43 protein-coding genes, 1 other RNA gene and 1 pseudogene (2 of these 45 only partly in view) are annotated in these 57,671 nt (G+C 42.0%); 27 read left to right on the top strand and 18 right to left on the bottom strand.

Annotation, left to right across the window (positions count from 1 at the left end):
- A protein-coding gene (locus tag J0656_RS08245) for a sensor histidine kinase (RefSeq protein ID WP_207032797.1) crosses the window boundary here: on the bottom strand, positions 1-1,325 show its 5' portion. Its footprint begins 181 nt before the window's first position; the window shows 1,325 of its 1,506 coding nt (coding positions 1-1,325); it begins with the start codon at positions 1,323-1,325; its stop codon lies off the left edge, out of view.
- Between the two features lie 503 nt (positions 1,326-1,828).
- Between J0656_RS08245 and J0656_RS08240 the strand changes: the two are divergent.
- Together J0656_RS08240 and J0656_RS08235 are read left to right on the top strand one after the other, a co-directional pair.
- Positions 1,829-2,167: pseudogene (locus J0656_RS08240) on the top strand (RNA polymerase sigma factor); the annotation flags it as partial.
- Positions 2,168-2,266: 99 nt separating this feature from the next.
- Positions 2,267-2,530 (top strand): hypothetical protein, encoded by a 264-nt coding sequence (locus J0656_RS08235; protein ID WP_207032793.1) that lies wholly within the window; start codon positions 2,267-2,269, stop codon positions 2,528-2,530.
- Between the two features lie 558 nt (positions 2,531-3,088).
- On the opposite strand, the gene J0656_RS08230 is transcribed toward J0656_RS08235, so the two are convergent.
- A complete protein-coding gene (locus J0656_RS08230) occupies positions 3,089-3,631 on the bottom strand; it encodes an RNA polymerase sigma factor (RefSeq protein WP_207032792.1) in 543 nt (180 codons plus the stop codon).
- Between the two features lie 103 nt (positions 3,632-3,734).
- On the opposite strand from J0656_RS08230, the gene J0656_RS08225 reads away from it, so the two are divergent.
- From J0656_RS08225 to J0656_RS08190, 8 genes are all read left to right on the top strand, one after another.
- Complete coding sequence (locus J0656_RS08225; RefSeq protein ID WP_207032791.1) at positions 3,735-4,880, top strand: FecR family protein; 1,146 nt, start codon at positions 3,735-3,737, stop codon at positions 4,878-4,880.
- Positions 4,881-5,105: 225 nt separating this feature from the next.
- Positions 5,106-8,456, top strand: a complete 3,351-nt coding sequence (locus J0656_RS08220) for a SusC/RagA family TonB-linked outer membrane protein (protein ID WP_207032790.1) — start codon at positions 5,106-5,108, stop codon at positions 8,454-8,456.
- Between the two features lie 21 nt (positions 8,457-8,477).
- Complete coding sequence (locus J0656_RS08215) at positions 8,478-10,094, top strand: SusD/RagB family nutrient-binding outer membrane lipoprotein (RefSeq protein ID WP_207032789.1); 1,617 nt, start codon at positions 8,478-8,480, stop codon at positions 10,092-10,094.
- A 20-nt stretch (positions 10,095-10,114) separates the two neighbouring features.
- Entirely contained in the window at positions 10,115-11,278 is a 1,164-nt protein-coding gene (locus J0656_RS08210; RefSeq protein WP_207032788.1) for a hypothetical protein, read from the top strand.
- A gap of 102 nt (positions 11,279-11,380) precedes the next feature.
- A complete protein-coding gene (locus tag J0656_RS08205) occupies positions 11,381-12,934 on the top strand; it encodes an N-acyl-D-amino-acid deacylase family protein (protein ID WP_207032787.1) in 1,554 nt (517 codons plus the stop codon).
- Positions 12,935-13,030: 96 nt separating this feature from the next.
- The gene (locus tag J0656_RS08200; protein ID WP_207032786.1) at positions 13,031-14,371 is read left to right on the top strand and encodes a fibronectin type III domain-containing protein; all 1,341 of its coding nucleotides are present in this window, start codon (positions 13,031-13,033) and stop codon (positions 14,369-14,371) included.
- A 164-nt stretch (positions 14,372-14,535) separates the two neighbouring features.
- Positions 14,536-15,771 carry a M14 family metallopeptidase gene (locus J0656_RS08195; RefSeq protein WP_207032785.1) on the top strand — a complete coding sequence of 412 codons (1,236 nt, stop codon included), beginning with the start codon at positions 14,536-14,538 and terminating at the stop codon, positions 15,769-15,771.
- 317 nt (positions 15,772-16,088) lie between these two features.
- Positions 16,089-17,855 carry a hypothetical protein gene (locus J0656_RS08190; RefSeq protein ID WP_207032833.1) on the top strand — a complete coding sequence of 589 codons (1,767 nt, stop codon included), beginning with the start codon at positions 16,089-16,091 and terminating at the stop codon, positions 17,853-17,855.
- Positions 17,856-18,249: 394 nt separating this feature from the next.
- Here the strand turns inward: J0656_RS08190 and ssrA are convergent.
- Positions 18,250-18,649, bottom strand: a transfer-messenger RNA (tmRNA) gene (gene ssrA / locus J0656_RS08185).
- A 365-nt stretch (positions 18,650-19,014) separates the two neighbouring features.
- Here ssrA and J0656_RS08180 point away from each other — a divergent pair.
- The 5 genes from J0656_RS08180 (at position 19,015) to J0656_RS08160 (ending at position 22,480) form a co-directional block, all read left to right on the top strand.
- A complete protein-coding gene (locus J0656_RS08180; protein ID WP_207032784.1) occupies positions 19,015-20,220 on the top strand; it encodes an NAD(P)-dependent oxidoreductase in 1,206 nt (401 codons plus the stop codon).
- Between the two features lie 80 nt (positions 20,221-20,300).
- Complete coding sequence (locus J0656_RS08175) at positions 20,301-20,570, top strand: hypothetical protein (RefSeq protein ID WP_207032783.1); 270 nt, start codon at positions 20,301-20,303, stop codon at positions 20,568-20,570.
- Positions 20,571-20,681: 111 nt separating this feature from the next.
- On the top strand, positions 20,682-21,137 hold the full coding sequence (locus J0656_RS08170) for a COG2426 family protein (protein ID WP_207032782.1): 456 nt from the start codon (positions 20,682-20,684) through the stop codon (positions 21,135-21,137).
- Positions 21,138-21,225: 88 nt separating this feature from the next.
- A complete protein-coding gene (locus J0656_RS08165; RefSeq protein WP_207032781.1) occupies positions 21,226-22,098 on the top strand; it encodes a DUF808 domain-containing protein in 873 nt (290 codons plus the stop codon).
- A 13-nt stretch (positions 22,099-22,111) separates the two neighbouring features.
- Complete coding sequence (locus tag J0656_RS08160) at positions 22,112-22,480, top strand: DUF1801 domain-containing protein (protein ID WP_207032780.1); 369 nt, start codon at positions 22,112-22,114, stop codon at positions 22,478-22,480.
- A 2-nt stretch (positions 22,481-22,482) separates the two neighbouring features.
- Here J0656_RS08160 and J0656_RS08155 read toward each other — a convergent pair whose 3' ends face one another.
- The 6 genes from J0656_RS08155 to kdsA all read right to left on the bottom strand — a co-directional run bounded on the left by J0656_RS08155 (position 22,483) and on the right by kdsA (position 28,781).
- Complete coding sequence (locus J0656_RS08155) at positions 22,483-24,045, bottom strand: PepSY-associated TM helix domain-containing protein (RefSeq protein ID WP_207032779.1); 1,563 nt, start codon at positions 24,043-24,045, stop codon at positions 22,483-22,485.
- A 3-nt stretch (positions 24,046-24,048) separates the two neighbouring features.
- Complete coding sequence (locus tag J0656_RS08150; protein ID WP_207032778.1) at positions 24,049-24,348, bottom strand: hypothetical protein; 300 nt, start codon at positions 24,346-24,348, stop codon at positions 24,049-24,051.
- Between the two features lie 3 nt (positions 24,349-24,351).
- A complete protein-coding gene (locus tag J0656_RS08145; protein ID WP_207032777.1) occupies positions 24,352-24,684 on the bottom strand; it encodes a hypothetical protein in 333 nt (110 codons plus the stop codon).
- A gap of 2 nt (positions 24,685-24,686) precedes the next feature.
- Positions 24,687-25,403 carry a DUF4198 domain-containing protein gene (locus J0656_RS08140; protein ID WP_207032776.1) on the bottom strand — a complete coding sequence of 239 codons (717 nt, stop codon included), beginning with the start codon at positions 25,401-25,403 and terminating at the stop codon, positions 24,687-24,689.
- 58 nt (positions 25,404-25,461) lie between these two features.
- A complete protein-coding gene (locus J0656_RS08135; RefSeq protein WP_207032774.1) occupies positions 25,462-27,798 on the bottom strand; it encodes a TonB-dependent receptor in 2,337 nt (778 codons plus the stop codon).
- Between the two features lie 164 nt (positions 27,799-27,962).
- Positions 27,963-28,781 carry a 3-deoxy-8-phosphooctulonate synthase gene (gene kdsA / locus J0656_RS08130; protein ID WP_207032773.1) on the bottom strand — a complete coding sequence of 273 codons (819 nt, stop codon included), beginning with the start codon at positions 28,779-28,781 and terminating at the stop codon, positions 27,963-27,965.
- Between the two features lie 73 nt (positions 28,782-28,854).
- Here kdsA and J0656_RS08125 point away from each other — a divergent pair, with 73 nt between their 5' ends.
- The 4 genes from J0656_RS08125 to typA all read left to right on the top strand — a co-directional run bounded on the left by J0656_RS08125 (position 28,855) and on the right by typA (position 32,552).
- Complete coding sequence (locus J0656_RS08125) at positions 28,855-29,436, top strand: hypothetical protein (protein ID WP_207032772.1); 582 nt, start codon at positions 28,855-28,857, stop codon at positions 29,434-29,436.
- Positions 29,437-29,500: 64 nt separating this feature from the next.
- The gene (locus J0656_RS08120; protein ID WP_207032771.1) at positions 29,501-30,058 is read left to right on the top strand and encodes a hypothetical protein; all 558 of its coding nucleotides are present in this window, start codon (positions 29,501-29,503) and stop codon (positions 30,056-30,058) included.
- A 55-nt stretch (positions 30,059-30,113) separates the two neighbouring features.
- Entirely contained in the window at positions 30,114-30,653 is a 540-nt protein-coding gene (locus J0656_RS08115; RefSeq protein ID WP_207032770.1) for a hypothetical protein, read from the top strand.
- 99 nt (positions 30,654-30,752) lie between these two features.
- The gene (typA, locus tag J0656_RS08110; RefSeq protein ID WP_166248935.1) at positions 30,753-32,552 is read left to right on the top strand and encodes a translational GTPase TypA; all 1,800 of its coding nucleotides are present in this window, start codon (positions 30,753-30,755) and stop codon (positions 32,550-32,552) included.
- Between the two features lie 103 nt (positions 32,553-32,655).
- Here typA and ppgK read toward each other — a convergent pair whose 3' ends face one another.
- The 4 genes from ppgK to J0656_RS08090 all read right to left on the bottom strand — a co-directional run bounded on the left by ppgK (position 32,656) and on the right by J0656_RS08090 (position 35,949).
- Positions 32,656-33,414, bottom strand: coding sequence for a polyphosphate--glucose phosphotransferase (ppgK, locus tag J0656_RS08105; RefSeq protein ID WP_207032769.1), 759 nt, complete (start codon positions 33,412-33,414; stop codon positions 32,656-32,658).
- A gap of 97 nt (positions 33,415-33,511) precedes the next feature.
- Positions 33,512-34,195 (bottom strand): cell division ATP-binding protein FtsE, encoded by a 684-nt coding sequence (locus tag J0656_RS08100; protein ID WP_207032768.1) that lies wholly within the window; start codon positions 34,193-34,195, stop codon positions 33,512-33,514.
- 77 nt (positions 34,196-34,272) lie between these two features.
- Positions 34,273-35,280, bottom strand: coding sequence for a DUF3137 domain-containing protein (locus J0656_RS08095; protein WP_207032767.1), 1,008 nt, complete (start codon positions 35,278-35,280; stop codon positions 34,273-34,275).
- Between the two features lie 120 nt (positions 35,281-35,400).
- Positions 35,401-35,949: a LemA family protein gene (locus J0656_RS08090; RefSeq protein ID WP_207032766.1), complete on the bottom strand. Its 549-nt coding sequence runs from the start codon at positions 35,947-35,949 to the stop codon at positions 35,401-35,403.
- 263 nt (positions 35,950-36,212) lie between these two features.
- Between J0656_RS08090 and J0656_RS08085 the strand changes: the two genes are divergently transcribed.
- Both J0656_RS08085 and J0656_RS08080 read left to right on the top strand, forming a co-directional pair.
- Positions 36,213-39,236, top strand: coding sequence for a tetratricopeptide repeat protein (locus tag J0656_RS08085; protein WP_207032765.1), 3,024 nt, complete (start codon positions 36,213-36,215; stop codon positions 39,234-39,236).
- 12 nt (positions 39,237-39,248) lie between these two features.
- Positions 39,249-40,994 carry a TonB-dependent receptor gene (locus J0656_RS08080; RefSeq protein ID WP_207032764.1) on the top strand — a complete coding sequence of 582 codons (1,746 nt, stop codon included), beginning with the start codon at positions 39,249-39,251 and terminating at the stop codon, positions 40,992-40,994.
- A 107-nt stretch (positions 40,995-41,101) separates the two neighbouring features.
- On the opposite strand, the gene J0656_RS08075 is transcribed toward J0656_RS08080, so the two are convergent.
- From J0656_RS08075 to J0656_RS08065, 3 genes are all read right to left on the bottom strand, one after another.
- Entirely contained in the window at positions 41,102-42,670 is a 1,569-nt protein-coding gene (locus tag J0656_RS08075; RefSeq protein WP_207032763.1) for a RagB/SusD family nutrient uptake outer membrane protein, read from the bottom strand.
- A gap of 9 nt (positions 42,671-42,679) precedes the next feature.
- Positions 42,680-45,784 (bottom strand): SusC/RagA family TonB-linked outer membrane protein, encoded by a 3,105-nt coding sequence (locus J0656_RS08070; RefSeq protein ID WP_207032762.1) that lies wholly within the window; start codon positions 45,782-45,784, stop codon positions 42,680-42,682.
- Positions 45,785-46,105: 321 nt separating this feature from the next.
- Positions 46,106-47,266, bottom strand: coding sequence for a helix-turn-helix domain-containing protein (locus tag J0656_RS08065; protein WP_207032761.1), 1,161 nt, complete (start codon positions 47,264-47,266; stop codon positions 46,106-46,108).
- 156 nt (positions 47,267-47,422) lie between these two features.
- On the opposite strand from J0656_RS08065, the gene J0656_RS08060 reads away from it, so the two are divergent.
- Positions 47,423-49,045, top strand: a complete 1,623-nt coding sequence (locus J0656_RS08060; RefSeq protein WP_207032760.1) for an amidohydrolase — start codon at positions 47,423-47,425, stop codon at positions 49,043-49,045.
- 67 nt (positions 49,046-49,112) lie between these two features.
- On the opposite strand, the gene J0656_RS08055 is transcribed toward J0656_RS08060, so the two are convergent.
- Entirely contained in the window at positions 49,113-49,646 is a 534-nt protein-coding gene (locus J0656_RS08055; protein WP_207032759.1) for a DUF2911 domain-containing protein, read from the bottom strand.
- Between the two features lie 234 nt (positions 49,647-49,880).
- Here J0656_RS08055 and asnB point away from each other — a divergent pair, with 234 nt between their 5' ends.
- The 3 genes from asnB (at position 49,881) to J0656_RS08040 (ending at position 54,830) form a co-directional block, all read left to right on the top strand.
- Positions 49,881-51,551 (top strand): asparagine synthase B, encoded by a 1,671-nt coding sequence (gene asnB, locus J0656_RS08050; RefSeq protein WP_207032758.1) that lies wholly within the window; start codon positions 49,881-49,883, stop codon positions 51,549-51,551.
- A gap of 254 nt (positions 51,552-51,805) precedes the next feature.
- Complete coding sequence (gyrB, locus tag J0656_RS08045; RefSeq protein ID WP_207032757.1) at positions 51,806-53,746, top strand: DNA topoisomerase (ATP-hydrolyzing) subunit B; 1,941 nt, start codon at positions 51,806-51,808, stop codon at positions 53,744-53,746.
- Between the two features lie 73 nt (positions 53,747-53,819).
- Positions 53,820-54,830, top strand: coding sequence for a DUF6588 family protein (locus J0656_RS08040; RefSeq protein ID WP_207032755.1), 1,011 nt, complete (start codon positions 53,820-53,822; stop codon positions 54,828-54,830).
- Between the two features lie 79 nt (positions 54,831-54,909).
- Here J0656_RS08040 and J0656_RS08035 read toward each other — a convergent pair whose 3' ends face one another.
- Complete coding sequence (locus tag J0656_RS08035) at positions 54,910-55,281, bottom strand: hypothetical protein (RefSeq protein ID WP_207032754.1); 372 nt, start codon at positions 55,279-55,281, stop codon at positions 54,910-54,912.
- Between the two features lie 242 nt (positions 55,282-55,523).
- Between J0656_RS08035 and mdh the strand changes: the two genes are divergently transcribed.
- Together mdh and secDF are read left to right on the top strand one after the other, a co-directional pair.
- A complete protein-coding gene (gene mdh, locus J0656_RS08030) occupies positions 55,524-56,450 on the top strand; it encodes a malate dehydrogenase (protein ID WP_207032753.1) in 927 nt (308 codons plus the stop codon).
- A 224-nt stretch (positions 56,451-56,674) separates the two neighbouring features.
- On the top strand, positions 56,675-57,671 hold the start of the coding sequence (gene secDF, locus J0656_RS08025; RefSeq protein ID WP_207032752.1) for a protein translocase subunit SecDF. It continues 1,970 nt past the right edge of the window; 997 of the gene's 2,967 nt are visible here — the first part of the coding sequence; it begins with the start codon at positions 56,675-56,677; its stop codon lies beyond the right edge, outside the window.

The raw sequence follows: 57,671 nt of genomic DNA, 5'->3' as shown, positions 1-57,671 counted from the left end.
TCCATTCCAATCCCGTTATCCGATACTTTCAATATAATCCAATCCTTTTTTTCCTCGGTGGATACCACTATTTTTGGAGGTATGTCCTCTTTGGAATATTTCAAGGCATTCACCAATAGATTGTACAAGATGTTGGACACATAGCTCTTTATGGAGTAAATATTTGAAACTGTTGTAAAATCAACTGCAATGGAAGCTTTTGTTGCTTTAATTTCACTATACAACAATGCGCGAACATCCTTGAGGATCTCCTTAAAATGAATCTCTTCCACCCTTTCCCTTAAAGTACGCTTAAAGGATAACGAATTGTTTAGGTCCCTGATGGTATGATCTAGGGCCAAAGTGGTGGATTCAATGTTCTTGACAATATCATCATTGGTTTTGTCCTGGCCCCATTCATATATTTTAGAAAGCATCAATAAATTCGAGATGGGTGCCCTGAGGTTGTGGGAAACAATGCGCACAAAGTTTTGAAGCTCCAGGTTTTGGTCCAAGATCTTATGATGGCTCCTAATTTCCTTGGTGACATCTTGGGCAGTTCCTGACATGCGAATTGGCTTTCCGGAGGCATCACGGAACAAATTGCCCTTGGTGTGAATATATTTTTCCTCCCCACTATCCAATACGATCCGATGGGTGATATCATGGGTTGCCCTACCTTGTAAACAATCTTCCAAATGTTCTATGAATCTCATCCGATCATCGTGATGGATTATCGCTACAACAGAATCGTAATTGGCCACAAAGCGCTCATGGTCCTTGGCCCAAATGGTGTACAATTGATCGGACCAGCTAATCTCATCCTTGTCAATGTCCCAAACCCAATGCCCCAAATTGGCGACTTCTTGAACTTCTCGGTACCGGTATTCCCGGTCCTCCAAATTAAGAACGTTAAGGATGTCCCTTGTAATGTCCCTTTGACAGATGTAACATTCCGTTACCTTCCCAGGGGCGATCATTACCGGATGGAAGGAAAATTCATGGATTTGACCCATTTCCTTTTCACTGATTTCAAACCTGGAGGTGGGCGCACTATGGTCGAAAACTTCTTTACAACCTTCAATACAAACTCGAAAGAAAGGAATGTCCTTAAAAATCCCCTGTAGATCCATACCGCAATGCACATTGTCGATATTTTCTTTTTTCAGTCTTTGGTAAAAAAGATCATTGAATCCGGTAAGCTTGTAATCTTTGTCCATGGTCCAGACCATATCCTTCCTGCATGCTGCCGCATCAATCTTTTCTTGGACGGTTTTTCGGCAGAAGTCCTTCAGGTTTTCCAAGGATGTGGCTCCATAATTCAAAAAAGGATTTATTTCGGACATGATATTTAGATAAAAATATATAACGATAAACTATACGCACAGAAATTATATATATTGCATCAAATGTAACCGAGATAGGAGCTTAGCAATAAAATACCTAACATATTCCCCATATTCTTTAGCCATTTCCCAATCTGTCCAGGATTTTGAAGGAGGAACAATGATGACCTCAAAACTATCTTGAAAATTGTTTGCGACCCTATGCTGCAAAATTCAAAACCACCCATTTCCGGCATGTTGATATCCAAATAATACCGGAATTAGCCATTAAATCTGATAAAGATATGCAACATCGTCCAATGATTAATCCTCAAGGGTATTAAAATAAGATTTTAAAGCTATTAAGTAGAATGATAGTACGTGTTGCGCGTATATTTTTGAAACAGACTTTTTTAAAACCTTGAAATAGTAATTTTTACGAACCATGGTCAAGCGAATGATGATTCCAATTGTGGAATTCCCATGAGTGTCTCCAAGAGATCGAATAGCCCAAGCCATATCTTTTTGTAGTGATCAAAAATAAACTCATGGAGTCCGTTTCGTACCAAAGGATAAAACCATCACTGGATCAAGGATTGGAGGATGAATATGTCGCCAGTCCATGTATTGAACAAGAGGTCATCGCTCAGGAACAAAGGGAAATGTATGTCAGGAAGATACAGGAAATCTTGGACCATATTCCCAAAAAGTCCCGTCAAATCTTTGAGATGAACAAACTGGATGAACTCAAGTATAAGGAAATCTCCGAGATTCTTGGGGTTTCCGTGAAGACTGTTGAAAGCCATATGGCCATAGCCCTCAAAACCATTAGAAATATGGTTGTCAAGAACAAACAATATTAACCCCCGCCACAAAAAAACTATATGACAAAGACGACACTGTAATCCTGATTTAAAAACTAAAAAATTATTGAGAACCAATATTAAACTACTCTTTTTAAAATGAAGAAATTAAACCTCTTAGTACTGCTGTTGTGTTTGCCATTGTTGGGTTGGGCAACTGTTGTTCCGATTTCGGTGAACAAAGCGGTAAAAAACCAAAATTTTGAAATCATCAATTTTAACCTAAAAAGTGTGACCCTGGAAAAGGTGTTCGACCTTATCGAAAAGCAAACGGACAAAAAATTCATTTATGCCGCAGATGCCCAACACCTGCGACAACGCATCAGTATAGATGCCAACAAAGTGAATTTGGAGGCTGTATAGGAAGACCTTAAAAATAAGGCCAATGTAGATTTTAAAGTGACCGAGGAAGGGTTTCGCCCAATGAAAATGTTTTAGCCGGCGTTAATCTGCGTGACAAAACAGGGACCGTTTATGTAGTTTCGGTAAGTGGGGGGAATGTACGGTCGTGGTATACCGCCTTAAACGGAAAAAATGAGCAATGTGAAATCATATGACCGATAAACAGCTATCTATATGAGGTGTGAGGTGGTTCAAAGTATCCGTTTTAGTGACATTCTTTATCGATACCTTCCGCATTTGGCGGTCTAAAGGGGAAATGATCTCCACTGATGGAGATGCCCCACCATAGAAAGACTGAAATCGAAAGCTTGAAGCTTGAAATTTCAAGAATGACGATGTGTTTAAATATCTGAAAAAGTCACACATACACCTTGACTTGTAGGATTGATTCAAATAAGGTCAGCGATTCAAATGAAGGAAAACCAATACGTTCATGCTGTTTTATCCGAAGGGAAGCTACTTTCCGTAAAATTTTAGTGGGAGGCTTTATCCTTTAGTTGAATTTGGGCTTTTTCTTGGTTATTTATACTTATCCATACACTCTTTCAAAAGTCTGTAAGCTCTCGCAATATGTCCTTCTACCGTTTTTGTTGAAATTCCAAATTCTTTTGAGATTTCACTGTAGCTCAGTCCGCGGACCTTGCCCCCTAAAAAGACCTCTCTGCATTTATCAGGAAGTCCTTCCATACATTGGCGTAACAGTATTATGTGCTTTTTTGGTCGGTCCTCTTCTTTTTCCACAGCTAGCATGATGGCCGTATGGTAGTAGGAGGAAAGCATTTCGTTCCTGAGCCTGAGATGTCTGTATTTATCCATGAGTTTATTGTACACTGACTTATAAAGAAAAGCATTCAAAGACGTTTGGATCTTGATTTCCCTGCGCTTGTCCCATAGGTTCAAAAAAACATCTTGCACCACATCCTCAATGATCTCGTGGTCTTGGCAATAACTCAAAAGAAAGGAACACAACTTTTGGTAATAGGAGGAATAGAGCTTTTCAAAGACTTTTTTGTCTCCTTTCTTGAGGGCATTCAGTATAAATATGTCAGTACGCTGCTGCAAAAAGAGGTTGTTTTTTTAAAAAAAGAGCAAAAACATAAATTTTTTGTCCTTTAAAGGGGGGGATGGAATTCTCCCGCGTCATAAGATTAAATAATTATTAAGTATGAATCAAACGAAGGTTGATAAATTACTGCTAAAGTTAGTTGAAAATAGGCTTTCCGAGGCAGAGAGCGAAACCTTATCTGAATGGCTCAAGTCCGAGCATAATCAGAAATATTTTCGGAAATATGTGGAAATCAACCATTTGTTGAACTTAGAGCGGTCATTTGCGAACGGTGAACAACTGTTCGATAAGATTCCGGCACCCAGGAAACGTTTCAGCTATGCCACTGTGATGAAATATGCGGCGGTACTCCTTGTCTTGATCGCTTCGACACTCTTTTTCAAAAACATACTTTCTTCTGCGCAAGATTCCATGCCCCCCGCTCCCGTAGTAAGGAACAACCAAATACGACCTGGTGTCAATGCAGCGGTACTGACCCTTGGGGATGGTAAGGAAGTTGAGCTGGGCAAGGGGACGGACTATACGACTGAAGCCCTCAATGCCAAAGAAGATCAAATCGTATATGCTGCAAAACAGGGCAAGACCAGTCAGATGGAGTATAATTACCTTTCCGTGCCCAGGGGAGGGCAGTTTTCTTTGTTGCTTTCCGATGGTACCAAGGTCTGGCTCAACTCCGAATCCAAACTGAAATATCCTGTGGATTTCGTGGAGGGACAGAGTAGGGAGGTATATCTTCTATATGGGGAGGCCTATTTCAAGGTCGCATCCAGCGAAAAGAACCAAGGGGATGATTTTAAAGTATACCACAACGAACAGGAGGTCCGCGTATTGGGTACCGAATTCAATATTAAGGCCTATAAGGACGAACCGGAAGTACTTACTACCCTAGTGGAGGGAAAGGTTACTGTTAGCAATGGGAAACGTACTCAAGAAATAGCCCCAGGTGAGCAGTCAAGACTCAATCTGGAGACAGGTACGATACATGTGTCCGAAGTAGATGTCTTTTCCGAGACGTCATGGATGTCCGGCGTTTTCAGCTTTAAGAAAAAGCCTTTGAAGGATATTATGAGAACCCTTTCCCGATGGTACGATATGGAAGTGGTCTTTGAAAACAAATCCCTCGAGAATAAAAGGTTCAAAGGGGTGCTTAGGAGAAACCAGAGCATTGAAGAAGTGCTCTCGGTGATTATGTCTAGTTCGTTGCACAGCTATGAGATCAACGATAAGACTGTCATATTGAAATAAACAGATAACCAGCCATAAAAGGAAGTCAAACCATAAAAAAAATGCTTATGACCTAAAAACGCCATCAAAAAAGGGACGAGCCAAACTCGCCAAAGTTCAATGGCCACGCCCCCATTAATCATTATTAATTAATTGTTCAGAAACTAACTAATAACAATCAAATTTATGAAAACTAAACTAACGAAAGCCAGGTTTCTTTTGGGAAACCGGCTTCTATTGCTACTCATGAGAACATTTATCTTTCTATGTTGTCTTACGGTATTCGGTTTTGCTCCCAACGATCTCGTTTCCCAAAAATCCAGTATCAAGATCGATTTGGACGGAGCTATGACGGTTGATGAGATCTTTGACTTGATTATGAACCAGACCGACTACAGTTTTATCTATGAGGTTGGGATGTTTGATGATTATCCTACCATACCGGTAAAAAAGGGACGTATCAGTACGAACAGACTGCTCAAAAAAAGTCTGGAACCGGGCAATCTCGATGTTGTTTTGACAACGGACAACACCATAATGGTGAAAAAGGCGGATTCACGCAGCCGACGATCACAGATCAACGTTTCCGGTACCGTTACCGACCAAGAAGGATTCCCGTTGGTCAATGTAACTGTTTTGATCAAAGGAACCACCAAGGGGGCCACAACGGATTTTGATGGTAACTACAGCATTACCGTGCCTTATCCGGAAAACGTGCTCCAATTTATGCATATGGGGTTCGAGACACAGGAGGTAAAAGTAGGTGACCAAGCTACGATAGATGTTGTAATGAAAGAAACGGCACAAGCCTTGGAAGAGGTCGTGATTACTGCTCAAGGTATCAAAAAATCCAAAAAAGCCTTGGGTTATGCCATTTCACAAGTAAAATCAGAAGAGGTCGAGCAGCGTCCCGAAGCGGATTTGGCAAGGACCCTACAAGGTAAGATTGCGGGTGTTGTGATTACCCCGGCCGATGGACAGACAGGTTCCGATTCCCCTATACGAATACGTGGAAATGTATCGATAACCGGCTCCAACAACCCTTTGATCGTGGTAAACGATGTACCTTTCAATGGACTGCTCAGGGACATCAACCCCAACGATATTGAAAGTATGAGCATACTCAAAGGTTTCAATGCTTCCGTACTTTATGGTAGTGAGGGTAGGAACGGGGTTATCCTGATCCAGACCAAAAGTGGCTCTGCTAGAACAGGACAGGCAAAGACTACGGCCAGTTATTCTACCACCGTGTATACCAATACGGTATCACAATTGCCGGAATTTCAGAATACATATTCCAACGGAGGAGAGGGCGAGTTCCAGCCTACTTATCTTTCCAATTGGGGCCCCGCATTTTCGGATATTGGTACAATTGACCATCCGTATGCTCCTTTGAGCGATATTTTTCCACAATACGAAGGCGCAACCATGAACATTTCCGCCAAACCTAATAATGTTCGGAATATATTCAGGACAGGGATCGGGACAACACATTCATTGACCGTGGCCACATCGCAGGAAAAGGTCGGTTTCAATATTACCGCTGGCTATACGGATGAAAAAGGAATTATAGACCATAACGATTTAAAAAGGTTTAACATCAGTGTCGGAGGGCGTGCCCAGATATCCGACAAGTTGGACCTTAGCGCTACCCTTAACTATTCGTCACGAAAAGTAAATAGGGTGTACGGTGAAAGTATTTTCAATGTAGTGTACTATCAGCCTCGATGGATTGATTTGACCGAGCTTCCCTATCAGAATCCATTGACCGGTGAATCCGTGTATTACAGAAATGATACAAATCCGTTGTGGATGTTGCACAATACCGGGACCAACGATATTGTCGAGCACGTCTACGGTACCGTCAATGCCAATTACAAATTGAGCGATGACTTTAATCTGACTTATAGAGCAGGTTATGATAGTAGGCATTTTAGTGGTTTTGAATACTCCAATAAAGGAGGATACGACGACAATACTTTTAAAATTGGATACCTGCGTTTGGATAGCGAAAGAGATGTGGATGTCAACCAGACCGTAATACTTGGGTTTGATAAGAATATTACGGAAGACCTAAATTTGGAGGCACAGATTGGGGCAAACTCCAGAATAACGAGGTACCAGAGTCGGTCATCGGATTCCGATGGACAGGTGGTATATGGTTTTTTAAGACCCAGTAATTACGTTACCACCGAAGCGGAATACGAGTCGGAAGATGAGAATTTAGCCGGTGTTTTTGGACAGTTCCAGTTCGCTTACAAGCGCTACTTATATGCAACACTGTCGGGAAGAAACGATTGGGGGAGTACGGTCGAAAAAGCCAATCAATCCCTATTCTATCCAGGGGCGTCCCTATCTTTTGTGCCGACCTCTGCCTTTGATTTTGGGGGGAATGTAATCAACTTTTTAAAGATCAGGGGGGCTTATGCAACCTCTTCAGGGTATCCGAGTGCATACAGGACCAGGGGAACCTTGGTGATAGATAACCTCAGATTTGCAGCTGCCGATGGGTCGTACCCGGTAACCAATAGGTACAGTACAAGGTATGCTAATCCAGACCTGGCACCAGAGCTGCACCGTGAGTTCGAGCTTGGGTTGGAGACCAATATGTTCAACAATAGATTGACCTTGGAGGCTTCCGTTTACAAACGAATTTCCGAAGATCAGATTGTAGGTGCGCCCTTGGCAGGGTCTTCAGGTTTTGACACGCAGTATATCAACCTAGGTAGAGTCGATAATAAAGGTGTTGAAATTGACCTCGGCATAGATTTGTTCAAGAACGATAATTTCCAATGGAATTTCCGCAACATTTTCACCGCGGACGAATCTTTAGTGGTAAGGACTACAGACACAGGGGCCAACATCAACCTTAGCTCTACGGACGACAGGTTTGCTGTAGAGGGGCAGCCTTTTGGAGTTATCATGGGGGATTATGCCCTTAGAGATGAGAATGGGAATCTGCTTATAAGCGGAAACGGTTCCAGTACAAGGGTAGGTGAAGTGATTACCAGTAGCGATGTCGGGTTTGATGATAAGGTCATCGGAGATTCCAATGCCGATTGGCGACTGACCAACATCAACACCTTTAGCTATAAAGGTTTTAGGTTTTCGGCACAGCTTGAATACAGACATGGTGGCGAGATCTACTCCTCGGCGGTGAGCAGTATGTTGCAACGAGGGGTCACTAGGGATACCGAGGATAGGGACGGTGCATTCGTCATTCCCGGATATCTGGCGGACGATGCTACCGGAGCGCCCTTGTTGGATGCAAATGGGAACGAGATTCCCAACACCTTTCAAATGAATCCAGGTAGGATATCGTATTCCAATTACTACAATGCCAATGACCTTGCCATGTGGGATACCTCGATATTTAGGATACGGGAGGTTGCTTTGGGGTATACCTTAACAACACAAAAAGGACAATCACTCCCCTTTAAGAGTATCAACTTTACCCTTTCTGGAAGAAACCTATGGTACAGGGCACCGAATTTCCCAAGGTATACCAATTATGATCCAGAAAGTGATGGACTGGAAGGAAACAGTACAGTCCCTTCCACCAGAAGGATTGCATTGGGCATAACCGCAACATTTTAATCGTACCTAAAAAGAAATAACATGCAAAATATAGTAAGATACTTTAGTATAAGCACACTGGCCTTACTGCTCTTTATGGGTTGCGAGGTCTCGGATTTCGATCTACAGGAGAACCCCAATTATCTGACACCAGATAGTGCGGACCCGGAATACATGCTCAACGAGGTACAGTACCTCTTCCAGCATTACATGAAATGGATGATTGTCAACACGGATGATGTGATGAGATATGAAGCCATGACCGACACCTACGGAGATGTGGTCCCCACCAGTGTTATGGATGGGGATACCAGTAAAGAATGGGATACCTATTATGAGGCATTGAACAATGTACGGACTATTGAGGCACTGGCAGAGGATGATGAAACCCTGCTCTTCCATAGCGGTGTCGCGAAGCTCTTGATGGGCTATATGACCGTGACCATGGTGGACTACCTGGGAGCGATACCGTATTCACAGGCCGTGAACAATGCAGAGTTTCCCAATCCCGAACTCGATGGTGGGGCAGAGCTTTATCAAACGGTTCTTGGTGATATTGATGAAGCCATTACAGAGATTCAAGAGGCCAACTTTGACTTTTCTACTGATCTTTTTTATCAAAGTGATAAAGACAAATGGATAGCCTTTGCAAATTCCCTCAAATTAAGGATGCTTGTTCAGGCAAGATTGGCAAGTACCGATATAGGCATAGCAGATATACAAGCCGAAATCAATGCCCTATCGTCCCAAAACTTGATTGATTCGGCCGAAGAGGATTTTCAATGGTCCTATAGTACCGTACAGGAACCGGAAAGTAGACATCTGTACTTTCAAAGAGCCTATGTGAGCGGTTTTGACCAATATATCGGGAACTATTTTATGTACCAGCTCAAGGAATCCAAAAACAATCCAGATCCAAGGATTCGTTATTACCTCTACAGACAGTCCAACGAAGATCCTTTCAGTGGACCTCCGTACCTACCTTGTCAAGGAGATCCGGACGTAGATTATTGCTACATTGGCGATCAGTATTGGGGCTACGACCATGGGGAAAGCCGCGTAGGAAGAGGGGACAATCTGCTGAGAACCGTTTACGGGGTTTACCCGGGCGGTGGCAGCTTTGATGAGGACCAGTTTGTAGGCGCACCCAGCACTACCGATAATTTGGGCGGAGCGGGAATCCTGCCCTTATTGACCTCTTCATATGTTAGCTTTTTGCGTGCCGAAGCAGCATTGACCCTTGGAACCAATGGAGACCCAGCAACATTGCTTGAGACTGGAATTCGAAACTCCATGTCCAAAGTAATGGCATTCGGAGGAGTAACCTCTGATCTTCAACCCACAGCTGCCGATGTGGACGCCTATGTAGGTGAGGTTATGCAGGATTATTCAAATGCCACCACCGATGAGGAACGATTGGATATTGTAATGAAGGAATACTATTTGGCCGCTTACGGAAACTCCATAGAGTCTTATAACTTCTACCGAAGAACGGGATATCCATCCGACATGCAGGTGCCCATAGATGATGACAATCCCGTATTTCCAAGAAGTTTTCCATTATCCAGGTTGGAAGTGCAGCGAAACCTGTCCCTTGAACAGAAAAACAACTATGACAAAGTATTCTGGGACACGAATCCCGATAGTTTCATTAAATAAACAGCAAAACGATTTCTATTATGAAAAGTAATATAAGCATACAATTTCTATTGGGACTGTTATTTTTGATAGGCTGTTCCAATGATAACAATACGTTTGAGGACATTACGGACCGAGGCGGTTTTGTTTCCTTTGATCAAACACCAGAACTCAGTTATAGCGTGCTCAGCTTGGATTCCGATGTAATCAGTGCACAATTGGTGGATTCCAACGGCAATGCCGACAGTTATTCACTCTCCGTGACCTACGGAGATACAACAGCAGAGGATATCGTCACAGTAACAGAGTTTCCTTATCAATTGGAACTTTCCATCAGTGATATTATTGATGCGCTCGGTCTGACTGAGGATGACATCGAACTGGGGTCCACCATGTCCTTTGTGGGTACGGTAACCAGTCCGAATGGCACCTTTAGCGGTGCCTCGCCGGATTTGAACGATAATAACGTGAACGAAGGGGGAGATACCACGGATAGATCCAAGTTGTATTTCCCGAATCAGGCCATGGAGTTTTCCATTTCCTTTTTTCAACCCGCTGGTAAAAAAATCAGGGGAACCTCATTTGAAGAAGTTCCGATTGGTGCCGAGGACGACACGTATGACCGAAACGGAAGCAATGATGAGACCCTTGACTTGATCAATGGAGATGTACCCCCCTACGTGGATTATGTGGCAGTGGGCACTGGCGTGGATGATGAGCTTGGTTTCGATGCGGAATACATAGCAATAGAGGATATCAGCAGCAGCAGTCTCGGCTTCTCGGCCGAACGTATAGGTGTTTTTTCTCTTTTTGAGGATTATGAGGCCTATCCTGATGGAACCCAAGGATTCCATTCGGAAGATGCCGATGGAGCTATACGTCTCACCTTTGATACCGTGGAGGTGCCCGAGGGGCAGCAGAACTCCGGGGTATCTTTTCAAGTATTTTTTGGAGATACCAGTTGGGAGGAATTGGACGGTATACATGCCTATGCCAATATTACAACAGACTCCGGTGCAGATGTCCTTGAATTGGCCAGTATCTTCAGTGATGATGTAGAAGAAGTGGCAGGGCAGTGGTATGAAATCAATAGTGGATACCTAAAAGGAGTGCGTTCCTATGAATTGGTCGTTCAGATACAATCTGGCGCTACACCCGAGTCTTTTGATATTGACAATGTGATCATTTATGAATCGGAGGATTAGTACTGTTCTTGATTGGTTTTTTGAGGATAATTTTATGCTCAAATAAATTGAAATGTCAGCCCCATACTTATGGGGTTGACATTCCATTAAAGAAGAATCCAAATGAAAAGAGAGTTTCTAGGTTTTATGGTACTTGTGGTCCTGTTGTTTTCCTGTAAAGATAATAGCAGTATTAAAGCAGATATTTTGATTGTAAACGGTACTGTATACGACGGAGTGGGAACACGACCCCAATCCGTTGCGATTGCCATAAAGGACGATAAGATTGTTTGGCTCGGTGACCACAACAAAAGAGAAGTGATGGCCACAAAAACCATAAATGCACAGGGATTTGTAGTGTCCCCCGGGTTTATTGATCCACACACCCATGCCACAAACGATTTGGACGACCCGGAACATTCACACAACAAACCATTTCTTTTTCAAGGTGTAACAACGGTAACCATAGGTAATGATGGAAGCAGTCCCTATCCCCTATCAAAATACAGGGAAGCGTGCGAAAAAATTGGTGTAGGCACCAATGTGGTCACCTTGGTAGGTCATGGGACCCTCAGAAAGCAAGTCATGGGGGAAAGTGACAGACAGGCCACCCAGGAAGAGCTGGAGCAGATGAAGGATTTGATGCAGCAAGAGCTGAATACCGGGGCTTTTGGAATGTCAACAGGACTGTTTTATGCACCGGGCAGCTATGCTACAACGGACGAGGTTGTGGAACTGGCCAAGGTCGTTGCCAAAAACAACGGTTTTTATGATACTCATATGAGGGATGAGAGCACTTATTCCATTGGGTTGATACCAGCTGTGCAAGAAACCATTGAGATTGGTGAAAGAGCAAATGTTCCAGTACATATTTCACACATAAAATGTTTAGGTGTCGATGTTTGGAAGCAAAGTGATTCCATTTTAAAAATAGTGGAAACGGCACAACAAAAAGACATCGATATCACAGCCAACCAATACCCGTATGATGCATCCGCAACAAGTTTAAAAGCTGCCGTAGTACCCCGATGGGCCGAAAGTGGTGGAAGCGATTCATTGTTCATACGTTTTCAAAATCCGGCACTTCGGAGTAAAATACTTGGAGAGACGCAGAGGAACATCACAAGAAGGGGAGGAGCGGACAAATTACTGGTCATACAGGCGCCGGATACCACACTTGTGGGAAAGAATGTTCTAAAAATAGCAGAAGACCTTGGAAAGTCACCTGAAAATGCTGTTTTCGATATATTGAAAACAGGCTATATTAAAATAGCCTCGTTCAATATGAACTCTTATGATATTGAGAACTTTATGGTACAACCTTGGGTGGTGACCGGTTCGGACGGAGGTTCGGGACATCCAAGAAAGTATGGAACCTTTCCATACAAATACCGAAAATTTGTTAAGCAAGATAGTGTCTTGAACATGGCCTCTTTTATTAATCGGAGCAGCTCCAAAACTGCAGAGATTCTTAAACTTCCCAAAAGGGGCAAGATCCGAGAAGGGAATTATGCAGACATCATCATTTTTGACCCTATTAACTTTTCGGATAACGCGGATTATATGGATGCTTTTCAGTTTTCGGAAGGAGTGGTCTACAGTATTATCAATGGAAAGTTTTCCATCGAGAACAGAAAATTTACAGAAAAATTGAACGGAAGAGTATTGCAAAGGTAGGCTTCTACTAGAGTTAAGGTTGAGAGGATGCAACTTTCAAACGGTACTCAAAAAGCCTGGATGTGCTACTCTCTTCCAGAACAAAATATAATAAGAATGAGAACACTTAAATTAATGGCAAAGCTTACCTACGTGATGGGAATGGTCATGTTGTTGGTTCTGTTGGTCTCCTGCTCTTCAAGTGGAGGAAACGACGAACCTACTATGGAAAAGGATACACAGGCTCCCACCGCGCCATCGGGATTGATCGCGGAAAACGTGACCCGGACAACGGCAGAATTACGCTGGGATGCATCTGCAGATAATATCGGGGTCCAGAACTATTCCATATATCAGAACGGGAGCTACTTGGCTAGTGCAGGGCAAACATTTTATGCTTTGGACAATCTGGAGCCCGGCAACGTATATATCTATCAGGTTTTAGCGACCGATGCTGCAGGAAATGAATCGGAATTAAGCGAAACCCTGGAAGTCTCCACTACGGGAACCATTGCGGCTGAATTGCAGTTTGCATCCGGTAACATCGATAGCTATCTGAGAAAGCTGATAGATAGTGTACCAGGAAGCGGACAGGACGGCTATACCGCTCCAGTTGACGCACAACTGGACCTTTGGGAAACAGTTGTCGGCCATATGCTCAACGACCAGATTTCGGAAGCCGTAGCGAAATCCGCAGAACTTAATTATCAGGTTACGGAATTTACGGATACCACACTTTCCCCCAATCAGGTATTTTATATTTTGGCTGAATACGAAAGCGCAAAAACGAATTATTGGGGTATCTATGTATTCAGCGCGGCACCGGAAAGCGAAGATCTTATTTTAATGGCGCCACACATTAAATATGATACCAATACAGGCTATGAGGCGGCGTATTCCTTTAGGAACAATGTGGCCAAGGCGCTTCTTTTGAGCAGTGCCCATAGGTGCAACAGTGACACCGAAACGGAATGTTCCGGGACGACTTCAGCTTGCGGTAGTAGTGGTGCATACCGTATATCGGATTTGGCACACAATACTGGTTCGGCCTTCCAAAGAACCACAGAGGTTATTGCCACAAGCCTACCTAGTACAGTATTTGTACAATTACATGGTTTTGGCAAGGGCGATAATGACCCGGATGTGATCATGAGTAATGGGACGGACCAAACTCCCGAGAACGATTATGCCTCCTTGATCAGGGACGCCCTGTTGGAAGAGGATGCCTCATTGACCTTCAAAATTGCCCATATCGATACCGATTGGACCAGGTTACGGGGGTTTACCAACACACAAGGTCGTTTTATCAATAGTTCTCCCGATCCTTGTGGCACTTCAGCCACAGAAACATCGGGAAGGTTTATCCACATTGAGCAGGCGCGGCCAAAACTTCGTCAGGATGCTTCGGGTTGGGCCAAGATGAGCAATGCCTTGGGAAATGTTTTTTTTAATGATTGATTCCAAAGAGTTCCAGCAAATTAATAGACAAAACCTTTGATTAGATGGAGTTCTTTTCGATGAACCGCCGACCTAAAATACTATCAAAACATTTATTCTCAAGATAATCAGATTTTTATAATGAGGTTGTGTTGACGGTCGATACAATAATTTATACCACGAATATGACAATAAAGAGATATTGGGGAACCTTTTTGCCCATTGCATTGGCGCTAGTAATGGTGGATTGCAGCCTACCAAAAAAAGTGAAATTCAAAAATCCGGTAGACACAAGGGACAGGCAGATAGATTATCAAACTAAAAAGACTTATTACTTTGAAGCATTGGGAGTTTCAGTAAGCAATGAATTTGATGGAGCTCGCCTCAACGGTGCGAACCAATTGAATGATTCAACGATTACATTGTATTTTGCACCAGAGAACACTCCCATCAACAAGAGCCCTTACTATGCTTTTGAAACTTGGTCCGAATTACCAAGGCAGGTTTATTTTGAGTTTGAGTATCCCAAAGAATTCAGGCACAGGTACAAACCCAAAAGAAAAAAGAATGGGGAATGGGGCATTGTGGATTCCGTGAATGTAATCAAATCGGATAAAGGGCGGATGCTACGACTAATGGTAGATAGGGAGCCTCAACTAATTGCGGCCCAAGAAATCAATAGTTCAGATGATGTGGAACAATGGTATCTGCAGCATATTTTGGATTCCAATGATTTTGTACACTTGGGAAGCGCCGGTCAGTCCAGTTTGGGTAGAAATATCCCGGTTTTGGACATATATAGGGGAAGTCCGGAAGGGAAACCCATTGTTGTTCTTTTAACTAGACAGCATCCTCCAGAAGTCACAGGCTTCTTCGCTTTTCAAGAATTTGTGGAAACTGTCGTGGAAAGCTCTGTACTTTCCACTGAATTTTTAAGCAAATATAGGGTGTTGGCTTTCCCAAATCTTAATCCAGATGGGGTGGATTTAGGGCATTGGAGACATAATTCCAATGGGGTGGACCTGAACCGGGATTGGTCAAAATACCGTCAACCTGAGGTTGAGAATGTAGTGTCATTTATTACGGAGATCAGTAAAAAGGATGGAGGAGAAATTATTTTGGGATTGGATTTCCATTCCACCTACGAAGATGTTTTCTATACCAACAAAACCAGAAGAGGGACTACCTTGCCCCACTTTATCGATGATTGGTTCGAGAGGTTGGAAAAAGATATTAAAGACTATGAAGTCAATGAAAAGGATTCCAATAGCAACAAGCCAGTGTCAAAAGGATGGTTTTTGTACGGGCAAGGTGCCGTGGGAATAACATATGAAATAGGGGACCATACGCCAAAAGAACGGATAGTTGAAATCGGAGAAGCTTCTTCACTGGCCATGATGGAATTACTATTGGAGAAATAATGGATCATGAATTAGACATACATCGCGAAGTATAATAGTGAATCCTAAATGCTTTGTTATGATAGTATATAGAAAAGGGAATGTAGGCCACCTCTGGATGGAACTGTTTTTTCCAACACTTCTTCATGATGTATGGACATCTTTTTCCGGTCCCATTCCGTTTTCTTGGTAAATTTTCAGAAGGGTACCACGGTTAAAAAAACGCTGACATATGACATATGTCAGCGTTTGGATAAAAAAAGAAGCTCACTTTTGTGTCTTGTTTAATTTAAAAAAAGTTTGTGCCTAAATCAATACACACCTTCCATATTCCGGTAATGGGGTTAGCCTACACCATAGACAGTCCAATTCGTGTGGCCCACTATGGAATTTCTTCGGTAATATCCATAATTGATGATGAGCTTATGGAGAAAATGAATTCGTTTTACAGCAAGAAATTCAATCTTCCCTATCAAGAAATTTCAAAAAAAGTGCAGGATTATCGGGCCAAACGAGTTACTTCTTATTTAAACTTGGTGGATACCATTGTTAAGGGAAAATTCGCAAAATTTAAAAAGGAACTGGCCGAAAGTAAATTGGCATTGGAAAGCTTCATCGCTACCTTGCCCAATAAATCCAATATAGGGGAAGGACTTTCCAATCTGATGAATGAAAGCCCAGTACCTAAAAATGATATTGAAGTTTTTTTGGACGAGCATTTAAAAGCTGGGGACATTGATGTGAATATCATGACCAAAGTTGATAAGGATAACTTTGCCAAGAGCCAGCAATTGCCTATTGAGTTTAACGATGCTCATGCCTCACTTCGGGGTTTTGCCAATAGTAATCTACATTCTTCAGTAGTGCTCTCGGCAGGAATGAACCCAAGATTATATAGTTATTTTGAAAACTTCAAAGATTTCTTTCCCGATAGGAACAACCGGTTAAAAAAGAAGATTGTTCTAAAGGTCAGTGATTACCGTTCGGCGATCATACAAGGTAAATTTTTGGCAAAAAAGGGACTTTGGGTTTCCGAATATAGAATTGAATCTGGTTTAAACTGTGGAGGACACGCATTTGCCACGGATGGCTACTTACTGGGGCCTATTTTAGAAGAATTTAAAAATAAAAAAGAAGAGCTGGTGCAAGATACGCACCATGTTCTGACTAAAGGGTTGCAGCACAAAGGGCTGGCTGTTCCCGAACACCCCTTAGATTTAAACATCACCGTTCAAGGTGGTGTCGGCACGGCCGACGAACACGAATTTTTACTTGAAAATTACCAAGTGGATTCTGTGGGTTGGGGAACGCCTTTTTTGTTGGTTCCAGAAGCCACATCCGTGGATAAAAATACCAGAAAATTGTTAGCTGAATCCATGGAAGAAGATTTGTATTTAAGTGGTATTTCTCCTTTAGGAGTTCCTTTTAACACTATAAAAGGAACTTCAAATGAGTATCATAAACAAAAGCGTATCCTTAACAATAAAGCGGGGAGTTCTTGCCCAAAAAAATATTTGGCACTGAGCAAAGAATTCGGTCCAGAGGGTATTTGCACGGCTTCAAAAAAGTATCAGGACGCGAAACTACAAGAATTGGAAGCTAAAAGCTCTGAAATCTCTCAAGACAAGTATGAGAATGCCAAAGGCAAAATATATGAAAAGGCCTGCCTTTGTGTAGGCTTGGCCAATGCTTCCTTTTTGGAAAACGATATTAAAATAAAAGGCCAAGAGCAAGGGGTGGTTATTTGTCCAGGACCTAATATGGCTTATTTTGATAAGGAAGTTTCACTTTCCAAAATGATGGAACATATCTATGGAACCAACTCTGTACTTTCTTCCCTATATCGGCCAAATATGTTTGTCAAAGAGCTGAAAATGTATGTGGATTATTTGAAAAATGAAATAGAATCCATTTCGGAAGAAGTCACGACCAAGCAAACCAAAAAATGGGAGGGTTTTAGAAGTAATTTGTTCAATGGAATTGCCTATTATCAGGAATTGTTCCGGGACTTCATGCATTTTGAAAGCACCAATATACAAAACGAACTTCTATTTTTTAAGGAAGAACTCATGGCAGTTACCATCCCGGTAATGAAGGAGGCATGATTTAAGGAGTAATGAAAACCAGGTAGGCCTTCGGTTGGCTGTGTACACATAAAGTATACCATTGTACCATTCAGAATTTTCAGTCGTAAATGAATTGGTTTATTTAGATGTAGGGCTGAACCTGGAAAGGACAGATAGAGAGAACCACCAAAAATGGATTTTTTGAACCAGTTTAATAGGTATCCAAATAGTTACTGGTATTTCTACTATGTTTACTTTAATCCCGTCGAAGGGGGTATACTATGTCCGGCGTTTCCGGTCTTAGTGGAGTCGGAGACGACCGAGCGTTAAGAGAAGTCTAGCAAATCTTTTTAGTAAAGCGACGTGCTGGTCGCGTTGGCCTTCGAATCCCGAAGGAAGAACAAAAAAAAAAGCCACCTTAAGGTGGCTCTTGAAGTGGAGCCGGAGGGATTCGAACCCTCGTCCAAACAAGCAATAACTATGCTTTCTACATGCTTAGTATCTGCTTAGTTTTCGATGCATGCCTGACCAGATACGGCCTAACATACACTTATCTTCTTTAGGTTTTAGAGGTGCCGCCAAAGCGAGCGGACACCCTTGTGTTGACTTTTTTGGTGCTCCTAAACGAATCGCCATCAACAAGGGCTATTCAGGAACATCTCGCTTCCCTACCTTGTAGGGACGAGGCAAATCCTACTATAATTCAGATTATGCGGCAAGAGCGTAATTATTTTCGCCAATTAAAAGTGTGAAACATGAGATTAACGAGCTGTATCCCAGCGCTCGGCATGCTTACATCGCCATTGGTCTTGCTGTCAAAACCGGTCGGCCCCATAATGAGTTAGGTAAGCTTTGCTTACCGTAAACGAATTATGCCCTGAGTACTTCGTCCATGCTCAGCATAAACTGCGCCGAAGGGTCTAAACGCTTTCTCACTTTTTTATCAAAGAACTTGACTGCACTGAGTACTTCGACTATGCTCTCTATGAACTCTGTCGAAGTGTGGGCGTTACCAAAAAGTCGCTTCGCAACATTTCGGTCGGGCTATCGGCCGTACAAGCCTGCTTGCCGCAGGCAGGGTACTTGCCTCTATCCCTAACGCGGTCGGCAAAGGTAACGCATATCCATCAAACAATAAAAAGTTTGCTTACCCTGCCTTTTCCTCTTATTTTGGTCAACAATTATACCAAAATGTTATATGAAGTTCGGAATCATCAGGGAACGTAAAAATCCACCAGACCGCAGGGTAGTGCTATCCCCAGAAGAATGTCAAAATGTCTTGTCCAAATTCCCAAAGGCCGATATTTTGGTCGAATCCTCACCAATTCGAGTGTTTTCAGACCAAGAATATACCGATAAAGGCCTGTCAGTGGTCAATGACATGGAAGTTTGCGAAGTGCTACTTGGCGTAAAGGAAGTTCCCATTGATGCGTTGATTCCCAATAAAAAATATTTCTTTTTTTCCCATACCATAAAAAAGCAACCTTACAATAGGGAACTGCTCCGAGCCATATTGGACAAAAACATCGAGTTGTACGATCATGAGGTCATAACCAACGCCAAAGGGGCTAGGCTGGTAGCCTTTGGACGTTATGCAGGAATCGTTGGAGCCTACAATGGATTTAGGACCTACGGGTTAAAATATAACTTGTACCAATTGCCCAAAGCCGAGTCTCTTCTGGATCAGAAGGCCCTGATCACCGAGCTTAAAAAAATAAAACTGCCCAACATCAAAATATTGCTTACCGGCAAAGGTAGAGTGGGCAATGGGGCAAAGGAAATGTTGGATGGTATAGGTTTAAAAAAAGTAAGTGTCTCCGAATACCTGAGCGACACCTTCAAAGAGCCAGTATATTGCCAGATAGATGCATCTGATTATAACAAGCGTAAGGATGGTGTCCGTGGCAACAAATTGGATTTTTTTAAGAACCCTAGGGAATACAAATCAAATTTTTTCCGATTTGCCGAAGTGACAGATTTTTATATTGCAGGACATTTTTATGGTGACGGCGCACCATACCTGTATACCCGGAAAGATGCCAAACAGCCTCGGTTCAAAATAAAAGTAGTGGCCGATATCAGTTGTGATATTGATGGTCCGGTGGCATCCACCATACGTCCGTCTACCATTGCGGACCCCATTTATGGCTATGATCCGCATTCTGAAACGGAGACCGATTTTATGTCGGAAAATGCCATTGCCGTAATGGCCGTGGATAACTTGCCCTGTGAATTGCCCAGGGATGCCAGTGTTGGTTTTAGCGAAGCATTCTCTAAGTATGTAATCCCCTCGTTTTTCAATAACGACAAAGACGGAGTTCTTGAAAGGGCCCGTATGACCCAAAATGGGAAGCTGACCGAACGTTATGCATACCTACAAGATTACGTGGACGGTAAAGAATAACGCTTCGTCCAAAAAACATGGTTATAGGTTGACTGAGGACTGTTTTTTAGTATATTGTGTGTCCTAATTTCCATAAGCCAGTGAAATTCAATTGGGTGTTTTCTGGAGATGACAATCCAGCAATGCAAAGGACTTGTATTGATTTAGAGTACAGCCTCAGACCAAGAATTATGCGATTCCTGTTGTCTAGACTGGATGTCGATACCGACTTTTCCAGCTTTCATTTCAATGTGGATGTGGACAATAAACGGGTTTCTATATCGGATAGAACTCCAAAGGAGTATGCTAATCAAATTCTGTCTGGTTTTGATCAGGCTATAAATGGCTCATCATTTTCTTCCCTGGCTTAAAGTTATTTAGAACTTAATCGGCATAAATCACAATTAATAAACTTTTAAGGGTTGCCAAAGACGCAAAATGTAAATTCCTGATTAATTTTGTCAGCTTAAATTATAACTACGTTGCACAAAGATTTGATCATAGCGGCACTTTGGAGTATATCGCCTTTTGGAGAGGCCAAGGTCGGTATTCCCTACGGGATGTACCAAGGGGTTAATGAGTACGTTGTATTTATTGTGTGTTTTTTGGCCAATGTAATGGTATTTCCTTTAATGATGTTCTTTTTGGAATACATCAACCGTCATTTGATCAAATGGCGTTTTTATAAAAAGTCCGCTGTCTTCGTAGGTCAAAGAGCCAAAAAGGGTTCGGGAAACAAAATACAGCGTTTCGGATTCTTGGGGATTGTATTGTTTGTTATGATTCCCCTGCCAGGTACAGGGGTTTATGCCGGTAGCATAGCAGCATACCTATTCAAAATGAAAAAGCGCGAAGCTTTTGCGGCAAATACGATCGGCATCTTTTTCTCCTCTGTAATTATTTGGGTGGCCACCTTAATGTCCATGGAAGGCATTTAAGACAATAGTTTTTTCGATTTTGACCATTCTTAAGGTTGGATTTATTTATTTTGTCTCCAACTTAAATCACTAACCTTAAACAAAGCTTATGGCATCAGGTTTTTTTGCTGTTTTAGATGATATTTCCGCACTTATGGATGATGTGGCAACGATGAGCAAGGTCGCCACAAAAAAAACAGCAGGTATTTTGGGGGATGACTTGGCGGTGAATGCCGAAAAGGCGACGGGATTTTTATCCAGCCGGGAAATTCCCGTACTATGGGCCATTACCAAAGGTTCATTCTTGAACAAGCTGATTATTCTGCCCATAGCATTTTTGTTGAGTGCCTATCTGCCCGTTGCTATTACTGTTATTTTGATTTTAGGTGGTGTCTATCTGGCTTACGAAGGAGCAGAAAAAGTATACGAGTACATTTTTCATAGAGGAGAGGAAGCCCATGACGCCCCCCCCACCGAAATACCCAAAGAAGATTTGCCGGAGCTTGAGAAACAAAAAATAAAGCAGGCCATCATAACCGATTTTATCCTCTCCATTGAGATTGTGATCATCGCTCTGAGTACCGTGGTCAATGAACCATTGACCATTCGTATTGCCACTGTGTCCGTTGTAGCGTTATTGGCCACTGTTGGGGTTTATGGTATTGTTGCTTTAATTGTTCGTATGGACGATTACGGTTACAAGCTCATTAACCTGAACGAACAAACGGATAGCTTCTCAGATAAGGTGGGCAAAGTTTTGGTGAATGCGCTTCCAAAAATCATTAAGGGCTTGTCAATTGTTGGAACCTTGGCCCTATTGTTGGTTTCAGGGGGTATTTTTACCCATAATATTGAATTTTTCCATCATTTGTTCCCAAGCCTGCCCTCCTTGTTAAAGGACTTTATTTTTGGGCTGGTCATCGGATTTGTTGCGCTTCTAATATTGAAGTTGGTGAAAAAGCTGTTCAAAAGTAAGTCGTAAGCAAGTCATTTTTATGAATCCAGCAGAAGAGTATATCATCAACCAGAAAGAACCCTTCAGAAGCATTTTGTTGCACCTAAAAGCGGTGATCGAGTCTGTTGTTCCTGATGTTGACATGAAATATAAATGGAGCATCCCATGCTTTTATGCGGGCAAACAGCCCATCTGCTATTTAAATGTGTCCCAAAAAAAGAGGTATGTGGACATTGCCTTTTGGAATTCGGCCCATCTAACATTGCATTTGGATAAAATGGTCAATGAAAACCGAAAGGTGGTTAAATCGCTTCGCTATTTTTCGCTGGAAGAAATCGACCAAGAGGTGTTGGTGGAAGTTTTACAGGAATGCTATTCGCTTAAACATAAAGGATTTTACAAAAAGTAGATTTAGGAAGGTGCGAGTTCTTTTTTAGAGGTGTTCAGTTTAAAGAAAGCTATCCAGAGCGATACAATTCCCAATATCAACCAGAGCAAATCCACCAAAAGAATGTGCTGGTATCCATTTTGATAGGCTACCCAAATCCAATTGCCGGACGCAATCCCGTTCGCAATCGGAACCAACAATCCCAAAATACCACCAGAGATCAATGTCCATTTATTGGTAAAGGCAATATTCTTTTTAAGGATAAAGAAAACAGATGCAGCTAACCAAACAAGAAAATAGGTTTGGTACAAAAAGGTACGGTTGACTTCTGTTGCAAACTTTACAAGAATAAACTCTAAGGCGGTAACAGGAAGCAGGGTAAGGCAGATGGCCATGTACCAATTGGCTACTTGTGCGTTAAATTTTCTACGCTTTTCTGGGATATTCTTTTTATCACGAGCTACAAGCCAGATCATGATCCCGGATAGGATAACAAAACAGGAGACCAGTCCAAGAATAAAGGATATCAAACGAAGTCCTACGCCCGCATAATCACCAAAGTGAAGACGGAACATCATATTTTTAACACCATCCAAATATGAATTGTTCTTGGCAGGAACTTTTTCTTCTACAATGGAGCCATCTCCCATATTGTAGATTCGGTATCCAAGGCCATTTAATTTAGTTTCGTAACCAAGGTATCCACTGATTGCGGCATGCATATTTTTGTCCCCGTAATTAAAGATATGGGTTTCGGTCATTCTAAAATCGGGCCACTCCTCCTTCATTTCATCCACCAGTTGATCAAGATGGATCTCTTTGGTCAGTTTCTCGTTCTGAAATTCATATACAGGATGATTGTACTCCAGGTCTTCAAATAGTTTGTTTTGGTCCCCATCGTACATTCCCATCACCACAGGAAGAATCAAAATGCCTTTCAACAAAAAGAAGGCTCCGGTAACGGCATACACAAATTGAAATGGGAAACCGATTACCCCTAAAGCGGTATGGGCATCCGTCCAAATAGTTTTTATCTTGGCCCACGGCCTGAAGGTGTAAAAGTTTGAGACAATCTTGTTCCAATGCACCAAGATTCCCGTGATAATGGCAAATAAGAAGAAGAAGGCAACCAATCCCGATAAATATCTGCCGTAGGGATATGGGATTTGGTCCAAAAAGTGAAGGCGGTACAAAAACTCGCCCAAATGGTAATTGCCCTCGTAGCTTCCTTTGGTCTTGTCCACCGTATCCAAATAAAAAAAGACGCGGGCTTTGTCTTTTTCAGCAGCTAGAGAGTCTTGAGAAGCCCCAATGCTTACGGAAATATTTCTTTCATTATAATAGTGGCGCAGCTCCACATCACGACCATAAAGATTGTGTTCTTTGGAGAGTTCGTCAAGATATTGGTCCACGCTTCCGGATATTGCATCCTCCTGGGTCACGGTATGCCCGCGTTGCCAATTGGTAATCTCATCCCTGAAGAAGGAGAACGAACCTGTAAAGAAAATAACGTAAAGTGCAACGCTGATTACGATACCGCTTACGGTATGCGTGTGGAACAATATATTGTAGATGCGGTTTCCCATGGTTTAAACAAGTGGGTTGGTTTGGTTTCCAAAATAAAAGATCACAAAGAGCACAAGGCTTGCCAAAAGATAGATGCCCCAGATTTTCCAGCCATTTTTGCCCAAAAAAGCTACAACCATTAAAATGGCCCATAGAATAAAAGCGGAAAAGGTACTGGTGATGATTACGGTAACATGGTCGAACCAACTGGCCAAGGCCATATGGAACATTACCGCAACGATCAAACCACCCAAAATAGCAGCAGATATCTTGGCAAAACGTTGCGAGGTCGATGGGGTCAGGTATTTTTTGTTGGCGGGCATAGTTTAAAACAGAAGAACTTCAAAAATAAATGAACAGGTAAAAATCAATAGTAAAAAAGTATAGTTCAGCAATCGCAAGGGAGCCAAGAGTATAACTAAACTGGCAATCGTCATTAAAATGATAAAAAAGGTAAATGTTCCTGCACCTATGCCCCAATAAAAGCAACTCAGCCCCAATGATAAGATCATTAAGGCCAAGCCAATGCACTTGGATGCTCTTCCGTGTTCTCCAATCGACTTTTCAAAGCCCAGATTCCCAACGGCCGACATTTTTTTTGATGTACTGTACAGCAGGTAAAAGGAAATCAAGGTTAGAAGGGAAATTCCCGTGAGCATTGTTATTGTTTTATACAGTAGGTGGCACAATGCCAGATAAACTCATACTCTTCGCCATTGTAGGTGCCTGGAATCTCTTCTTTGGTCGTGGTCTCCACAATGTATTTTGTATCCCATGGCAAGGCAAAGGAAACTTCACCGTTATCATCGGTGTACAATGTTTTCGACCACAGGTCCGCAACATATACTTTAAGTTCGTTTTTGGGTATAGGCTCTCCTTTGTACAAAACTTGGAGTTTGATTTCCTTCCCGTCATTTTCCAATTGTTTTACCACTATTCCTTCTGGATTTTCCGCTTTGGTGTCTCCATTTGTCCCTACTTGAACCTTTGCAGTGGAATGATAGTGCGTCTTGAAAATTCCAAAGTCGTATTGAGTATAATCGATTACATCGATTTCATTGTTGTTCAAGGCAATGGTATAAACACCGTTTTGTGATGGCGTGAAACTGGCCAAGTAATGGTCTTCCTTTGGCTCTGTCTTAAGTTCAGTCTTTGAACCATCGGGACTGATTACCCAAAGGGTAAATTTAGAAACTGCGGGAAAGGCCTCACCTTCTACTTTTTCAATGACGCCGTAAGTGTACTCACCATAGTGTACACGTACTTCTTGGGATTGACCAAGTTTTCCGTTGGTATTGGTCTCGATCCATAGGTAGTGTGCCTGGGCCGTAAGGGTCCCTAAGAGGCAGGTTAAAAAAAGAATGAATTTTGTTTTCATGATCATTTACATTTAAAGGCCCATGATGTTCCATGGGCCCTGATTAAATTGTTTCGGTTTAAAAACTATAAGCAACGGTAAGTCTTCCATTGATGCCTGGTTCTGATTGCCAATATAGGTAGGAACCATAGTTGGCACCGGAATAAAGATATTCGTCCAAAATATTGTTGATGTTCAGCTGAACCCTGAAATTGCTGTTTCTCCATGATAGGGCACCATCCATTCTAAAATAGTCTGGAAGGTCGGACTGATTGTCAGCGGCCCATGCCCAAGTAGATCGGTCTACTTGGTATTGGTAGCCTAAAGAAACACCGAATCCGTTCAACGATGATGTCTGGGCGAAGTTATAATTTAACCACCCGTTGGTTACATGTTTGGCATGACCGGCCACTCTGGTGCCTACAATATCCGGGTTGGGATCTTCGGTTACCTCTACCTTGGTGTTGGCATAGTTCAAGATTACATTTAACTCTGGGGTAATTTCACCTTGAAGGTCGAATTCTATACCCTTTGATTGTACTTCGCCCAAATACATGGAGAAGTTAGGATTGGATGGATCTGTGGTCAAAATATTCTCCTTCGTTATTTGGTAAACCCCTAAAGAAGTTCTTAACCGTCCATCAAAAAAGCTCTTTTTAATACCACCTTCTATATCGTTGGCATCCACAGGGTCGTTCAAAGGTTCCATATCAACACTCATTCCTGCTTGTGGCAAAAAAGATTGGTCGTAGAGTCCGTAAACGGTCAAATCGGGCAAAATATCAACGCTCAAACCAACACGTGGTGTTAATACGTCATCGTTTTCCGTTTTTCCTTGAGTATACAAGTTGGTATACCGTCCGGCCAAGGTCAATCGAATTTTATCATCCAAGAAACCAATCTCATCTTGCAGGTAGTATCCTCTTAACGTATTTGCACTATATGGAGCACCTCCGTTTCTGTATTGAACATTTACGGAACGGTCAAACTCTGGAATAGTAACACCATATTGGGGATTGTAAATATTAAAGGGTGTTGCAGTATCTACAGGAAGTGTAACCGAAAAGTCGGCCCAATAGGATTTTTCACTAAAGTCGAAACCTCCCAATATTTTATGTGAGACAGCTCCTGTATTGAAGGCACCGTTGATATATAACTGAGCATATTTACCTACGGATAGTGCATCCCACTGGGATATGGTCCTAACAACATCTCCAGTGTCGATATCAAGGCCTGCTATCCAGGCAGAATTTCCAATTTGATCATATCTTAAATATGCCATTTGACCTTCAACGCTCCAATTATCAGAAAATTCGTGTTTGGCATTCAAAAAGAAAGTAACTTCTTGGATGTCGGTTTTTGGATAATTGGTATCAACAAAGTTGAAGTCACGGGGCAGGCTCGCGTATCCATCTTCCACAGGCGCAAAAATATAGGCGGATCCCAAGAAGGATTCGGCATCCTGCAAGTTCATTTCTGTAGTTACGGAGGTTTTATCGCTAAACTTATAGGTTAGGGCAGGAGCAATGCCAAATCTATCGGTTTGCTCATTTCCCCTATGGCTGTCCGTAGTTTGGTACATGGCGTTGAAGCGATAAAGTAACTTTCCATTTTCGGAGGCTTTGCCACCCACATCAACAGTACCACGATAAAAGTCAAAGCTACCTGCTGTAAAAGATGCGTTGGCCACAAACTCTTCTGTAGGTTTTTTGGTAACTACATTATAAAAACCACCGGGCTCACCTGCGGACATCATAAATCCGGCCGGGCCTTTTACAAACTCAATGCGTTCCACCGTGTTCATGTCTTCGGCCAATGGTCCCCAGCTGTCTTGGACGTTTACTCCGTTCCTGAAAGCTGGTAAACGGAACCCACGCATGTTGATCCGGGCAAATTGTCCCCAATGTTCCAACATGGTAACACCACTCACATTTCGGGTAAGTCCGTCCATTATGGTGGTTACTTGCTGATCTTTTAAGAGCTCGTCGCTGATGACCTGCACATTTTGTGGCAGTTTTACCAATTCGGTTTTTAGCCGAAGCGAAGTTGAAGGCTCCCTTTCCAGGTATTTGTTTTGATGTCCCTCAACAATAACTTCGTTGAGCTGTTCTTGTTTCTCTACCATTTTAACCGTTGGAACTTGTGTGGTTTGTCCAGCATTGATCGTGATGGTCTTAGTTTGCATTCCATAACCTACCATAGAAAAGGTGAGCGTGTAGGCGCCAGGAGCAAGATTTTCAATTTTGTAAGAACCCGAACTATCGGATGTGGCGCCCAAACTTGTGTTGGACAGCATAATGTTTACATCTGATAGGGCATTGTTTCTTTGATCTGTCACTTTTCCTTCCAAACTTCCTGTTTGGGCTTGCGAAAAAGAGAAGACAGCTAGGCTGAGGATGAATAATATATTTTTCATTAGTTATTTGTAATTGGTCTAAATAAATTTCGAATGCAAATGTATGTTCCAGCATTTAATCAGACAAAAAATATTTAGACTAATTATAAATAAACTTAAAAATTAAATGTAATAACTTTAAAATCAGCGTGTTGATTTTGTTAAAATTGTAGTCTGGAAAGAATTTACAGTGAATTGATAGTTTTTCTAATTGCAGTCAAATCCGTCAAAAGTTTTTCCAATAAACTTAAATCCAGCATATTGGCGCCATCACTTTTGGCATTTGCAGGATCAAAATGGGTTTCCATAAAAAGTCCATCTACACCAGCTGCGATTCCCGCTCGGGACATTGTTCCTATCAGCGCGGGTCTTCCGCCGGTAACTCCAGAGGATTGGTTGGGCTGTTGAAGGGAGTGTGTAACATCCAGTACAACAGGGGCATATTGCTTCATGGTAGGAATCCCACGGAAATCTACGATCATGTCTTGGTATCCGAACATGGTTCCACGATCGGTGATAATGGCCTGCTCATTTCCGGTTTCCGTTACCTTGGTAACGGCATGCTTCATGCTTTCAGGGCTCATAAATTGCCCTTTCTTCAAGTTGACGACCTTGCCTGTTTCTGCGGCAGCTACGACCAAATCGGTCTGCCTGACCAAAAAGGCAGGAATCTGAAGAACGTCCACATATTCAGCAGCCATGGCGGCATCAGAAATTTCATGAATGTCGGTTACGGTAGGAACACCAAAAGTCTCTGAAACTTTTCGAAGGATTTTTAAGGCTTTTTCATCACCAATTCCGGTGAAGGAATCCATGCGGCTCCGGTTCGCTTTTTTAAAACTACCCTTGAAAATATAAGGAATGTTAAGCTTATCGGTAATGGCAACAGCCTTTTCTGCGATGCGCATGGCCATCTCCTCGCCTTCAATGGCGCAAGGGCCTGCCAATAAGAAAAAATTATCGCTGTCCGTGTGTTTTATCTGTGGGATTTTGGTGATGTCCATTTCTTAAAGTTTGCACAAATATAATATTAAACCATGGTATCCTTTTTAGATTTATCGATACAAACCATCGACCATGAAAAATAAATATGTTCTTATTTTACTCTGTTTTGTTTCAGCTTTCACATACGCTCAATGGCAAGAGCGGGGAGGTACTTTTGGTTTGGCCCATTTGGAGCGACATCAATTTAAATTGAATTTATTGAGCCCAGGATTTACATATGAGCTTGGAATTTTTAAAAATCAAAGTATTTCTACAAACTTGGGTTTGGCCACCGCCACTTATGAAGAGGGCTATGTATTGGGTTTGGCAATGAACAACCGTTACCGGTATTATCATAATTTTGATAGAAGGGAAAGACTGGACAAGAACACCTCTGGTAATTCTGGGAATTATATCGCCGCCGCCCAAGCTATCTTTTTTTCACAACTACGAGTTGCGACCGATGTGGAAGGCCCGGATGATTTTAACTTGGGGTTTTACGGAATGGTCTATGGCATTCAACGCACGTATGAAAAAGGTTTCAATTTTAATGTGGAAGTTGGGGCAGGATACTATCGCGGAGATGGCGTACCCAATGGTTATGGGCCCTTGATTAATTTTACCTTTGGATGGGTAGCCACCAAACGAAAGAAAAAAGACCCGTACCTTGATTAAATAAAGAGGTCAGAGCATACTATTTTGATAAAGTTGGGGTTATAGTACTACCAAATTAACCTACATGCGTCGCTTACTGCTTTTGGCATTCCTGTCCACAGGATTTTTTGTACATGCTCAATACGGCACCAATTGCGAGGTCCGTCAGTTTAAGCTCAATGCCATCAATCCGGGTATCCAGTACGAAATGGCTTTGGGCGTGAACAGTACGCTGGATATTCGCGTAGCATATCAGGTCGCTCTGGAACCAGCTAGTTCCCAACCTTTGGAAGATTTTGATTTTTTTCCTGCCATTACCATTCAAAACCGATATTACCACAACTTGAACAGTCGGGAAAGACGCAGAAGGTCTATTTTTGGAAATTCCGGTAATTACGTAGCACCTTCCGTAGCTGTTTTTTCTCCCGGAGAGCGTGTGGTCGAGGGGCAACTGGTAGATGGTATTCACGGTTATGGTGGTCTGGTTTATGGCATTCAACGCAGTTTTGATTCAGGCTTCAGCTTCTCTATTGATGCCGGTGCCGGCTATTATGTGGGACCGTTCAAAGGCACCATCCAACCCGTGGTAAACTTGAGTATTGGGTGGATTATCAGCGAAAAGCGCTGGTGTGTTGGTCTGTGATCATTTTTCTGGTACAATATTTGAGCCTTCTTGAGGAAATTCAAACTAACCATTTATGAAAACTATTTCCTCATTACTTTTATTTTTATCCATTGGAGTTGTTGGAATTGCACAATCTGTGAAGAACGTTGAAGACTATCAACTCACCTTAAATGTACTACTTCCCGGCATCATCTATGAAAAGGGACTTTCCCAAAATTCAACTATAACGGCAGAGGCTACCATGGGTTTTGGGTACAGGGAATCCGACTTTGTGGAAAGTGGATTTGGGATATACCCTATTGGAAGGCTACAGTACCGATACTACTATAATTTTGACCGACGACTGGCAAAAGGAAAAAACATTACAGGCAATACGGGTAACTATATTGCTCCCACAATCGCCATTCAAGGAGGTAAGGCAATAATTGGGGATTTGGATTATGTTTCTGATTATTTTGGGGGTATCGGCGCCGTTTATGGTCTCCAACGGACGAGCCAAAAAGGATTGCAATTTCGATTCGAGTTTGGGCCCGGTTATTTCTTTGATGAATTTGAAAGTAACTTCGGTATTTTTCTTGCCTTGAAGCTCGGGTGGGTGGTCGGTAGAAAGTGAAATAATGGAACTTCCACAAAATCAATAAGATAAAAATAACATTAAGGTGTGTTGCACAAGAAAAAATAGCAGTATCTTTGCGGGCTTAAAATTTAGGTTATGTCCAAAATCAAAAACATTGCAATCATTGCACACGTAGACCACGGTAAAACTACCTTGGTTGATAAAATTATGTACCATTGCCAGTTGTTCCGAGAAAATGAGAACAAGGGCGACCTGATATTGGATAACAACGACCTGGAAAGGGAGCGTGGAATCACCATTGTTTCCAAAAACGTTTCCGTTGTTTACAAAGACACAAAAATCAATATTATAGATACCCCTGGTCACGCCGATTTTGGTGGTGAGGTAGAGCGTGTTCTGAACATGGCAGATGGGGTTTTGTTGTTGGTGGACGCCTTTGAGGGGCCCATGCCACAGACCCGTTTTGTACTTCAAAAGGCAATCGACCTTGGTTTGAAACCTTGCGTGGTCATCAACAAAGTTGATAAGGAAAACTGTACTCCGGAAGAAGTGCACGAGAAAGTTTTTGACTTGATGTTCGAATTGGGTGCCGAAGAATGGCAGCTGGATTTCCCGACCGTTTATGGTTCTGCAAAGAACAACTGGATGGGCGAGGATTGGAAAGTACAGACAGAGAACATTGAGCCGCTATTGGATATGGTAATCGAACATGTTCCAGAGTTCAAACCTCAAGAAGGTACTACTCAAATGTTGATCACTTCTTTGGATTACTCGTCATTTACCGGGCGAATCGCCATCGGAAGATTGCAACGTGGTAAACTTCGTGAAGGGCAACAGGTTTCTTTGGTGAAAAGAGACGGTTCTATCGTAAAAACAAGAATTAAGGAACTTTACACTTTTGAAGGTTTGGGCCGTTTGAGAGTGGAAGAAGTGGTTGCTGGGGATATTTGTGCCATTGTTGGTATGGAAGGATTCGAGATTGGCGATACCGTTGCCGACATCGAAAACCCAGAAAAATTGAAGACCATTGCTATTGATGAGCCTACCATGAGTATGCTTTTCACGATCAACGATAGTCCGTTTTTTGGTAAAGATGGAAAGTTTGTTACTTCCCGTCACATCAAGGAGCGTTTGGAAAAAGAATTGGAGAAAAACTTGGCGCTTCGTGTACAACAAACCGATAGTGCAGATAAATTCTTGGTCTATGGCCGTGGGGTATTGCACCTTTCTGTTTTGATCGAAACCATGCGTAGAGAAGGTTACGAGCTTCAAATTGGTCAGCCACAGGTTATCATTAAGGAGATTGATGGAGTTAAATGTGAGCCGGTGGAACACTTGACCATTGACTTGCCAGAAGAAGTTTCTGGAAAAGCGGTTGAGATGGTGTCCATCCGAAAAGGAGAGATGACCAGTATGGAAGCAAGAGGTTCCCGAATGGTCTGTGAATTCATTATTCCATCCAGAGGAATCATCGGTCTTAGAAACCAATTGTTGACGGCTACCGCAGGTGAGGCCATTATGGCGCATAGGTTTTTTGAATATCAACCATTGAAAGGGGATATCGCCCAGCGATTGAACGGTTCTTTGGTTTCCATGGAAAACGGAACAGCGATCCCTTATTCCATCGATAAACTTCAGGAAAGAGGTAAGTTCTTTATTGACCCGGGAGAGGATATCTATGAAGGGCAGGTAATCGGTGAAAACTCCCGTCAGGATGATATGACAGTGAACGTGACCAAGACCAAAAAACTATCTAACGTTCGTTCTTCGGGAGCTGATGACAAGGCAAAGATTGTTCCTGCTATCAAATTCTCTCTGGAAGAAGCATTGGAGTACATTCAAAAGGATGAATACGTAGAGGTGACCCCAAACCACTTGAGACTTAGGAAAATATACCTGAAAGAAGTGGATAGAAAAAGAAACAAGGTAGTTTAAGATAATTCAATTTGACATTTGAATAAAGCGGATGGAGTGATACACTTCATTCGCTTTTCTTTTTAAAACAAGCGAAGAGGCCCAAGTTCTTTGATCTTAAAATTTACTGTAAATGTCCGTGGTGCTGTTCTCGCAAACACGCTACGGCAGCTCCAATGATACCTGCATGGTTCATTAATTCAGCCTTGATCACCTCAGTCTCAATATCGATATGATGACTGAATTCCTCCCAATTTTTTGAGGTTCCCCCGCCAACAATGATAAGGTCCGGGCAAACGATAAGCTCTACCAGTTTTAGGAATTTATTGAAGCGTTTGCCCCACTTTTTAAAACTGAGCTCTTCTCGTTCTTTTGCCGAAGCGGCCGCCCATTTTTCAATCTTTTTGTGCTTTTTGTATGGAATCTGGCCCAGCTCAAAATTTGGGATGAGCACACCGTTATAGAAGGCACCACTACCTAGTCCTGTTCCGATGGTAATCATTATTACAAGACCATTTTTACCTTTTCCAATACCATAGTTCATTGAGGCATAGCCAGCGGCATCTGCATCGTTGAGTACGGTAAATTCATGCCCGGTATATTCGGTGAATAATTCATCGATATTAACACCGACCCAACTTGGATGAAGATTTCCTGGCGATTTGCAAACCCCGTTTTTTACTATGGATGGGAATCCACAGCCCACAGGCCCTTCATAATTGAAGTGTTCCACGATTTCGGCCACCACTTTGGCCATATCTTTGGGCTTTTTTGATTTTGGGGTTGGGATTCGGAAGCGTTCTGTCAACATCTCTCCAGTTTCGGCGTTTACTAGGGCACCTTTCATGCCCGACCCGCCAATATCAATACCAAGAATTTCCATAGAAAGGAATCAATGTTAGTTTGAACAAAGTAACAAAAACTTTTGTTGACCGAATAATTTCAATGGAAATCAATCCACTAGAAAGGTGTTTTGGGTGTTATATCGCTTTTTGTATTACCTCGAACACTTTGCTGCCATCACATTTTAGGGTTTTATGCGGATATTTTAAGATTAATGCATAATCATGTGTCGCCATAATAATGGTGCGCCCATTTTGGTTAATGTCCTGCAATACTTTCATCACCTCAACACTTGTCTGCGGGTCCAAATTCCCTGTCGGCTCGTCGGCCAAAATAAGTTCAGGGTCATTCAGTAGGGCCCTTGCAATGGCAATACGCTGTTGTTCGCCACCAGATAGTTCGTGGGGAAACTTAAAACCTTTGGTTTTCATACCGACTTTGTCCAACACCTCTTCGATTTTATCATCCATTTTCTTGGGGTCGGTCCAACCGGTTGCCTTGAGTACGAACCTAAGGTTGTTATTGACATTTCTGTCCGGTAGCAATTTAAAGTCCTGAAAAACGATGCCCAACTTTCTTCGCAAAAAGGGTATGTCCTTTTCTTTCATCGTTTTTAGGTCAATGTCCACTACCTGTCCAGCACCTTGCTTTAATGGAAGGTCGGCATACAGTGTTTTCATAAAACTACTTTTTCCACTACCTGTTTTGCCGATTACATAGACGAATTCCCCTTTTTTGACCTCAAGGTCAATATCGTTGAGAACCATGTTCTCATCCTGAAATACGGCAACGTCTTGTAATTTTACTACGGTATCGGACATAATTTTAATTCAACAGCTTACACAAAAGTATTTGAAAATATGCTAAGCGACATCAAAATGAAAGGTTAATCCCAAATTTATTTTGAAACTTCCATGGATTGATTTTTCCAGATTCTTGTGTTCAGGTTTAAATCTTCCACAATACCAATGGCTGCATAAATATCCTCATGAACTTTTTCAAAAACATCTGATTTTAATAAACTCTCTTCTTTATTTAGGCAAAGGAAACCATATGGATGCTGTATGCCCAAATACAATTTGTTTTTGTTGAATGAGAGCATGATGGGTTTATCGATCTTTCTTTTTAAACGGGTTATTCTTTCCATTAGAGAAGTGGATAGGATATACCGTGCCTCGACCTGATCGGTACTGTATACCATAAAATCATTTTCAAACTCAGTATCTTCTAGCTCTACAAGTATACCTCTTGCAGCATTAAAATTTTGTAGGTTTTTAGCAAGATGCCCCACTCTTTTTTCCATTGCATCGGACAAAACAATGGTATGTCCATTGAACTTTTTATTAAAATCGACCACGGCAAACATTCCAACGAAACTACTTCCCATATTCTCGTTAGAATGGTGTTTGGAAAACCAAGGTCTGATATAGTTATAGACGAAGTTGAGGTAGGGGAACAAAGGAATGTACATTAAAAAGGAACTATAGACCCCTTGGTTGATGATATTGACATCGCCCATGGCAATCTGGGTGTCGCCCACCCTTCCGGATAAAGTTCCAAAGTGAAGATTATAACTACTCTGTTTATTCTTTTTCACTTGTGCGTAGGAAGGGAGTAGTTTACTTTCTTCAATTAGTTTGGGAGAAATCTGTTTTTTGAAGTCAAATTTGAATTCGGGTACCATTTTATGCAAGGCCTTCTTCAATATTTCTCTTTCGCTTGTCCTGTACTTATTTTTAGTGGTATAGGAAGCAACCATAGTAATGAAAAAGAGTACCCAATACACTGTCGCTATTAGTTGAAAAGGGTTCCATGAGCTTCCTTGGGTAACATTGGCAATCCATTTGCTGAAACCGGCATTGTTAAAGTAGGTGACCATGGGCAAAAGCAAAAAACCAAAAATCATTAGTGACATTAAAACTGAAAATATCTTTTGATAAAAAAGATGTTTTCTTCGGATGTGTTCAGCTTTAATTAGGAGCGGATATACCTCATCCCTGATTTTGTTTAAATCGACCATTTGTGGTTAGTTGAATGAAATTTTTGGAACACTTCTTTCCTCTTCCTTAATGGTGAACAAGGGTCTTTTGGAGTAGCGCATCAATTTGCCCATGATGTTGGAAGGAAACATTTCAATGGCATTGTTGAACGAATTTACAGCGGCATTGTAGGCTCTTCGGGCTGCGGATAGTTGTTCTTCGACTTCGTTTAGGCTGGATTGCAGCAAAAGAAAGTTTTGGTTCGCTTTTAGATCGGGGTAGGCTTCGGCACGAACTTGCAATTTCCCCAACATAATCCCCAGTTGGCTTTCCAATTGAAACCGTTCTTCGGGTTGGATATCCTTTGCCAATATTTTTTCCCTTAGCTGGGTAAGCTCCATCAAGGTTTCCCGTTCGTGCTGTATGGCGCCTTTAACAGTATTAATAAGTTGCGGAATTAGGTCGGTTCTCTTTTTTAGCATTACATCGATGCTGCTATAAGATTCTTCAACCTTGTTTTTTTTGCTGATTAAGTTATTGTACAGGAAAACGCAGAACAATATGATCAGAATCAGAATAATTGTAAAATAGGTCATCTCAACATGGTATAAATTAGACAATGGTACAAATCCAAGGATTGTCCCCCTTTTTTGTAATTGCAAAGCCAAAAACGACTTTATATGTTGAGGTTTGGAATTATTGCTATTGAAGGGGTTTTCAATAGAGGACTTAAAAATACTATTTCGTGCCAATAAATCAAGTTCAGGTTCGTAAATTTCGGTAAATGACAGATTAAAATATACTTTGGCCTTAAATTTGACGTTATGTGTAAAGTCAATCGAGAAGAGCGTAGAACACTATGAATCGAAAAAACCTCCTTTTAATTCCCATTTTTATGGGAACTTTTTTTGTGCCGTCCGCGCAGGAAACCAAGATATTTACCCACGAAAACAAAGCCTATCAAGATGCCTTGGCGCTCTACAATAATGAGCAGTACCAAGCAGCACAGAACATTTTTGAGTCTGTGAAGGCCACTACCAAAGATGATGAAACCGAAGCCAATAGTGCTTATTACGCGGCCAATGCTGCGATTCGGTTGAACCAGCGCGGAGCGGATAAGATGATGGAAGATTTTGTGGAGCGATATCCTACATCAACAAAGCGAAACTCCGCATTTTTGGATGTGGCCGACTACTATTTTGAGACCGGGAAATATCCATATGCCTTAAAATGGTACAAAAAAGTAGATGAGAGCTCAATGCCCTACTCGGAGCGCGACCGTTTTAACTTTAATAACGGCTACGCTTTGTACGCATCCAAGCGTCCACAAGAGGCTGAACGCTATCTGAACAAGGTCACCACCTCCCAGAAATACGGCTCGCAGGCCAAATATTATTTGGGATATATTGCCTATGAGCAGGACGATTACAATTCTGCAAGTGCTCGGTTCGACCAAATCCGCGATCCAGAGCTGCTCGATGAAAAGTTGACGTATTATCAAGCTGACCTCAATTTTAAGCTGGGTAAGTTCCAAGAGGCCATTGAACTGGCCAAAAAGCAATTGCCAAAATCAAATAGAGAGGAAATTTCCGAACTCAACAAAATTATTGGGGAGAGTTATTTCAACTTGGAAGAATATGCCGAAGCCATTCCTTATTTGGAAGCATACAGGGGCAAACGTGGAAAATGGAACAACACCGATTATTACCTCTTGGGCTACAGCCATTATAAATTGGGCAACTACGAACAGGCCATTCAACAGTTCAATAAAATTATTGGGGGAAGCAATGCCGTTTCCCAAAATGCTTACTACCATTTGGCCGAATGCTATTTAAAGTTGGACAAAAAATCAGAAGCCCTGAATGCGTTCCGAAATGCTTCACAGATGGAGTTCAGTCCAGAGATTCAAAAAGATGCCTGGTTGAACTATGCCCGTTTGAGCTATGAAATAGGTAATGCCTACGAGCCAGTCCCTCAAGTGTTGACCACATATTTGGAGAAATATCCAAAGGATGAGCATCAAATGGAAATCCAAGAACTATTGGTAGACTCTTACATTACCTCTAGAAATTTTGAAGGGGCGATGGAACTTTTGGAAGCAAATCAAAACTACGCCAGCAAGGAAACCTACCAAAAAGTAGCATATTACCGTGGGGTGGAACTTTTTATCGATGGCGATTACGAAGGTGCTTGGGAACGATTCGATAAATCCCTGAAAAGTGCTGCGAATCCTACTTTTGAGGCCCGTGCACTGTATTGGAAAGCGGAATCGGCCTACCGGTTGAACCGTTTTGAAGAAGCCCTGGTCGATTTTGTGAGGTTCCAGAACGCTCCGGCGGCCAAGTCGCTTCCGGAATATGAACAACTGGATTATAATTTAGGGTACTCATACTTTAAACTGAAAGACTACAACAACGCCATATCCTATTTTCAGAATGTGGTAAGCTCCAATGCCATTGATGATCAAAGAAAGAACGATGGTTATTTAAGGTTGGGGGACAGTTACTTTGTAAACAGTAAATACCAGCTGGCAAAAAAAGCTTATGATACGGCATCCAGTATGAACGGTCCCGAGCGCGACTATGCGGCTTTCCAAAAAACACTTTGCGATGGTTTTTTGGGCAACAATTCGGCAAAAATCGATGGTCTCAACGAATTCTTGAGGATGTTCCCAATATCATCATTACGGGACGATGCCCTTTTTGAACTTGGAAATTCCTATATCAACAACAACCAAGAAAGTTTGGGTCTGCAAACCTACGACCGAGTCGTAGCCGAGTATTCTGGCAGTAAATTTGCCCCGCGCGGATTGTTGCGTTCCGGTTTGGTCTATTACAATTCCAGCCGAAATGAGCAGGCGTTGAGCAAACTTAAGGAAGTGGTCCAAAAATATCCGAACACCCAAGAGGCCAAACAAGCGGTGGCCACGGCCAAATTGGTCTATGTGGACGAAGGTCGGGTGAGCGAATACGCCGCTTGGGCCAGAAATTTGGATTTTGTAGAGGTGACCGACTCCGAATTGGACAATGCCAGTTTTGAGTCCGCCGAGAGAAAACAAATCGAGGGCAAAACCGCAGCCGCCATACGTGGATACGAGGATTACTTGAAGCAATTCCCCAACGGATTACATGCCCAGAACGCCAATTTTGCGCTGGCACAATTGTATTTCGCCAATGGGGAAAAAGATAAGGCTCTACCAAAATACAAAGCGGTGGCCGATGGAGGCAACGGTGAATACACTGAACAGGCCCTGACCCGTGTTTGTGAGATATATGTTGATAAGCAAGACTACAATAGCGCTATTCCGTATTTGAAAAGATTGGAGAACACTGCGGATATTTCGGAGAACAAAACCTTCGCTCAGTCCAACCTGATGAAAGGGTATTATGGTCAAAAGGATTACTCGCAGACCATTGCTTATGCCGAGAAAGTGCTGAATGCTCCCAAAATCGATGACCGTATCAAAAGTGATGCGCAGATCATGATTGCACGTTCGGCCATCGCTACGAACAATGAGAACTTAGCTAAAACTGCTTACCAAGATGTAAAACAAATTGCATCTGGAGAATTGGCGGCAGAAGCTTGGTACTACGATGCCTATTTTAAGAACAAGGAACAGGATTTTGAAGCCTCCAACGAGTCCGTTCAAAAATTGGCCAAGGACTATGCGGCCTACAAGGAATGGGCGGGAAAAGGCTTGGTGATCATGGCCAAGAACTTCTATAATTTGGGAGACGCCTTCCAAGCCACCTACATTTTGGAAAGTGTCATTTCCAATTTCGCCGAATTTGATGAAATCGTTTCGGATGCCAAAAGTGAACTGGCCACCATTAAGGCCAAGGAAGCAGAGAGCAATTCATCCGTAGACCCCAACGAAAACTAAACGAGACACAAAATGCAAAAGAGAACCTATATATTTTCATTACTTTTTTTGAGCCTTTGCGGAATGGTTATCGCCCAGGAAGAGGATAACATTGGTACGGAAACGGTAACGGTGGTTAAACCGTATTCCCCGACCGTTTCGGATGCCTTTAAAATAAAATCGTCTCCCAGTTTGAACGATTCCATTGTCCTTCAAAAAAAGAAAATCAATTACAGCATATTTTCGGTGCCCGTGGCATCCACCTTTACCCCGGCAAAGGGAAAAGCTTCGGGAGTGGAAAAAACACCACCGCCCACCTTGTACAATTCCTATGCATCAATCGGGTTGGGCAATTACAACAATGCCTTGGTGGATTTTTATTCCAGTCGGGAATTCAACAGGGGAGAAGATTTGCTGGATTTTGGTCTCACCCACAACTCTTCCCGTGGAGATTTGGATTCTACGCCCTTGGAAACCGATTTCTATGATACCAAATTGAATGCTTCCTATGCCAAAAAAGACCGTTATATGGATTGGGGCGCGGCAATAGGCTTGCAGCACCAGCTTTACAATTGGTACGGCATCCAAAGTGAGTTGTTCAGTGAGGATGAGATCAATGCCATGGATGAAACGCAAAACTATTTCAACGCGGAGGCCAAGGCCCATTTTAATACGGAAGATTCCCCTTTTAAAAGTGGGGCCCTTTTGTTGAGGCGTTTTTGGGATGCGGTCGAATCGGCCGAGAACCGAGCATTGATCAATCCAACTTTTGAACTGCCCATTACCGAGGAGTTGATTACCATTTCGGCCAAGGTGGATTATGTGGGCGGTAGTTTTCAAAATGGATCTATCACGGAAGGTGCCAATGAAGGAGAGAAAAAGTATAGCAATCTTCAGGCAGGGGTAACGCCGAGTTTATTGATCCTGCGTGATGACTTGACCATCAACTTAGGGGCCAATATTGTCTATGGTCTGGATATGGAAAACAGTGAGAACAACTTTTATATCTATCCAGCTGTAACGGCATCGTACCGTGTGATGGACGAAAATGTAATCGCTTATGGTGGAGTAGAAGGGGAGTTGAAGCAAAACAACTATTACGATTTTGTGAATGATAACCCTTTTGTCTCTCCGACTTTGGATATTATTCCGACCGACCAACAATACGAAGGGTATTTAGGTTTGAAAGGGCAGTTGACTTCGAATGTGGGGTACAACATCAAAGGTTCGTATATGGCGGAGAACAGGAAGCCATTGTTCTTTCATAACCCCATTAATACCTCCCTTGATGATGAAAAAAGTTACTATTACGGCAACTCTTTTCAGGTGTTTTATGATGATGTAAAGACCTTGGGCGTGTTCGGTGAAATCAATGTGGATGTAAACCGTAACTTTTCCTTGGGCATTAATGGTGAATTCTATGACTATGATACTGAAACCGACAATCCAGCATGGAACCTGCCGTCAATTAAAGGTTCCGTGTTTATGGATTACCAGATTACCGATCAATGGTATATGGGAGCCAACTTGTTCTATGTCGGCGAAAGGGACGATTTATTGTCTCAAATTGACCCACTTGATTCAGAATTGCAATTCCAGCAAGTTACTTTAGATGGCTTTTTTGACGCCAATGCACACGTAGGATACCGGTTTAACGAACAACTTTCCATATTTGTGAAAGCATCAAATATTGCCGGCAATAATTACCAGCGTTGGGCCAACTTTAGGGTTCAAGGTTTCCAAGCCTTGGCAGGAGTGTCCTATAAATTTGATTTTTAATTTGACTGGTTGATAAGTATTTTTTAGAATAGAAAGAGATTAAAATTAAAAACCCGTGGGAAAGCCCACGGGTTTTTTTATTGCATATGCTTTAAATCTCAGAATGATTACCAGCCCGGGTTTTGCTGCTCCGCAAGTGTTGGGTTTGCGTTGACCTCTATCTGAGGAATAGGCCAGAGAAACTTGAAGTCTGCATAAGGAACCGCAGGTACACCGTAAGGGCCATCGTATGGAGTTCCCAAAGTATACAATTCGGCTGCAGGAGTTCCATTGGCTACCTTCTGTGGTATTCCGTTGATGGGTTGAAGATCATCTCCTTGAAGTCTGTGAATGTCGGACCATCTTCTGCCCTCCATCAAAAACTCGATTCTTCTCTCTTTTAGGATTGCACCAACAAGTTCTCCAGCATTGGCAAAATCACCGGCCACATAAGCTTGAGTGCCTGGGTCTGCAAGAGATCTGTTTCTTACTTGGTTCAATAGGGCCAATGAGGCGCCCAAGTCTGGAGTAGCTTTTCTAGCTTGTGCTTCGGCCATGTTCAACAATACTTCAGCATAGCGGATAACAGGTGAGGCATCGGTATAGTTCACCCCATCTTTATATTTTAGGGTGAATTTTGCTCCTCCAGCGGTAAATACCATTCCGGTACCTACTTCCGTTTCGGTAGAATTATCCTCACGGCGCAAATCGTCTGCCAACCAGCTAGGATCTCTCCAAATGATAGGGCTAATGGCAACCAACCTTCTCCTGTTGTATTGTGAAGCTAAAGCTGCGTTTACACCAGGGTTCATGGTTGCAGCCTGTGTCAATGAGAAAATAGACTCCGAGTTTCCATAGCTATCAAGGAAGGGTCCATTTGGGGAATCCTCCAATGCATATTCACCAATAAGTTTGTTGCCTTCGGCAATAACCCCGTCCCAATCTCTCATGTGAAGATATACCCTAGTTTTAAAGGCGATGGCTGCGTTTACAGATGCTTTTGTCAAAGAAGTATTGGTAATCAAGCTTTCGGCATCGTCCAAGTCTTGCAATACTTTTTCGTAAACTTCTGCTACTGTATTTCTACCGAGCACGATTTCTGAATCGATTTCAGCTTGAGTGTCGATACCTACCTCTCTGTAAGGAACTCCAGGATGTGAAGCTCCTGCAGAAAAATTATATGGTCTTGCAAAGAAGTTCAACAACTCGAAGTGAGTTATGGCACGTAAAAATTTAGCTTGTCCAATATAATCATCGGCAACGGCCTGGGTAATGATACCTGCTTCAGCAGCAGTGGTAACTCCTTCGATCACCAAGTTGGCCCTGTTGATCAAACGATAGCCATCAACCCAATAGTAAACGTTGTTCGCTGTAGTTGGGTCATAAGTGGCCGTATAGGTCAATTGATAGAATGTGGCTGTGTTGACCACATCTTCTCCTCGGTTGTCCCCTTGTTGTACGAAGGCGGCACCCCAGATATATCCACGACCACCGTTGGGGTTGGTTGAGTTGTACTGGCCAATCGCGGCAGCATTGTACATCCCGTTAACTGAACTTTCAATCAAAGATGGGGATGAAAAGGCATCGCTCAACGAAATGTTGTTTATTGGACTAAGGTCCAGGACAGTTTCGTCAGAACATGAGATCACACTAATTCCAAAAAAGGAAAGGGTGATGTATTTGAATATCTTTTTCATTTTTAAGAATTATAGATTAACATTTAGACCTATGGATAATACTTTTGACCTTGGTGTACCATTAATGTCAACACCACTGGATTCCATTTCTGGGTTCAAGCCCTTATAGTCTGTAATGGTCAATAGGTTTTGTCCTTGGATAAAGAACCTTACCATGTCCACATTCAACTTGTCGGTTACGATTGATGGGAGTTTATAACCCAAAGTGATGTTGTCCAAGCTGATAAAATCACCTTTTTCCAAGAATCTAGTAGTTGCATGTCCTGTTAAGTTGGTAAAAGTGTTGCTACTTGCGTAAAGCCTAGGTGTAGTACCATCTCCGGGATTGGAAGCACTTTGCCATCTTCCCAAAATCTCGGTAGAGTTGTTATTGAAGTTCTGGGTCACCAAATCTCTACGAGTGGCATTGAATACTTCGTTTCCACCACTGTAACGGAACATAAAGCTAAAATCAAAGCCTTTGTATGTGAACCTGTTGATCACGGAACCGTAATAAGTAGGTAAGGAGTTTCCAAGAATAAACTTGTCGTCCGCAGCACTCAAAGAAGAAGCTTCTGATAAATCTCCGGGGTTGCTAGGGTTGAATACGAAATAAGTCTGTGTATCCAAGTTGCCCTGTACCAAAGAGCCATCGGCCTTATAGTAAACTGGGTTTCCGTTGGCAGGGTTAACACCCCAATACCTGTGTCCATAAATGGAGTTGATGGATTCACCTTCTCTAATGATTAAGTTTGGAGCTATGTTAGTGTTGGTAGAAGTACCTCCGATAATATCCTGTCCATCAGGAATACTGGTCACGGTGTTTTTGTCCAAGGTTAAATTGGCAGATACATTCCAGCTGAAGTTTTCTGAATTGAAGGGAGTGTAGTTCACTGAGAATTCAAATCCTTCATTCTTCATTGCTCCGATGTTCTTCTTTATTGTGTTATCAGGAACACCTAAGGAGTGTGGTACGGGAACATCAAGGATCAAACCGTCGATATCGTTTTTATAGTAATCAACGCTTACCGTCAATTTATCGTTAAAGAAGCCTAAATCAGCACCAAAGTCGGTTTTTTTACTGGTTTCCCATAATAACTGATCGTTACCGAATTGAGTGAATGCAATACCGTTTAAGGTACCGTATTGGGAAGCTGAGGTCAATCCCAAATATGGGTAGCTACCGATGTCGGTGTTTCCTACTTCCGAGTATGACCCTCTAAGTTTAAATAGTGAAATGGTAGGATTTAATCCGCTGAAAAATTCCTCATTGGCAATGTTCCAACCTGCAGAATATCCTGTAAAGTTATTCCAACGGGTAGCTTCACTTAATTTGGATATACCATCCCTACGAATAGATCCTTGAAGGAAATAACGCTCCTTGAAATTATAGCTCAAACGGCCAACGTAGGAGCTGATACCATTTTCTGTTACACCACCTCCAGAGGTTTGGGTGCCATAGGCCCCAGTTACAAGGTTTTTGTTGTAGAACTCATCCAAAAGATCGGTACCTGACCCAAAGAAATATTGGTTTTTGTCTTTTTGATATTCGGCTACGGCAGTGACGGCAATATTATGTGCGTCAGCTATGCTGGTATTGTAATTTATGATGTTCTGGATATTCCATCTCAGAATATCTCTGTTATCGTTGTCCAATCTACCATTTGAACCACGTCCATCACCATGTACTGGGCTCCAGTACCTAAAACCGGAGGTAAGGGTGTTGTTGGCGCTGGCCTGAAACCTGTAGGTAAGACCTTTCATCAGTTTTACGTCGCCAAACACACTAACCAAAGTGTTGTTTTCTTTGGATTGGAACTTGTTATTGGCAAGCACGTAAGCAATGTTGGAAATGTTGTCACCAACAGGGTCGGTGTTGTCCCATTGACCCACTACGCTTCCATCTGCGGACAGGTTAAAACCAGTAGGGTTGTTTGGGTCATAGATTGGGGTGTTGGGAAGCTGTCTTGTAGCATTGAAAATGTTCCCGGAGAGTGAGTTTCCTCCAGTATTCAATCCATTGAACTCACTTCTGGTAACGGCAACACTTCCACCCACTGTCAACCAATCGAACACATCGTGCTCAAGGTTGGTTCTTATACTGTGACGTTTTAAGTTGTTTGGTACGGCCACACCATCTTGATCGGTGAAACCAAGGGACATGAAGTATTTGGTCCTATCGGTTCCTCCGTTTACGGATAGGTTATGGTCCATTTGGAGTGCGTTTGACCTAAGCACAGCATCTTGCCAATCGGTATCATAGTCATTTCCAACGGCCCAAGGAGCTTGTCCTCTGTTGGTGCGTTTTTCGTTTGCAGTTTCCAAGAACTGTGCAGTGTTCAACAAATCAAAGGTTTTGATCGGTGATGCAAAACCGGTCACCACGTTGTAGCTCACTTGGGTGGTACCTTTTTTACCTTTTTTGGTGGTGATCAAGATTACACCATTGGCTGCACGAGACCCATAAATGGCTGTTGCGGCACCATCTTTTAGAATTTCGAAGGATTCGATATCATTGGGATTGATACTGCTCAGTGCGTTGGTCGATGCATATCCACCAGTATCTCCTGTAATGATCGGAATACCATCAACGACCACCAAAGGATAAGTTCCAGAACCTATGGAACCCAGACCCCTGATCCTGATTCTTGGAGCTTCCCCGATAATACCGTTGTTTGTGGTTATCTGCACACCAGCCGCCCTACCTGCCAATTGGCTTTCGAAACTGGGTGTTACAAGTCCTTGGATGTCTCCTCCGGACACACTTGCAATGGCTCCTGTGATTTCCTTTCTTTTTTGAACACCATAACCGACGACTACAACTTCTTCCAACGCTTGGGCGTCTTCTTCCATTTGTATGTTTATGACGCTCTGTGCACCAACGGTGGCCTGGGTCTCTTTTTGGCCCAAATAGGTAAACACAAGTGTTTGACCAACTTCTGCTTGTACATTATAGTTACCATCAAAATCGGTTTGGGTACCTTGAGTGGTTCCCTTGATAACAACGTTTACGCCAGGTAATGGCAATCCGTTCCCATCAGTTACTGTACCACTTATCATTTTTTCCTGTGCGGAAGACAGATGTACAACAAATGCCATCAAAAGTGTCAGTAATACTTTTGTTTTTGTTCTCATTTAATTTGAGTGTTAATTAATAGAATCATTTTTTGAATTAGTTTTTTGACTAAGAAAAGCCGGTCAATTTTTTGGGGACTAATCCAAATAAACAAATGGGCCAGTTAGACTACATAATGTTTTGAAAAATGACCGTGCTAATCTTAATCAATGGATAAAATAAATGAGAGGTGATGGGATGGTGATTACGACCGACCTAGGTTTATGGTCTACCGACGAATATATACCTTTACTTTGCGTTAAGTATCTGTAAATAAGATACTTATATTTATGTTAAAAAACTTGGGCTAAGTAGCTTTCTCTTAAAAAAGTCAAAAAAAATTACTGGTTTAAAGCTTTGATATACTGGACTGGAGTCATACTTTTTCGCTTTTTGAAAGCGTTGTAGAAAGATACTTTGTTGTTAAATCCAGACGCATAAATTAGGTCGGAAATTGAGTCTATTTGATGCGGGTTTTCATCAATACGGGCCAAGCACTCATTAATGCGATAATCATTAATGAATTCATAAAAGTTCTTGTTGAATTCTTGATTGATGACTTGTGAGAGACTGTAGCGGTCTGTATTAAGCTTTTCGGCCAAGATCTCCAGTGATAGTGCAGAATCCAAAAATACCTTGTCCTCCATAGAGTTTAAAAGTTGTAGCCTTAATGCACTAGCCATGGCAGTGGTTAAGCCAGAGTTCTGGTATTTTTCTTTGATTTGATCTTTGTCCAATCTAATTTGTAAAGGTTCGGTGACAATAGCAGGAAATAGATATAACAGAAAAGAAATGATAATTATGAAAACTGAAAAAAAGTAGGCGATTATATATCTCGTAATATATATAAGGGAAAATTCATTTTTGAATAGAGCACCTACTATTGATATAAGAAAGATTGTGAAAAAAAAGAGTACAAGAGTTCTTAACCAATTACGGTCCATGATATCGATTCGTTTTCGATACTTGAAATATTGTTTTAAGATCAAAATCCAAAACACAGCAAAATAGCAACCCTTTAAGTAGTAACTGTTCAGGAGTTTAATGCCCAGTCCCCGTAACCCAACATCAGTAATATTATCGCTTGTGTTGGTCAATATCAGCATCAATAGTAGACTGACCAGAAAAAAACTAAAGTATAGAAGTGTTTTGAATGTTGTTTTTTTATTGGGATATACCTTCCCTTCGATATACAAAAAAAGTGAGGGCCCCAAAAGAAACATAATACTTGTATAAAATGGAATTTTGGGTATATGCAGCACACCATCCCACCACAATAGGGTAAGCTCGAGAAGAATGGTGGACATGGCAATCATAAAAATTCCCATATACAAATTATGTTTCTTCAAAAAAATAAGGTAACTGCCAACTCCAGCACCCAAAAGGGATATTCCAATGAATATAAAATGGAGTAGATTGAGTTCGCTGGGGATGGCGGTCTCTACAATTTTTACAGGCAGTATAGCCTTTGTCCAAAAGGAAAAAGCTGATACGTAGTCCATAGGTAAATTAGCTATCAAAAATGTTTCGAAAAGTAGTAATAATAATGAATTGAAATTCTTAAAATTTAAACTTTAAGAAATCCCCAGATTACTTTATTCAGGTAATCACGATTTCCTTATTCCTGCTTTTTCTATTTTTGATGGAAATCGACAGAAATGAAAAAATTCTATTTAATTGTGATTGCTCTTCTTGCTTTTTCATGCGAGAATAAGGAGGAAGCTGATCTAATCGTTACCAATGCAAACATATACACAGTAGATGCAGATTTTTCAAAGGCATCAAGTGTGGCCATAAAAGATGGAAAGTTTGTAGGTGTTGGCAATACCGAAGAAATTTTAAAAAAATACAAAGCCCAAGAGCAGATTGATGCCCAGGGCAAGACCATTGTTCCAGGACTGATAGACGCCCATTGTCATTTTTATGGATTGGGACAGAACCAGCAAGTGGTTGATTTGGTAGGTACACATAGTTTTGATGAAGTTGTGGAAAAGGTAGTGGCGTTTCAACAAGAGCGTCCTTCCAGTTTTATTTTAGGGAGAGGATGGGACCAGAACGATTGGGAAGTAAAAGAGTTTCCGACCAAGGATAAACTGGATGAATTGTTCCCCGATACCCCTGTGGCTTTGGAACGTATTGATGGTCATGCCTATCTGGTTAACCAAGCGGCACTTAATTTAGCTGGAATTACGGAGTATACATTTGTTGAAGGAGGTGAAATCGTATTAGATGAAGACACCAATATTACCGGAGTATTGGTAGATGGCCCAATGAGAATGATTGATAATGTAATTCCAAAAGCGAGTCTAGAACAAAAAATACAGGCACTTAAGGACGCCGAGAAAATTTCGTTGGATTACGGATTGACCACGGTAAATGATGCAGGATTGCCAAGGGACATCATCGAATTGATAGATAGTCTGCAACAAGCTGGTGAACTATCCATACGAGTGTACGCCATGGTATCCAACTATCCCGAGAATCTGGATTACTTTTTGGAAAAAGGAATTATCAAAACAGAAGGGTTGAATGTTCGTTCTGTAAAAGTATATGGCGATGGCGCATTGGGTTCTCGAGGAGCTGCATTAAGAGCACCATATTCCGATAAGCCCGGTCATTTTGGGGCCATGGTGACCCCAGTGGACCAGATTGAAGCACTCGCACAGCGAATTGCGGCAACCGCTTATCAAATGAACACCCATGCCATTGGGGATTCTGCAAATATTGTCGTGTTGAGGGCTTACGAAAATGCATTGGAGGGCAAAACCGACCGCAGATGGAAAGTGGAGCATGCACAAGTAATATCGCAATCCGATTTCGATTATTTTGAGAATGGCATTATTCCTTCGGTTCAGCCTACCCACGCAACTAGTGATATGTACTGGGCCGAAGATAGGTTGGGTGCTGAGCGTGTCAAAGGTGCCTATGCCTATAAAGATTTATTGGATAAAGCAGGTCTAGTTGCCTTGGGAACCGACTTTCCAGTAGAGCAGGTAAACCCATTCTTGACTTTTTATGCAGCTGTAGCCCGTCAAGATGTGGAACAATACCCGGAAGGCGGTTTTCAAATGGAAAATGCCTTGAGCAGGGAAGAAACCTTAAAAGGTATGACTATCTGGGCCGCATATTCCAATTTTGAGGAAGAGGAAAAAGGAAGCATCGAGCCTGGTAAATTTGCCGACTTTGTGATATTGAGCGATGATATTATGACGATTCCCTCTGAAGAAATTCCAAATGTAACGGCCGAACATGTTTTCTTGGGCGGTGTTCAGAAGAAATAATTCCTTCCATTATGGAAAAATAAAAAAGCCCCGAAGCGGGGCTTTCATATTTAAGATAAAAACTTTCTTAGTAAGTGATCGGTAAGGTAGCTCTTGTAGTTCCCCAGCCCATGACCAAGTTTCCGTCATCGTCAAAAGCGATACCAAAAGCTTCCAATTCATCGCTATCGGTAGAAGCCTTGGCCGTAGCACGAACCACGTCTGCATCACTATCGTAGGAATAGGCTCCCCATTGGTGAAGATTGTTGTTCAAGATTACCGTCCACTCATCTTCACCTGGAATGGTAAACAAAGAGTAAGAACCAGCTTTAATGGTTTTTCCACCAACTGTGGCATCCTTATAAAATGTAATTTCTGTGGCTTCGTTGGCACCCGTTCTCCAAACCTTACCTACAGGAGCCAATTCGGCCAAGCTACGTCCTTTTAATTGTGGACGGCTATAAATAACGCGGGCTGCTTTGGCGGTTTCCTTAGAACTAGCTGGATAATAGGCGATGTCCGCAGGGCTTTTGTCCAATCCACTGAATTTTTGGGCCACGGCATCCGTTGAGAATACCAATCCTGTGCAAAGCACTAAAAGTAATACTGTTAATTTCTTCATGATTGTGATTTAAGTTTATTTCAAAACTAGTTAATTCTGTTCAAACAATCAGACGGGGAAATCAAGTAACCTTACAATGGAGCTCGGGTTAAAAAGATAAACTATAATTTTTATTGCAAAATTATATTTATTTGCATTTTTAAGTTTTAATATGTAATCTTTTTAGGAATAAGAGTTTTGTTTTTTAATAATTAAACTCACTTTTGTTTAAAGATTGTTATTAAATTTATTTTTATGTGTGGTATTGTATGCGCATTTGATGTGAAGGAAAGTACGGAAGTACTTAGGCCCCAATTGTTGGAGATGTCGAAGAAGGTTAGGCACAGAGGTCCGGATTGGAGCGGGATTTATTCCAATGAAAAAGCTATTATGGCCCATGAGAGATTGGCCATCGTGGATCCAGCTTCAGGAAAACAACCGTTGTTGAGCGCCGATGGCAAATTGGTGCTTGCCGCCAATGGCGAAATATATAATCATCAAGAACTCAGAAAGCAGTTCGAAGGAAAATATGATTTTAAAACGAAATCCGATTGCGAGGTTATTTTGGCATTGTATCAGGAAAAAGGACCTGATTTTGTGGATGAGATGAACGGAATCTTTGGTTTTGCCATTTATGATTCGGAAAAGGATGAGTATTTCATTGCCCGTGATCATATGGGGATTATTCCATTGTATATAGGTTGGGACAAAAACGGGACCTTTTACGTAGCCTCCGAATTAAAGGCTTTGGAAGGAACTTGTTCCAAGATTCAATTATTTCCTCCCGGACACTACATGCATAGTTCCGATGGTGAATTTGTTAGGTGGTACAAGCGCGATTGGATGGAGTACGACGCTGTAAAGGAGAACGAGACCAGTATTCAAAAAATAAAGGATGCTTTGGAAGCCGCAGTGCACCGTCAATTGATGTCCGATGTGCCCTATGGTGTATTGTTGTCTGGAGGATTGGATTCTTCCGTAACTTCTGCGATTGCAAAAAAATATTCCCAAAAACGAATTGAGTCCGGAGATACTGCCGATGCTTGGTGGCCGCAATTGCACTCTTTCTCGGTAGGGTTGGAAGGTTCGCCTGATTTGGCTGCTGCCCAAAAAGTGGCCGATCATATTGGAACAGTGCACCACGAAATCAAATTTACCATTCAAGAAGGGCTGGATGCGATAAAAGATGTTGTATATAATCTGGAAACTTACGATATTACAACTATAAGAGCTTCAACTCCAATGTACTTAATGGCAAGGGTGATTAAATCCATGGGTATTAAAATGGTGCTTTCAGGTGAAGGGGCGGATGAATTGTTTGGTGGATACCTGTATTTTCACAAAGCTCCAAGCCCAAAGGATTTTCATGAGGAAACAGTGAGAAAACTGGATAAGCTCCACATGTACGATTGCCTTAGGGCAAACAAGTCATTGGCCGCTTGGGGTATTGAAGGGCGTGTACCCTTCTTGGACAAGGAGTTTATGGATGTAGCAATGAGCATCAATCCAAAAGATAAGATGATCAATGGCGAACGAATGGAGAAATGGGTAGTGCGAAAAGCGTTTGAAGATTATTTGCCGGACAGTGTGGTCTGGAGACAAAAGGAACAATTTTCGGATGGTGTCGGATATAGTTGGATAGATACTCTAAAAGCCGTAGTGGCCGAAGAGGTTACCGACGAGCAATTGGAGAATGCCCATTTCAAGTTTCCGATTCAGACACCTACATCGAAAGAAGAATATTATTATCGTTCAATTTTTGAAAGTCATTTCCCGTCGGATGCGGCAGCGTTGAGCGTACCACAAGAGCCATCAGTGGCCTGTAGTACCAAGATTGCCCTGGAATGGGACGAAGCTTTCAAGAACATGAACGACCCATCGGGAAGAGCCGTGGCTAAGGTTCATACCGATGCGTATGTGAAATAACCCCCGTTTAAACCAACCAAACGTTATGAAGCAGTAATCTAACTAGTTTCATTTTTTAATTAGTCCGAAAAGCCCCTTATCCAAGGGGCTTTTTAGTTGTCTGTAGCAGTAGGTGGGTATAAACTCCAAACCAAGTCGTTTTCCACAGTTTTTGTTGATAACTTAGGGTGTCCAACAAGCAGTTTAAGGCCATTTACACAGGGTATTGCTTATATTTGTAAGATTTGAATTTTTGAGGCAAATACAGAAAATATATGAGCGAAGAAGCTAACAAGAAACAATACTCCGCGGATAGTATCCAGGCCCTCGAGGGAATGGAGCACGTACGTATGAGACCTTCCATGTATATTGGAGATGTAGGGGTCAGAGGATTGCATCATTTGGTCTATGAAGTTGTGGATAACTCCATCGATGAGGCGATGGCCGGTTACTGCGATAAAATCGAGGTGACCATCAATGAAGATAACTCCATAACTACGGAAGATAATGGTAGGGGTATCCCTGTTGACCTTCATAAAAAAGAAGGAGTTTCTGCCCTTGAGGTAGTAATGACCAAAATTGGTGCGGGCGGTAAGTTTGATAAGGATTCCTATAAAGTTTCCGGAGGACTCCACGGTGTCGGTGTTTCCTGTGTTAACGCATTGTCGACTAGGTTGAAAGCGACAGTTTATCGTGACGGTAAAATCTGGGAGCAAGAATACGAAAGAGGAAAAAGCCTTTATCCGGTTAAAAGTGTAGGGGAGAGCAAGGAAACAGGTACCATAGTGACCTTTGTTCCAGATGATACCATTTTTACCCAGACAACAGAATATAATTATGATACCTTGTCCAATAGAATGCGCGAGCTTGCCTATTTGAACAAAGGAATCACCATTAAGCTCACGGACAAAAGGAACAAGGACGAAAAGGGAGAATTTATTTCAGAAACTTTCCATTCCGAAGAAGGTCTGAAGGAATTCATCAAATTTTTGGATGGAAATAGAGAACCTTTGATCCAGAACGTAGTTTCGATGGAGGGCGAGAAAAACGGTATCCCTGTGGAAGTGGCGATGGTCTACAACACGGGATATTCCGAAAACCTTCATTCCTATGTAAACAATATCAATACCCATGAGGGAGGTACGCACTTGTCCGGATTTCGACGGGGACTTACCACTACCTTGAAAAAGTATGCCGATAATTCCGGGATGTTGGACAAATTAAAGTTCGAAATATCCGGAGATGATTTCCGCGAAGGATTAACGGCCATTGTTTCCGTAAAAGTTGCAGAACCGCAGTTTGAAGGTCAAACGAAAACCAAACTGGGGAACCGTGAGGTTACCAGTGCAGTAAGTCAGGCAGTTTCCGAAATGTTGACCGATTATTTGGAGGAAAATCCAGATGATGCCAAGCAAATTGTGGAAAAAGTGAAGCTGGCCGCACAGGCTAGGCACGCAGCGGCCAAGGCCCGTGAAATGGTTCAGCGAAAAAACCCAATGAGTGTAGGTGGATTGCCAGGGAAACTATCTGACTGTTCCGAGCAAGACCCTACCAAATGTGAAGTTTTCCTTGTAGAGGGAGATTCCGCAGGTGGAACGGCAAAACAAGGAAGGGACAGAAATTTCCAGGCCATATTGCCATTGCGCGGAAAGATTTTGAACGTGGAAAAAGCCATGCAGCATAAGGTTTTTGAAAATGAGGAAATCAAGAATATTTATACTGCACTTGGGGTTACCATTGGTACGGAAGAAGACAGTAAGGCGCTGAACCTTGAAAAACTGCGATATCATAAAGTAGTGATCATGTGTGATGCGGATGTTGATGGTAGTCACATTGAAACGTTGATTTTGACATTCTTCTTCCGTTATATGAGGGAGCTTATTGAAGGTGGGCACGTATATATTGCAACCCCTCCGTTATATTTGGTGAAAAAAGGCGCCAAAAAACGTTATGCGTGGAACGATAAGGAGCGCGATGCAATCAATGCAGAAATGGGCGGTGGAGCAGGTATCCAACGTTACAAAGGTCTTGGTGAAATGAACGCCGAACAGCTTTGGGATACCACGATGAATCCAGATTTTAGAAAATTGCGTCAGGTACAAATTGACAATGCAACGGAATCCGACCGAATATTCTCTATGTTAATGGGGGACGAAGTACCGCCTAGACGTGAATTTATAGAGAAAAATGCCGTCTATGCCAATATAGATGTATAGATAACAAGCATTTCACAACAAAAACTCGCCTTCGTAGGGCGAGTTTTTTAGTTTTGGGTAAAACATCAACATTATGAAAAGAATAATTGTAGCTCTAGTGTTGGTCTCCGTGACCATGGGCAAGGCCCAAGATTTGAACGATATCTTTGTTTCGGGTGTGGCAGATGCAGAACGATTTGCCAATGCCTATTTGTCTCCCGTTTCTGAAGGGGCCATTTACAGTATTTCCAATGGATGGTACAATACTGCAGATGCAAAACCTTTGGGCGGATTCGAGATTTCAATTATTGGAAACATGACTGGCTTTAAGAACAAAGATGATAAAAAGGCATTTTTGTTAGACCCGGCGGATTATGAAAACTTGGACTTTGTGCAAAACCCTGGCCAAGCCAGAATGGTATCGACCGCTCTAGGTGATATTGAGGGAGTAGAGGTATTTGTTGAAGACCAAAGCGGTGTGTTCCGTGAGGACTTTGAGCTTCCATCGGGGCTTGCTGCGGAAAATCTCAATTTTATCCCGTCTGGATATATTCAGGCAAGTGTGGGTTTGATAAAAGGATTGGAAGTTAAAGCTCGCTTTTTACCAAAAATAAAATTTGATGACGACGCAAAACTTGGGCTCTTTGGTGCAGGATTGCAGTACGATTTCACCAAAATATTGCCTGCCGATAAAGTGATGCCCGTTGCTATTTCAGCGGTGATAGGATATACCAATTTAAACGGTGAATACGACTTTACCGATTCATCCACAATTGAAGGTAGCAATCAGCGGATTGATGCAAGCTTTAAAACTTGGAATTTTAGTGCTGTCGTTTCAACAAAAAACATTCCTGTAATCAATTTTTATGGGGGGCTTGGTTACATTACCGGTAAATCGGACATCGACTTGCTAGGGACCTATCAGGCAAATGGACCTTTCTTTTCGGAGACCGTAGAAGACCCTTTTACGGTATCAAAGAATGCAAGTGGGGTAGCCGCCACGCTGGGTACCAAATTAAAGCTTGGTTTTTTTAGGCTTAATGCAGAATACAATATAGCTGAATTCAGCACCTTCACCTTTGGTGTTAACTTCGGGTTCAGGTAGAAAGAAACCAAATCAACTGACCAAAAATAAAGAAGGCCCCGTAATGGGGCCTCCTATTTTCATATATGTAGTCTTCACGTCATTCCCTGGTGGCGAAGACCGAGCCATTATCCAAGGTCAATATTTCTGGTGTTTTTGCTTTTTCCAAGCTTACGGTGATATCCGTTACTTCGGGATCGCCGTAAATAATGGAATAGGTTCCTTTTTCTTGGGACCATTTAAAATCAGTGTAAAAAATCAATTTGGAGTTCGAATACCTTTGGTACCTGCCTAGGTATACATCGTTGAAAATCCATTCTTCGCGAACGGTGCTGGAATTTTTGCCCTCGATACTAGAAGATTCAGTTTTTGCCCAGATGCCCAGAATAGGGTCGTGGTTCTCTGGTACGCGAGTACAGTTGCTTATGGCGATGATGCCAACAATGGACAACAATGAAAAGAGCTTTTTCATAGGTCAAGTAGGTTACGTTAAATTTGGGACTATAAGAACGCAGCTTTGTAGGAATCTATTGCATAAAACTTATAAAATATTTCTTTTTTTAGATACAAACCGTTGTAATCGGCTTTTCTTTGCTTCAAAATAACTTTTAGAGGGTATGATTTGATGGAATTGGCTCGCTAAAACTGGTAAAAGTCAGCTTCTTTCTGCATCAAATGCATTATTTTTGAGGACTAAAATTTAAATCTATACAAATGAAAGTTACCGTAGTTGGAGCAGGCGCAGTGGGAGCAAGCTGTGCAGAATACATAGCAATGAAAAATTTTGCGGCAGAAGTTGTTTTATTGGATATCAAAGAAGGATATGCAGAAGGTAAGGCCATGGATTTGATGCAGACGGCCTCTTTGAACGGTTTTGATACCAAAATTACTGGAAGTACCAACGATTACAGTAAAACTGCAGGTAGTGATATCGCAGTGATTACTTCTGGTATTCCACGTAAACCGGGTATGACGCGCGAGGAGCTGATCGGAATCAACGCTGGAATCGTAAAAACCGTTGCAACAAGTCTTATCGAGCATTCTCCAGAGGTAACAATAATAGTAGTGAGCAACCCGATGGATACTATGACCTATTTGGTGCACAAAGCAACTGGATTACCGAAGAATAGAATTATTGGAATGGGCGGTGCTTTGGACAGTGCACGTTTTAAATATAGACTGGCGGAAGCATTGGAAGCTCCAATTTCTGATGTGGACGGTATGGTAATTGGTGGACACAGTGATACGGGAATGGTTCCACTAATCGGTCATGCCACTAGAAACAGTGTAAAGGTTTCCGAATTTTTGTCTGAAGATAAAATGAACTGGGTAGTGGAAGAGACCAAAGTTGGAGGCGCCACCTTGACCAAATTGTTGGGAACAAGTGCGTGGTACGCCCCAGGAGCTGCCGTATCCGGATTGGTACAGGCCATTGCATGCGACCAAAAGAAAATGTTCCCATGTTCAACTTTGTTGGAAGGTGAGTACGGATTGAACGACATTTGTATCGGTGTCCCAGTTATTTTGGGTAAAGGAGGTATCGAAAAAATTGTTGAAATCGAATTGTCCGATGCAGAAAAAGCCAAAATGCAAGAGAGTGCAGAAGGCGTTAAAAAAACAAACGGACTTCTAGAAGTCTAGACCAAATCATCGATAACCAACTAAAATGTCATTTCGGACACGACCTCAAAGAGTTTTACCATCAATTTGGATGGAAATTTAAAGGTTTGTCCGGAATGACATTTTTATTTTAACAGCGTAACCATCAACCGTAATTGCAATTACATCAATTTCTATTGTCAAATGTTATCGGAAATGATATATTTGCACGCTGTTTAAGAAAACTTCTAAAAAATTAACAATCAATGCAGAATAAAGGACTTATAAGGCTTTTCGCGATCCTTTTTGGCTTGGTGAGCATCTATCAGTTGTCTTATACTTTCATCACTAACAAGTTGGAAGGAGACGCTGAAGCATACGCAGTTAGCCAAATTTCGGAGGCTGAGGAAGATTATGTTGCAAAGCGTGAAGCTTTAGAGGCATCGTATTTGGACTCGATCAGTGATAACACTGTTTTGGGCTTTACGAGCTATGAAGATGCCAAGACGAAAGAGTTGAACAAGGGATTGGACCTTAAAGGAGGTATCAACGTTACCTTGCAGATTTCCGTTAAGGATATCTTGAAAGGCTTGGCCAACAATACCAAGAACCCAGTTTTCAACAAAGCATTGGCCGATGCAGATGAAGCATCCAAGAGTAGTGATAATACCTACTTGGAGCTGTTTTTTGAGGCTTTTGACCAAATCAAGGGAGATACCAAATTGGCATCACCAGATATTTTTGCCAACAAAGGTCTTAGCGATGATATCAATTTTCAAATGACGGATGATCAGGTGAAGCCTGTCATCAGAAGAAAGATTGATGAATCTATCGTTTCTGCATTTGAAGTACTTCGTGAGCGTATAGATGGTTTTGGGGTAACCCAACCAAACATCCAAAGGGAAGGAAATTCTGGCCGAATCTTAGTTGAGCTTCCAGGAGCAAGGGATATTGCCCGTGCACAGGAACTTCTGTCCAGTACCGCACAATTGGAGTTCTGGGAAACCTATCCACAGAGCAACAACAGTATTGGAAACTTTTTGGTAAGTGCCAATGAGCGTCTTAAAGAGATTTTGAAGCCCGAAGCAAAAGAAGATACCGAAGCAAAACCAGAGTCCGAAATCGATTCATTGCTTTCCGATGTTTCACAGGATTCTTTGGATATGACCGCTCAGGCCAATCCTATTTTGGGCAAACTGATTCCTGCTAATCCAGGTAGCCACGCCATTGCAAGGGCCATGGTTTCCGATACCGCCGAACTAG

The sequence above is a fragment of the Flagellimonas aurea genome (assembly GCF_017313785.1).
GTDB classification, from domain to species: Bacteria; Bacteroidota; Bacteroidia; order Flavobacteriales; family Flavobacteriaceae; genus Flagellimonas; species Flagellimonas aurea.
Note: the sequence above shows the minus strand (reverse complement) of the source record. Positions and strands in the feature narration are given on the sequence as shown.

Bases quoted from the DNA above. Each gene is read 5' to 3' on its own strand.
- J0656_RS08220 (WP_207032790.1), top strand. From the start codon at position 5,106: ATGAGAACATTTATCTTTCTATGTTGTCTTACGGTATTCGGTTTTGCT.
- J0656_RS08075 (WP_207032763.1), bottom strand. From the start codon at position 42,670: ATGAAAAAGATATTCAAATACATCACCCTTTCCTTTTTTGGAATTAGT.
- J0656_RS08070 (WP_207032762.1), bottom strand. From the start codon at position 45,784: ATGAGAACAAAAACAAAAGTATTACTGACACTTTTGATGGCATTTGTT.
- J0656_RS08180 (WP_207032784.1), top strand. From the start codon at position 19,015: ATGAAGTTCGGAATCATCAGGGAACGTAAAAATCCACCAGACCGCAGG.
- J0656_RS08190 (WP_207032833.1), top strand. From the start codon at position 16,089: ATGGGGTTAGCCTACACCATAGACAGTCCAATTCGTGTGGCCCACTAT.
- J0656_RS08235 (WP_207032793.1), top strand. From the start codon at position 2,267: ATGAAGAAATTAAACCTCTTAGTACTGCTGTTGTGTTTGCCATTGTTG.
- ppgK (WP_207032769.1), bottom strand. From the start codon at position 33,414: ATGGAAATTCTTGGTATTGATATTGGCGGGTCGGGCATGAAAGGTGCC.
- J0656_RS08140 (WP_207032776.1), bottom strand. From the start codon at position 25,403: ATGAAAACAAAATTCATTCTTTTTTTAACCTGCCTCTTAGGGACCCTT.
- J0656_RS08100 (WP_207032768.1), bottom strand. From the start codon at position 34,195: ATGTCCGATACCGTAGTAAAATTACAAGACGTTGCCGTATTTCAGGAT.
- J0656_RS08035 (WP_207032754.1), bottom strand. From the start codon at position 55,281: ATGAAAAAGCTCTTTTCATTGTTGTCCATTGTTGGCATCATCGCCATA.
- J0656_RS08195 (WP_207032785.1), top strand. From the start codon at position 14,536: ATGACAATAAAGAGATATTGGGGAACCTTTTTGCCCATTGCATTGGCG.
- J0656_RS08215 (WP_207032789.1), top strand. From the start codon at position 8,478: ATGCAAAATATAGTAAGATACTTTAGTATAAGCACACTGGCCTTACTG.
- J0656_RS08085 (WP_207032765.1), top strand. From the start codon at position 36,213: ATGAATCGAAAAAACCTCCTTTTAATTCCCATTTTTATGGGAACTTTT.
- J0656_RS08150 (WP_207032778.1), bottom strand. From the start codon at position 24,348: ATGCCCGCCAACAAAAAATACCTGACCCCATCGACCTCGCAACGTTTT.
- J0656_RS08065 (WP_207032761.1), bottom strand. From the start codon at position 47,266: ATGGACTACGTATCAGCTTTTTCCTTTTGGACAAAGGCTATACTGCCT.
- kdsA (WP_207032773.1), bottom strand. From the start codon at position 28,781: ATGGACATCACCAAAATCCCACAGATAAAACACACGGACAGCGATAAT.
- J0656_RS08205 (WP_207032787.1), top strand. From the start codon at position 11,381: ATGAAAAGAGAGTTTCTAGGTTTTATGGTACTTGTGGTCCTGTTGTTT.
- J0656_RS08115 (WP_207032770.1), top strand. From the start codon at position 30,114: ATGAAAACTATTTCCTCATTACTTTTATTTTTATCCATTGGAGTTGTT.
- J0656_RS08135 (WP_207032774.1), bottom strand. From the start codon at position 27,798: ATGAAAAATATATTATTCATCCTCAGCCTAGCTGTCTTCTCTTTTTCG.
- J0656_RS08155 (WP_207032779.1), bottom strand. From the start codon at position 24,045: ATGGGAAACCGCATCTACAATATATTGTTCCACACGCATACCGTAAGC.
- J0656_RS08210 (WP_207032788.1), top strand. From the start codon at position 10,115: ATGAAAAGTAATATAAGCATACAATTTCTATTGGGACTGTTATTTTTG.
- J0656_RS08160 (WP_207032780.1), top strand. From the start codon at position 22,112: ATGAATCCAGCAGAAGAGTATATCATCAACCAGAAAGAACCCTTCAGA.
- J0656_RS08145 (WP_207032777.1), bottom strand. From the start codon at position 24,684: ATGCTCACGGGAATTTCCCTTCTAACCTTGATTTCCTTTTACCTGCTG.
- J0656_RS08165 (WP_207032781.1), top strand. From the start codon at position 21,226: ATGGCATCAGGTTTTTTTGCTGTTTTAGATGATATTTCCGCACTTATG.
- J0656_RS08225 (WP_207032791.1), top strand. From the start codon at position 3,735: ATGAATCAAACGAAGGTTGATAAATTACTGCTAAAGTTAGTTGAAAAT.
- J0656_RS08040 (WP_207032755.1), top strand. From the start codon at position 53,820: ATGAAAAGAATAATTGTAGCTCTAGTGTTGGTCTCCGTGACCATGGGC.
- J0656_RS08060 (WP_207032760.1), top strand. From the start codon at position 47,423: ATGAAAAAATTCTATTTAATTGTGATTGCTCTTCTTGCTTTTTCATGC.
- J0656_RS08200 (WP_207032786.1), top strand. From the start codon at position 13,031: ATGAGAACACTTAAATTAATGGCAAAGCTTACCTACGTGATGGGAATG.
- J0656_RS08120 (WP_207032771.1), top strand. From the start codon at position 29,501: ATGCGTCGCTTACTGCTTTTGGCATTCCTGTCCACAGGATTTTTTGTA.
- asnB (WP_207032758.1), top strand. From the start codon at position 49,881: ATGTGTGGTATTGTATGCGCATTTGATGTGAAGGAAAGTACGGAAGTA.
- J0656_RS08125 (WP_207032772.1), top strand. From the start codon at position 28,855: ATGAAAAATAAATATGTTCTTATTTTACTCTGTTTTGTTTCAGCTTTC.
- typA (WP_166248935.1), top strand. From the start codon at position 30,753: ATGTCCAAAATCAAAAACATTGCAATCATTGCACACGTAGACCACGGT.
- mdh (WP_207032753.1), top strand. From the start codon at position 55,524: ATGAAAGTTACCGTAGTTGGAGCAGGCGCAGTGGGAGCAAGCTGTGCA.
- gyrB (WP_207032757.1), top strand. From the start codon at position 51,806: ATGAGCGAAGAAGCTAACAAGAAACAATACTCCGCGGATAGTATCCAG.
- J0656_RS08090 (WP_207032766.1), bottom strand. From the start codon at position 35,949: ATGACCTATTTTACAATTATTCTGATTCTGATCATATTGTTCTGCGTT.
- J0656_RS08095 (WP_207032767.1), bottom strand. From the start codon at position 35,280: ATGATTTTTGGTTTTTTGCTTTTGCCCATGGTCACCTACTTTAACAAT.
- J0656_RS08080 (WP_207032764.1), top strand. From the start codon at position 39,249: ATGCAAAAGAGAACCTATATATTTTCATTACTTTTTTTGAGCCTTTGC.
- J0656_RS08055 (WP_207032759.1), bottom strand. From the start codon at position 49,646: ATGAAGAAATTAACAGTATTACTTTTAGTGCTTTGCACAGGATTGGTA.